Raw genomic sequence first — 57,320 nt, forward strand, 5'->3', positions numbered from 1 at the left:
TCCCAATGCAGCCGCCGGCCCGTCGGCGTCTCGACGAGAAAATCGCATTCGCCCAGCGTGATGCCTTTGCGCCGCAGCGGCACGTTTGCGGCGACCAGCCGCGCGGCCGGGCCGTCCTTCAAGAACCACGCGAGCAGACACTCGGCGTAGCGACCGAGGCGCGTCACGCGCGCGGCCGCGATATGCCGGTGCAACGCGGCGGGATTGGCGTCCTGCGCTTCGAGCCAGTCGATCGTCGCGGCCGCTGCGTCGGGCGATTCGAACGGCGCCGCGAGCACGCCGGACGGCGGTTGCGAGCGCAACAGATCAGGGCTGAACAGGAGCCACGCAATGTCGCGCACGGCGGCGTCGGACAGCGCATCGAGCCGGGCCGTCGATGGCGCCTCGAACGAAGCGGTCGGCCCGGCGGCGTCCATCATTTCGACGCGTCCGCTTGTGTGTCTTGCGGCGCCGCGTTGTGCCAGGCATCGCGGGCGAGACACAGGTCCTGCCACGACTTCGCCTTGTCGCCGAGGCTGCGCAGCAGATACGCCGGATGGTACGTGACGACCACGGGCACGCCCTCGTATTCGTGGACGCGTCCGCGCAGCGACGAAATGCTCGCGTCCGTCTTCAGCAAACTCTGCGCGGCGAAGCGGCCGAGCGCGACGATCAGCTTCGGCTTCACGAGCGCGACCTGTCGCTGCAGATACGGCTCGCAACGCGCGACTTCGTCAGGCTCAGGATTGCGGTTGCCGGGCGGGCGGCATTTGATCACATTGGCGATATACACGTTCATGCCGCGCGCAAGGCCGAGAGAGCGCAGCATGTTGTCGAGCAGCTTGCCCGCCTGGCCGACGAACGGCTCGCCCTGCCTGTCCTCGTTTTCGCCGGGCGCCTCGCCGATCAGCATCCAGTCGGCTTCGCGGTCGCCGACGCCGAACACCGTGTTTGTGCGCTTTTCGCAGAGACGGCAGCGCTCGCACGCCGACACGCGTTCTTCGAGCGCACTCCAGTCGAGCGTGTCGACGGCAGGCTGCGCAGGACGGGCGACTTGCGCTTCGGTGTGCGACGGAGGTTCCGCGGGAAGGTCGTCGAACCAGGCGAAGTCGTCATCGGGGAACGGCGGCGTGGCCTCTGCGTCGGGCGCCGGCGCGCGGCGTGGCGGCTGTGCACTGGCCGGTTGAGCTTCGTCCGGCGTTGCTTCGAGACGTGACGCAGGCTCGTCTTGCGGCTCGTCTTGCGGCTCGTCTTGCGGCTCGCTTGCGGCGCGCGGGACAGCGGCGCTGGCCGCTTCGTTGCCGTTGCCGGCACTCGCGGCAGCGGCTCGAACGGCCACATCGCCGCCGACGGCCTCGACATCGGCGCTCGCCGCCGCTCGAACCGCGACATCGGCGCTTTCCACTTGCGATTGCGTCTCGTCAGCCGCGACCGCGTGTTGTGCGATCCCGCGGCGCATCCACATCGGCGCGAGGCCGAGTTCTTCCAGCGCGGATTCATGCAGCGCCATCTGCGCCCTCCTTCTCGAAACTGAAACGCATCACGATGGCGTCCTCCCGGCTGCGGTGCCGCGCCGGATAATAGTTCTTGCGGCGGCCGATCGACGCAAAGCCAAAGCGCTCGTACAGCTTGATCGCGCGATGGTTCGACGGCCGCACTTCCAGCAGCATCCCGGCGAGCCTTTCGCTGCGCGTCACCCGGACGGCTTCGCGCAACAGCGCAAGGCCCGCGCCCGCATGCTGCGCGGCGGGCGCGACGCACAGGTTCAGCAGATGCATTTCATCGACGACGGGCATCAGCACGCAATAGCCGATCAGCGTGCCCGTCACGTGCCGCAGACATATGCCGAAGTAGCCGTTACGCAGCGAGTCTTCGAAATTGCCGCGGCTCCACGGAAATTCATAGGCTAGCTTTTCGACCGCCGCGACCTCGTCGAGATCGCCCTCTGTCATCGGCGACATGTAGCGGTCCGCCAGCAGCACGCCGCTCATCGCGTGTCCTCACCCTCGGCGGTATGCGCCGCATGCGCCGACGACGCCGGCGCTTCCGCTTGCGCATGCTGCGCGGCCTTCGCGGCCAGGCGCTCCTCCGTCGTCTGCGCGACCTTGTCGCGGATGTACTCGGGCGCCGCCTGGTCGGCGGGCAGCGCGCGGCCCGCGCGGAACGCGCGCAGCGCCGCGAATGCAATCGGCAGCGCGTGCGGCACGGCTTCGTGATCGACGGTTCGCGCGACGCTCGCCGCCTTCAGACGATCGCCGAACGCCGCAGCGGCATTGCCCGCCAGCGTGAACGGCTGGTCCGGCAAGTCGAGCGCATCGGGCGAGCCGAGCGCTGCGGAATGGACCGCGCGCCACTCGCCCGCGTTGACATCCCACGCGTAGTCGGCCCAATAGACCTCGTCCATGCGCGCATCGAGCGCGGCAAGCACGCGCGTGGCCGACGCGTCGCGCCGGCGCGCGCTTTCGGCGCACGCGAGCAGCGTGCCGATCGGCACCACGGGGCAATTCAGTCCGAACGCGAGTCCCTGCGCGACGCCCGTCGCGGTGCGCAAGCCCGTGAACGAGCCGGGCCCGGCGCCGAACGCGATCGCATTGCAGTCGGCGAGCGCGAGGCCCGCTTCGTCGAACAATTCGCGGATGGCGGGAAGTAGCCGCGTGCTCGAGACAGCGCCCGTCGATTCATGACGCACCCAGACGCGCGGTTCGGGAGCAGACGCGTCCGCCTCTTCGGCCGATGAAGTGTCATCGGCGGATTCAGTGGACAACAGGGCGACCGAGCAAAATTCGGTCGAAGTATCGAGGGCAAGCAGCACGGTTTTCGTCATGACCGCTATTGTAATGCGGCACTCAACGTCGCCGGATGCGAACGCGACCCGGCCTGCGAAGCGATGCGTTTGGAAGGATCGCTCCAGCCTCGCACGGCCGCGCGCCGGGTGTCGCTTGCTATGATCGACGCCCTATCTCGAAAAGCATGGAGGATCTGATGAGCGACGTGGACGGTCTCTTCGCGAAGGCACAGGAAGACGTGAAGCAACTGCCGGAGCGTCCGGGCAACCTCACGCTGCTGCGCCTGTACGCGCTCTTCAAGCAGGCCACCGACGGCGACGTGCACGGCGACAAGCCCGGCTTCACCGATATCGTCGGCAAATACAAGTATGACGCCTGGGCCGCGCTGCAAGGCACCGCGCCCGACACGGCGAAACAGCAATATGTCGAACTCGTCGAGTCGCTCAGGAACGGCAGCGAGGCTTGATCGATACCGCCATACGGGCAAAGCAAACCGTCGATTCCTCTTATGAATCGGCGGCTTTCACTGAGACGAGTCTTAATGGTGGCGCAGTGCAGCAAATATCGATATAATGCGGCCTGCGCTTGACCGCTTTGGCGGAAAAAGCGCCTCGTAGCGTTTTGCTCCAATCCAGTTTAGAACCTGTCCCCTCCTGCAAGGCCCCACGGGCCGTCAAGTCCAGGCTGGCGGCAAGCCAATTCCGGCCTGTCGCATTCGATACAGCTTCTAACGAGAAACTCGCCTTCATTGTCGCGAGTTGCCCCCGTTTTTCGATTTGCTCGCTGCTTCTTTGCTCGCTGAATCCGACGACTTGGGTATGCCGATTGGCGCCGACGTGTTACTTCCCATGTTTCAAGGATTCTCATGACTTCGAGCAATACCTCCAGCCCGCTGAACGCCATCGCCGATCAAGCCCTCGGTCTCGACACGCCTGACACGGCCGTGCAAGCCCCCGAAGCTGAAGGCCCGACGTTCGCTGAGCTGGGTCTGTCGGCGGAGATCGTCTCTGCGCTGACGGCAGCCGGCTACAAGACGCCGACCCCCGTTCAGCAGCGCGCAATCCCCGCTGGCATCGCTGGCCGCGACCTTCTGGTGTCGAGCCCGACGGGTTCGGGCAAGACGGCTGCGTTCATGCTGCCCGCCATCGAGCGTTTCGCCCAGCTGCAAAAGACGCAAGCCAATCAGCCGCGTGAGCCGCGCGAGAACAACGGCGGTGGCCGCGGCCGCCGTCCGATGCCCGTCGCGCGTCCGGGCCTGCTGGTCCTCACGCCGACCCGCGAACTCGCGATGCAGGTCACGACGGCCGCTTCGACATACGGCAAGCACCTGCGCCGCCTGCGCACCGTCAGCATTCTGGGCGGTGTCGCGTACGGCCAGCAGCTGATGCTGCTCGCGAAGAACCCCGAAATTCTCGTCGCCACGCCGGGCCGTCTGCTCGACCATCTGGAGCGCGGCCGCATCGATCTGTCGCAGTTGCAGATGCTCGTGCTCGACGAAGCCGACCGCATGCTCGACATGGGCTTCATCGACGACATCGAAACGATCGTCGCCGCGACGCCCGCGACGCGCCAGACGATGCTGTTCTCGGCGACGCTCGACGGCAAGATCGGCTCGCTGACGGGCCGTCTGCTGAAGGACCCGGAGCGCATCGAGATCGTCCAGCGCATCGAACAGCGCACGAACATTGCGCAGACCGTGCATTACGTGGACGACCGCGATCACAAGGATCGCCTGCTCGACCATCTGCTGCGCGACGTGAGCCTCGACCAGGCGATCGTCTTCACGGCGACCAAGAGCGACGCCGACATGCTGGCCGGCCGTCTCTCCGACGCAGGCTTCGAATCGGCTGCGCTGCACGGCGATCTGCCGCAAGGCGCGCGTAACCGGACGATCCGCGCGTTGCGCGAGCGTCGCGTGCGCGTGCTGGTCGCGACCGACGTCGCGGCTCGCGGTATCGACATTCCGGGCATCACGCACGTGTTCAACTACGACCTGCCGAAGTTCGCCGAAGACTACGTGCACCGTATCGGCCGTACGGGCCGCGCGGGCCGCTCGGGCATCGCGGTGAGCCTCGTGCATCACGCCGAACAGGGCGCGCTGAAGCGCATCGAGCGCTTCGTGCGTTCGACGCTGCCCGTCAACGTGATCGCCGGCTTCGAGCCGCGCAAGACGCCGCCGGCCAACGGCCGCGGCGGATTCGGCGGCCGTGGCCGTCCGAACGGCAACGGCGGCCGACGCTTCGGCGGCAAGCCGGGCTACGGCTCGCGCGACGGCAACGGCAATGGCAATGGCAATGGCGGCGGCTATGGCGCGCGTGAAGGCAACGGCGGCTACGCTGCTCGCGAAGGCGGCAACGGCGGCCGTAGCTGGGGCAACAACCGGCCCGCGGGCGGCTCGCGTGAAGGCGGCTCGCGCGACGGTTATCGCAGCGAAGGCTACCGCGGCAACCGCGAAGGCGGCTATTCGCGTGACGGCGGCTACGGCGCACGCCGCAACGACGGCCCGCGCAACACGCGCCGCGGCGACTAAACCGCTCGCGTTCGGGCTCTCGAACGTCTGACGAAGGCGGACGAGAACAGCCGGACAAGAAGAACCGACGCTCCGGCGTCGGTTTTTTTACGCCCCGCTTCGCGTTTCACGATGCGAAAAATTTTTTTGCCTCGTAAAAAATCGTGCTGCGTGGCACAAGAACAGCTGTTGCAGGATGGAAAATTTCGTTTCTCAATGCGGAATGAGATGTATAACCAATTGAAAAATAAAGAATAAAAATCGCCGAAAAAGCCTTGGTGATGTCTGTTCCGACCAGCACCTTTTGCCTAGACTCTTATATAAGACCTCACCCAACGAGATGCCTCCGGCAACCCTCGCTTCGTGGAAGTCACGAGTCCACCGAACCCTCTTCAGGCAAAAAGGAGCACACCATGTCGCGTAACGAACAGGCAAAGCAACTTCAACAACAATGGGAAACCGACAGCCGCTGGAAAGGCATCAAGCGCGGCTACACGGCGGAAGACGTCGTGCGCCTGCGCGGCTCGCTGCAACAAGAGCACACGCTCGCGCGGCGCGGCGCCGAACGGCTGTGGAACGGCATGAAGGAAGAGCCGTTCGTCAACGCGCTCGGCGCGCTGACGGGCAACCAGGCGATGCAGCAGGTCAAGGCCGGCCTGAAGGCCATCTATCTGTCGGGCTGGCAGGTCGCCGGCGACGCCAATGTGGCGGGCGAAATGTATCCGGACCAGTCGCTGTACCCGGCGAACTCGGTGCCGCTCGTCGTGAAGCGCATCAACAACACGCTCACGCGCGCTGACCAGATCCAGTGGTCGGAAGGCAAGAATCCGGGCGACGAAGGCTATATCGATTACTTCGCGCCGATCGTCGCCGACGCCGAAGCCGGTTTCGGCGGCGTGCTGAACGCGTTCGAACTGATGAAGGCGATGATCGAAGCGGGCGCAGCAGGCGTGCACTTCGAAGACCAGCTCGCTTCCGTGAAGAAGTGCGGCCACATGGGCGGCAAGGTGCTCGTGCCGACGCGCGAGAACGTCGCGAAGCTGACGGCCGCGCGTCTCGCCGCCGACGTGTGCTGCGTGCCGACCGTGCTGATCGCGCGTACCGACGCGGAAGCCGCCGACCTGATCACGTCCGACGTCGACGACAACGACAAGCCGTTCCTCACGGGCGAGCGCACGGTGGAAGGCTTCTTCCGCACGAAGCCGGGCCTCGAGCAGGCCGTGTCGCGCGGTCTCGCGTACGCGCCGTATGCCGATCTGGTCTGGTGCGAAACGGGCAAGCCGGACCTCGAATACGCGAAGAAATTCGCCGAGGCGATCCATAAGGAATTCCCGGGCAAGATGCTGTCGTACAACTGCTCGCCGTCGTTCAACTGGAAGAAGAACCTCGACGACGCGACCATCGCGAAGTTCCAGAAGGAACTCGGCGCGATGGGCTACAAGTTCCAGTTCATCACGCTCGCCGGTTTCCACGCCTTGAACTACTCGATGTTCAACCTCGCGCACGGCTACGCGCGTCAGCAGATGAGCGCATTCGTCGAACTCCAGCAGGCCGAGTTCGCGGCTGCCGAGAAGGGCTTCACGGCGGTGAAGCACCAGCGCGAAGTGGGCACGGGTTACTTCGATGCCGTCACGCAGACGGTCGAGCGCGAAGCGTCGACGACGGCCCTGCACGGCTCGACGGAAGACGAGCAGTTCTTCGACAACAAGAAGGTCGCCTGAACAGGCTGACGTCGTCTGACGTCGGCGGCTTCAACGGCCGAAGATATGCGCCTTTCGCACGCAGCATCGTGAAAAACGGCCCCACAGTGGGCCGTTTCCCTACCCGGTTCGGACGGCCGCCGAAGGCCGTCCGAATACCGATGCAACGAACCTGAAAGATACAACACGGAAGCGAACTCGGCTCGCACCACGCGCCGACGCAAATTGGAAATGCGCGCGCCGGCTAACCGCTGGCGCGCGTCCTTTCAGACGTATTGAGTCAAAGCCGCGAACTCCGCTAACTGCCCGGCAGAAGGCCAGTGTGGGCAGACACCGCGCGCTATCGATAGACAATCACCGGAATTTTCGTATGTGTGAGCACGCGCTGCGTCTCGCTGCCGATCAGCAGACTGCCGAGTCCGCGCCGCCCATGCGACGCCATGAAGATCACATCGCAGCCGCCCTGCTCGGCTGCTTCGATGATGCCGAGATACGGCGATGGATGCACGCTCGTCTGGCTCGTGCATTCGACACCCGCGCCGCGCGCCGCCTCCTCGACCTCCTGCAGATGCTGACGCGCTTCGCGCTCGCTGCGGTCCTGAAAGTCGACGGGCGGTTCGATCACGACTTCGGAAAACGGCGAGTACGGATATTGCGGCAAGCACGCATACGCGGTGACGCGCGCGCCCACGGCCTGAGCAAGATCGATCGCGCCGTCGATCGCTTTTTTCGACAGATCCGAACCATCGGTCGGTACGAGGATGTGCTTGAACATGGTGCCCTCCGTCGTCGACTGCAGGTGTGGGAAACGCCCGGTTGCCGCTCGCCGCTGTGCATCGTCACGAGCACGCCGATACGTGCGCCCATGCGTTCTGAATCGCCTGCGCCGCGCCGGCGGCGAAGCGGCGCGGCAGGCCGTCAAAACGATTGTAGTGCGCCGAAATGTCGTGCAACGGGCGCGTGCGGGCTTGTCCGCATATCGGAAACCCGCGCGGGCTCTGAGGTTCGGCTTGCAGCCCGGGACACGCCGAAATCAACCCCAATACGCGGGATCGCCGTACGTATGCTTGAGAAAGTCGAGGAAAAGTCGCACGCGCAACGGCAGGTGACGTCGTTGCGGGAACACCGCATGAATGCCGATGGGCGGCGCGGCGAATTCGTCGAGCACGCTGACGAGGCGCCCCGCCGCGATATCCATCCCGACTTCCCACCACGAACGCCACGCGAGCCCATAGCCTTCGAGACACCACTCGTGCAGCACCGCGCCGTCCGAGCATTCCATCGTGCCCGACACCTTGATCGTCACGACCTTGTCGCCCTGCTGGAACATCCAGCCGCGTTGCTGGTTCGCGCTCGCGCCGAGCGCGAGGCAGTTGTGATGCGCGAGATCCGCGAGCGTCTGCGGTGCGGGACGACGCGCAAGATACGCGGGCGACGCGACGCACACACGCTTGTTCTCACCCAGTCTCAGCGACACCAGCGACGAATCGGGCAATTCTCCGAGCCGTATCGCGCAGTCGAATCCTTCGTTGACCAGATCGACCATGCGATCGGACAGATCGAGCGATATCGTCACGTCCGGATGCGCGACCGTGAACGTCGGCACGAGCGGCGCGACATGCCGTCGACCGAAACCGGCCGGCGCCGTCACGCGCAAATGGCCGCTCGCCTTCACGCCGCCTGCGGACACGCTGGCCTCGGCGTTCTGCATGTCGTGAATGATGCGCTGACAGTCTTCGAGAAACGCCGAGCCTTCGTAGGTCAACGTGATGCGCCGAGTCGTGCGCACGAGAAGCTTGACGCCGAGGCGCTCTTCGAGCGCGTCGATGCGGCGGCCGATGATCGCGGGCGCGACGCCTTCGGCCTGCGCCGCCCCGGACAGGCTGCCGCGCGCCGCGACGGTCACGAAAGTCTCGATTTGCTTGAAGCGGTCCATCTGCGAATGACTGGGCGCGTCGATCGCGCACGAATTGAGTGATGCGCGTCAGATTAGGTTGATGAAAGTAAAAGATCAAGTGATCTTTAGAGTCTTTTTTAGCACAAGCCGTCACGAATAGAATCGAACCCGACCTCTGAATGGAGCGCATGGCAATGTCGGCCACAACGACACCCTTCCCCAAAGCAGTGATTTTCGACGCGTACGGCACGTTGTTCGACGTGCATTCCGTCGTCGCTGCGGCGGAGCAGATGTTCCCCGGCCGCGGCGATGCGCTCTCGCAGTTGTGGCGGCAAAAGCAGATCGAATACGCGCAGTTGCGCACGCTGTCCGCCCCCGCCGGCGCGCGCTACCAGCCGTTCTGGAACGTCACGCTCGACGCGCTGCGCTTCTCCGCCCGCAAGCTGGGCCTCGCGCTGAGCGCTTCCGGCGAAAAGCGCCTGATGGACGAATACGCGTGCCTTTCCACGTTTCCGGACGTGCTGCCCGCGCTGTGGCAGCTACGCGGCATGCGCGCCGCAGGAAGCGCCGCGCAGATCGGTCTCGCGATTCTCTCGAACGGCAATCGGCAGATGCTCGACATCGCTGTCAAAAGCGCGGGCATGGCAGGCGTGTTCGACCACGTTCTTTCGGTGGATGCCGTGCGCGCGTTCAAGCCCGCGCCCGCGAGCTACGCGCTCGGCACACAGGCGTTCGGCGCGAGCGCGCGCGAGATCGTGTTCGTGTCGTCGAACGGCTGGGACGCGGGCGGCGCGAACTGGTTCGGCTACACGGTCTTCTGGCTCAACCGCCAGGGTGCGCCCGCCGAGGAGCTGGGCGTCGCGCCGCATGGCACGGGCAGGAGCATGAGCGAACTGATCGCGTTTATCGACAACTTCGCGTCGTCGGGGACAGCGGAGAAATCCGGCAAACGGGAGTCAGGCAGCAGACGCGCGCGCCGCAGCCCTGGCGCATGACGGCATGCCATCCCATTCGCACCCACACGAGGCGACGCATTGCAATTGCATCAACAAGCATCTTTAAAACTGACCGACCAAGGAGAAATCATGGCGAACACGTTGTCGCTGCCGCAGGGCATGAACATCACCGGCGAGATCAAGCCCGGATTCGAGACCGTTCTCACGCCGCAAGCGCTCGAACTCGTCGCCAGCCTGCACCGCACGTTCGAGCCGCGCCGCCAGCAGCTGCTGAAAGCGCGCGCCGGGCGCGTGAAGCGTCTGGACGCCGGCGAGCGCCCCGACTTTCTCGCGGAAACGAAGAGCATTCGCGAAGGCGACTGGACGATCGCGCCGCTGCCGCAGGACCTGCAATGCCGCCGCGTCGAGATCACGGGTCCCGTCGATCGCAAGATGATCATCAACGCGCTGAACTCGGGCGCGGACTCGTACATGACCGACTTCGAGGATTCGAATGCGCCGAGCTGGGACAACCAGATCACCGGTCACATCAATCTGAAAGAAGCCGTGCGCCGCACGATCTCGCTGGAGCAGAACGGCAAGTCGTACAAGCTGAACGACACGATCGCGACGCTGATCGTGCGTCCGCGCGGATGGCATCTGGACGAGAAGCACGTCACCGTCGACGGCCAGCGCGTATCGGGCGGCATCTTCGACTTCGCGCTGTTCCTGCATCACAACGCAAAGGAGCAACTGTTGCGCGGCACGGGCCCTTACTTCTATCTGCCGAAGATGGAAAGTCATCTCGAAGCGCGTCTGTGGAACGACATTTTCATCGCCGCGCAGGAAGCCGTCGGCGTGCCGCGCGGCACGATTCGCGCAACCGTGCTGATCGAAACGATCCTGGCCGCGTTCGAAATGGATGAGATCCTGTACGAGTTGCGTGAACATAGCTCGGGCCTGAACGCCGGACGTTGGGACTACATCTTTTCGGCGATCAAGAAGTTCAAGAACGACAAGGACTTCTGTCTTGCAGATCGCTCGCGGATCACGATGACGGTGCCGTTCATGCGCGCCTATGCGCTGCAACTGCTGAAGACATGCCACCGCCGCAACGCGCCCGCGATCGGCGGCATGAGCGCCCTCATTCCGATCAAGAACGACGCGGCCGCGAACGAGAAAGCGATGGCCGGCGTGCGCTCCGACAAGGCGCGTGACGCGACGGACGGCTACGACGGCGGCTGGGTTGCGCACCCGGGTCTCGTGCCCATCGCGATGGACGAGTTCGTCAAGGTGCTCGGCGACAAGCCGAACCAGATCGGCAAGCAGCGCGACGACGTGCAGGTGACGGGCAAGGACCTGCTCGACTTCCGCCCTGAAGCGCCCATCACTGAAGCGGGCCTGCGCAACAACATCAACGTCGGCATTCACTACCTGGGCTCGTGGCTCGCGGGCAATGGCTGCGTGCCGATCCACAATCTGATGGAAGACGCGGCGACGGCGGAAATCTCGCGTTCGCAGGTCTGGCAGTGGATCCGCTCGCCGAAGGGCACGCTCGAAGACGGACGCAAGGTGACGGCCGATCTCGTGCGCGAATTGACGGCGCAGGAACTCGACAAGGTGAAGGCCGTGATCGCCGGCGATACGAAGCCCTATGATCGCGCCGCGCACATCTTCAGCGAGATGTCGACGTCGGAGAACTTCACCGAATTCCTGACGCTGCCGCTTTACGAAGAACTCTGAGCATGGCGATGCGTGCCGAACGGACTGCCGCTGCTTGCGGCCTTTCCGCCAGGCGCGTGACGCGATCGCTCGACGGTTGACCGACCGGGAATGGCCTGGCGGGCGTCATGCCTGCTGGGCCGTTCTTTTTTCGCCGCCGCTTTTCCTGGCTTCGATTTCCACAGGCGGGACGCGCGCGCAACAAACGCCATCCCTTCCGATCAAGGCCCGTTCGAACGCCGGTGCGCAACCCAGTCACCGGAACGGATCTCCGGCAATCCTTTGACCGCTTCGCGCTGCACCGGATAGTAGCGGCACGTAATGGACGCGCCTTCGATCTCGACGGTCACTTCACGCGGCAGGAACAGCCCCTCGACACCCGGATAGACCTCCTCGATTTCATCGAGCACGGCGACCAGTCCGTCGTCGATTTCGTAGACATCTCCTTGCACATGAATGCCCGCGTCATCGGGCACGAGACCCGGATACGAGCCGAAGTCGAAGAGACGCCCACGGACAGTGGCCGAGCCGACCAGCGTGGGCGCCGTGATGTCGTTGCGCGCCGCCGCGGCGCCGATATCGTTGATTTCTCCGGCACGCAAGGTGCCATACACAAAGACGTTTTGCATCCGTTCACTATCCTCGATCAAACCAGACTTGCGTGCCGCCTTCGCGGTCAGGCGAGCGATGCACTCGCGACCAGCACGCCGTCGATATCCGCATAGACCCATTCGCCCGGACGCACCACCGATCCGGGCAGGCGCACGGGCACATCGCGCTCGCCGCCGCCACGTTTCTGGCTGCGCTGCGGATTCGTCGCAAGCGCAACGATGCCGATATTGCACTCGTTGAGTTCGAGCGCATCGCGCACGCAGCCGAACACGACGATGCCCGCCCAGCCGTTCTTCTCGCCGAGCTTGCCCAGGTTGCCGCCGACGAGCGCGCAGCGCAGGCTGCCACCCCCGTCGATGACCAGCACGCGCCCCGCGCCCTTTTCTTCCAGCGTCGCGCGCACCAGCGTGTTGTCCTCGAAAACCTTCAGCGTGACGGCCTCGCCGCCAAAACGCGCCGCGCGGCCGAAACGGCCGAATACGGGATCGAGCACGCGTAATGTGCCCGCGGCCAGTTGGTCTTCATGTGCATCGCACAGATCTGCGGTTGCGAAGTTCATAAGCGTCCCCTGTCGAAACGAATCCGGTGCATTATGCCGCGCCATTTTTACGATGTCCCATCGGCCGTTCGGCTAATGCCGGGGCGGCGCGCCGGACCCTACAATGATATGCATCGCCTCGCCCGGCCCGCGCCGCCGTCCAGCCCCGCCGTCCAGCCCATTACGCCATGACTGAAGCCGCCCGTTCAACCCCACCCGCCGCCGCGAAAGCCCCAACTGAGCTATCGACACGCGTCGATTTCGCCGACATTCCGCCCGAGTTCGCGCCGACGCCCACGCATCCCATCCGCGTGCGCTCGCGGCCGATGCCCGCAGGCGTGCGCATCGCGCGGCACACGCATGCATGGGCGCAGGTCGCGTATGCGTCGCGCGGCGTGCTTCGCGTCGGCACGTTCGGCACCACGTGGATGGTCCCGCCGTCGCGTGCGATCTGGGTGCCGCCTTATGTGCTGCACGAAGTGGTGATCGTCGAAGATGCGTTTCTGCGCACGCTCTACGTCAACGAGGCGGCCGTGCCGGCGGGACTGGATACGTGCCGGGTCGTCGAAGTATCGGGGCTGCTGCGCGAAGTGATCGCCGCACTCGATACCCCGGGTCTGCAGCCCGACCGCGAGCGGTTGCTCGGCTCGCTCGCGCTCGACGAGATCACACGCTCGCAGCCGCTGCCGCTGTCCGTGCCGATGCCGACGGAAAAGCGCCTGCGCGCATTGTGCGAAGCAGTGCTCGCCGATCCCGCGAATGCCGACTCGCTGGAGCGATGGGCGTCGACGGTCGGCGCGAGCACGCGCACGATCGCTCGGCTCTTTCGGCAGGAACTGGGCGTGAGCTTCTCGCAATGGCGTCAGCAGGCCGTGCTTGCCCGCGCGATTCCATTGCTCAGCCAGGGACGCCCGCTGTCGCATGTCGCGCGCGAGTTGGGGTATCAAAGCCAGAGTGCGTTTTCCGCGATGTTCAGGCGCGCGTTCGGCGAAAGTCCGCGAGCGTTCATGCTGCGCGGCGCGGAGCATCGGCGCGACGAGCCGGAGCACGAAGAGGATGACGATGCTTCGATGTGAGCGTGCAGACGAGGGCCACACGTCGATGCGAAGGCGAACCCAGACGGGAGGCTGAACGCGAGCGCCGACACGATTCGCGCTCGATCGAGTGAGCGCCGCTGACGCCCCTCAGACGCGCCGCGCCATATGCCGGATCGAGCCCAGTTGCGCGAGACGCGGACCCGCGAGCCGATAGCCCAACCGTTGATAGAGACGCGCGGCCGGATTGTCGACGAACACGCGCAGTTGAAGTTCGGCGAGCCCGCGAGCCCGCGCCCATCGATGCGACGTATTCAGCAGGTACGTGCCCGCGCCGCGCCGCCGGTGTCCCTCGGCAATCTGCACATCGCGGATGTGCAGCGAGTCGCCCTCCTCGGTGATGCGCAGCACGCCGATGCGCTCGCCGTCCACCTCGAGTATGAAGTTCTCCGACTCGCGCCAACTCGCGAGAAACAGGTCGCTGCGCCACACAAGGTGATGTCGACGGTAATACCCGCCCATGTTGTTGCGCGTCAGCGCCTCAGCAAACTGGAAGTCGTCCATGCTGGCCTTGCGCAAGTAGAAGGGAGACGGATCGTCGGTCGGGTCGAGCATCGCGCGGGGACGAAAGATTCGGTCCGCACAACGTTAAGACAGGCGGGACGCGCTGGCAATGGCTGTTTGCCCGACAGCGATACGAGCGACGTTACAGACGCGGCACGCAAGGTTTGCGTGCAAAAACAAAAAAGCCCGCTGACGATTCAGCGGGCTTCATGTTTCTGGCGGAGCGGACGGGACTCGAACCCGCGACCCCCGGCGTGACAGGCCGGTATTCTAACCAACTGAACTACCGCTCCAGTCTTGCTACCAACTCGCGAGCGTCGGTTAGCTCTCGCAAGCGCATCGCTTGAATCTCATCAAGCAACGCCAGTATCTGGCGTCCCCTAGGGGATTCGAACCCCTGTACTCACCGTGAAAGGGTGATGTCCTAGGCCTCTAGACGAAGGGGACAACGTACTTCACACACTACTGCTTACACCTTTAACGAAAAAGCCCGCTCACCGAACGGGCTTAATCTGGCGGAGTGGACGGGACTCGAACCCGCGACCCCCGGCGTGACAGGCCGGTATTCTAACCGACTGAACTACCACTCCAGTCTTGCTACCTGACTCGCGAGCGTCGGTTACTTCTCGCAAGCGCATCGCTTAAATCTCATCAAGCAACGCCAGTATTTGGCGTCCCCTAGGGGATTCGAACCCCTGTACTCACCGTGAAAGGGTGATGTCCTAGGCCTCTAGACGAAGGGGACATAATCTTTTCAGATCTGTCTCGTTCTTGCTGCTAACTTCATTCATCAGCAGCGAAGACCGCCATTCTAACTGCTCTACTACCGCTTGTGAAGTCTTTTTTGCTACAACTTCCGGCTAACCGGAACGACTTCACTTTGTTCTGATGGTGGAGGTAAGCGGGATCGAACCGCTGACCTCTTGCATGCCATGCAAGCGCTCTCCCAGCTGAGCTATACCCCCTTGCAGAACAGAAGCGAGATTGTAGAGAGCAATTTTCGCTTTGTAAATAGCTCTTGAGTCGTTTCCCGCAATTTTTTTGCGACGCCGCGCCGGGTACGCGCGCGGCTTCTTCGACCCATCCGGCTTGCTACTGAAAGAGGCTCGCTACCTAACGAGGCTCACGCAAGCGCGTTTTCGATGCGGCTCACGACGACATCGCGGCCGAACAGCATCAGCACGCTATCGATCGAAGGCGTATGCGTCGTGCCCGCTACCAGCAGGCGCACCGGCATCGCGATCTGCGGCATCTTCAGCTTGTGCGCGCCGAGCGTCGCCTTCAATGCGGCGGCGATCCCCTCCTTCGTCCAGTCGCAGGTCTTCAACGCGGCGCCCAGATCGGCAAGCGCGGGGCGCACCGCGTCCGTTACATGCTGCGCGAGCGATTCGGCATCCGGTTGGGGCTCGCGATAGAACATCGCGGCGTTGTCCACGATCTCCTTCACCGTCGATGCGCGGTCCTTCATCAGCGCAATCACGGCAGCGAGATCGGCGCCCTTCGCAAGCGCTGCGTCGCCTATCCCGAGCGCCGCGAAGAACGGCTTGCTCAGTTCAGCAAGGCGTGCGTTGTCCGCTTCCTTGATGTAGTGGTTGTTCAGCCAGTTGAGCTTGTTGTGGTCGTACTGCGCGGGCGACTTGCCCAGATGCTCGAGATCGAACCATTCGACGAACTGCTCGCGAGAGAAGATTTCGGCATCGCCATGTGACCAGCCGAGTCGCGCGAGATAGTTCAGCACGGCCTCCGGCAGATAGCCCGCGTCGCGATAGCCCATCACACTCATCGCACCATGTCGCTTGCTCATCTTTTCGCCCTGCTCGTTCAGCACCGTCGGCAGGTGCGCATAGACGGGCGGCTCGGCCCCGAGCGCGCGCAGGATGTTGATCTGGCGCGGCGTGTTGTTGACGTGATCGTCGCCGCGAATCACGTGCGTGATCTTCATGTCGAGGTCGTCGACGACCACGCAGAAGTTATAAGTCGGCGTGCCGTCCGGACGCGCGATCACGAGATCGTCGAGCTCTTCGTTCGAGATTTCGACGCGTCCCTTCACGGCGTCGTCCCATGCGACCACACCCGTCAGCGGGTTACGGAAGCGCAGCACGGGCTGCACGCCGGCGGGCGGCGTCGGCAGCACCTTGCCGGGCTCGGGCCGCCACGTGCCGTCGTAACGCGGCTTTTCGCCCGCGGCGCGCTGACGCTCGCGCAGCGCGTCGAGTTCTTCCGTCGACATGTAGCACGGATACGCGAGCCCCTGTTCCTGCATCTGCGCGAGCACCTCGCGGTAACGATCCATGCGCTGCATCTGGTAGAACGGACCCTCATCGCAGTCGAGGCCAAGCCATTGCATGCCTTCGAGGATCGCGTCGACGGACTGCTCGGTCGAGCGCTCGACGTCGGTATCCTCGATACGCAGCACGAACACGCCCTTCATCTTGCGCGCGAACGCCCACGGATACAGCGCAGAGCGGATGTTGCCCAGGTGAATGAAGCCAGTTGGGCTCGGTGCGAAGCGGGTGCGAACGGGAGTGGTCATGTGTGGTAACTCGAGGACGGACGCCGGCGCCGGCGAACATCGAAACCGGGAGCGGCAAGGAAAACGGATCGCGCGCGACACGGGCAACAGCAGCTGAGAACAACGGCTGGCTCAGTGCGGACGCGATTGAAAAAGAGAGAGCCGAAATTATAACCGCCGACGGCAACTCCACCAGGTCATCTGCTCGTATCGCGGCTGGCGCAGAGCCCGTGTCGCCGCATGTGTAGACGATTCCCTCGACCGACCCTCGACGGATTGTCGCCGCACGATCGCTTTGCATTATGATGTGCGCGCGCCGCTATCCGCATCGACGCAGCGCGCTACGATCGCCATCGGCGATCATCTTTGCAAGACACGCGGCGCAACGCATTCGCATGGACGCCGGCGCCGTCGCTGGAGAACTCGTTGAAACCGTCATCGCCACGTCTGTCCCGCCGCACTTTCTCGATCGCCGCGGCCTCCGCTGTCCTCTCTGCTTGCGCGTCGACGGGCAGCAAGCCCGAAAACGTCACGCCGACGCCCAGCACGGCGTCGAACAATCCTCCGCCGCCCGTTATCAAGCCGCAGCGCCCGTTGCGCGTCGGGCTCGCGCTCGGCGGCGGCGCCGCGCGCGGCTTCGCGCACATCGGCGTGATCAAGGCGCTGGAGGCGCGCAACATCAAAATCGATCTGGTGTGCGGAACGAGCGCCGGGTCGGTGGTCGGCGCGCTGTACGCATCAGGCTTGAACGGCTTCGCGCTCAACAAGCTGGCGCTGACGATGGACGAAGCATCGATCAGCGACTGGGCGATGCCGTTTCGCACGCGCGGCTTTCTGCAAGGCGTCGCGCTGCAAAACTATCTGAACCGGACGCTCGACAATCGCCCCATCGAGAAGATGGCGAAGCCGCTCGGCGTCGTCGCGACGGATCTGAAGACGGGCCAGCCGATTCTCTTTCAGCGCGGCAACACGGGCATCGCGGTGCGCGCGTCGTCGAGCGTGCCGTCGGTGTTCGAGCCGGTGAAGATCGGCGGCCACGAATACGTCGACGGGGGCCTCGTCAGCCCGGTGCCCGCCTCGTTCGCGCGCAAGATGGGCGCGGACTTCGTGATTGCCGTCGATATCTCCGCGCGGCCCGAGACGGCCGTCACGGAAAGTTCGTTCGATATCCTGATGCAGACGTTCACGATCATGGGTCAAACGATCAAGGCGTATGAGCTCGACAAATATGCCGACGTCGTGATTCGTCCGAACCTGAATGCGATGAGCGGCACCGACTTCGGACAGCGGAACGCTGCGATCCTCGCGGGAGAGGAAGCCGCTGCGCGCATCGCGCCCGAGTTGCTCAGCAAGCTGGCGGCGGCACGCGCGACCGCTTGATCGAAGCCGCCGGGGGCGCCTGTTGCCGGATGCAGGCGCCCCACCACTACCGCCCAACTCAGGCAAGAATTCACAAAGCCGGAAAACAAAAGGCCCGCTTGTTTCGAAGCGGGCCTTTTGCATGAAGCTGGCTGACGGACGATTGCCTTAGTTACCGTTGCCGATCGTCGCGCTCACGCGCTGACGCAGTTCCTGCTGCTGCGGAACCGACGTCTCGATGCGACGCGCGCCCGTGAAGCGCTTTTCCCAGTAACCGCTATCCAGATCGTCGACGCGAATCGTGCTGCCCGTCGACGGCGAATGCACGAACTTGTTGTCGCCGATGTAGATGCCGACGTGCGAGAACGTGCGGCGCATCGTGTTGAAGAAGACGAGATCGCCCGGCTTCAGATCGGCGACGCGCACCTTCTCGCCGACGCGGCTCATCTCTTCGGCGCGCCGCGGCAGCGCCATGCCCAGCGTATCCTGGAACACGTACCGGACGAACCCGCTGCAGTCGAGGCCCGAATCGGGTGTATCGCCGCCCCAACGGTAGCGCACGCCGATCATGTTCAGCGCGCCGACGACGACGTCGCCCGCCTTGCCGGCAACGCCCGACAGAAACGAACGGGCACCGCTCTCGGAATTCGAGCTGGCGCTTTGCGTGGCTTGTGTGGTGGAGGAGACGGAATTCGACGCGGAACCGGTCGAAAATGAGGCATTCTGGTTAAAGCTGCTTACTTCATCGGCAAAAGCGCCGTGAGCCGCGGCCATCAGTACGCCAATGAACATCCCGGCGACAACGCGCGTGCATGCCTGGGTTAGGTGTCGGTGCTGCATTGGTCTGGTGGTTGGTATCGGTTGGTGCAGTAGTTTTCGCCTGAAAATCAATAGGCTAGAAAAAAGTTTGGTCGATACTAGCCATTAAGTATTCACATGTCAAAACAAATAGAAAAATACAATGACTGGCCACACCCAATTGGTGAATGTCAGCTCGTATACGCCGCTTTCAAGAGCTTTCGCGTGTAAGGGTGCGCTGGTTCGGCAAAGATCCGCTCCACATCGCCCGACTCGACGACCTCCCCGTTTTGCATCACCGCGACCCGATGCGCCATCGCCCCGATGACGGCCAGATCGTGGCTGATGAACACGAAACCCAGGTTGTATTTGCGTTGCAGACCCGCGAGCAGTTTCAACACCTGTTGCTGGATGGAAACGTCGAGCGCGCTGGTCGGCTCGTCGAGAATCAGGATGCGCGGCTCGAGCACGAGTGCGCGCGCGATCGCGATGCGCTGGCGCTGTCCGCCGGAGAATTCGTGCGGATAACGGTGCAGCGCCGTGCGGTCGATGCCGACTTCGCGCAGCACGGCAATCACCTTGTCGCGGCGCGCGTCGGCGCCGAGCTGCGGCCGATGCAGCGCAAGTCCTTCGCCGACGATCCGCTCGATCGTCTGCCGCGGCGAAAGCGAACTAAAAGGATCTTGAAAGACCACCTGCATGTTCGAGCGCAGCGCCGTCCGATCACGCCCCCGGTAGCTGCCGAGCGCCCTGCCCTGAAACTCGATCGCGCCCTGCGCGGTGCGTTGCAGGCCGAGCAGCGCCATCGCAAGTGTAGATTTTCCCGAGCCGGATTCGCCGACGATGCCGAGCGTCTCTCCCTGCCGCACCGACACCGTCGCGTCGGCGACAGCACGAAAGCGGCCCGAGCGGAACCAGCCCGCGAAGCCGGACAGCTTCGTCTTGAAGTCGACGCAGACATCGCGCGCATCGAGCAGCACAGGCGAAATCGGCAGCACGGGCACCGCCGTGCGTTCCGGACGGCTTTGCAGCAGCCGTTGCGTATACGGATGTTGCGGCGACGCGAAGAGCGTCTCGACAGGTCCGCTTTCGACGAGCACGCCTTTCTCCATCACCGCGACGCGCTGCGCGAAGTGCCGCACGAGGTTCAGATCGTGCGTGATCAGCAGCACGGCCATCCCGCGTTTTTCCGCTTCGTCGCGCTGCAGTTCCAGCAGCAGCTCGACAATCTGCGCGCGGATCGTCACGTCGAGCGCCGTCGTCGGTTCGTCGGCAAGCAGCAGGCGCGGACGGCACGCGAGCGCCATGGCGATCATCGCGCGCTGCCGCTGTCCGCCCGACAGTTGATGCGGATAACTGTTCACGCGCTTGCCCGGCTCCGCGATGCCCGTGCGTTCGAGCAGCGCAACGGCGCGCTTGCGCGCCGCGTTCGCGGGCACGCCGTCGTGCAGCACGATCGTTTCCGCGATCTGCTCGCCAATGGTGTACAGGGGATTGAGCGCCGTCATCGGCTCCTGGAAGATCATCGCGATGTCCGAGCCGCGCAGCCCGCGCATCTCGCGCTCGCTCTTGGCGAGCAGGTCTTCGCCATCGAAACGGATCGTCCCGCTCGTCTGCGCATCGTTCAGCAGGCGCAGGATCGACAGGGCCGTCACGCTCTTGCCCGAGCCGGACTCGCCGACCAGCGCGACGCGCTCGCCGCGCCCGATCGTGAGCGATACATCGTTCACCGCGACCGAGTCGCCGAACGTCACGCGCAGGTGATCCAGTTCGAGCAGCGGCCCTTCGTTGTTCATCGGCGTGGCGCTGACTGATTCGCTCACTGATTGCCCCCTGCCTTCATCGCGTCGGAGATGCGCGTGTCGAGCGCGTTGCGCAGCGCGTCGCCCATGAACGTCAGCAGCAGCAGCGTCACGACGAGCACGCCGAACGTCGCTACCGAAATCCACCACGCGTCGAGATTCGCCTTGCCCTGCGCGAGCAGCTCACCGAGGCTCGGCGTCGGCGGCGGCACGCCGAGGCCGAGAAAATCGAGGCTCGTGAGCGCGAGAATCGCGCCGCTCATCCGGAACGGCAGAAACGTGATGACGGGCGTCAGGCTGTTCGGCAGCACGTGCCGCCAGATGATCTGCCAGTTCGACAGCCCCATCGCGCGCGCGGCGCGCACATAGTCCTGTTGCCGGTTGCGCAGGAATTCGGCGCGCACGTAGTCGGACAGGCCGATCCAGCCGAACAGCGACAACAGCACGATCAGCAGGATGAAGCCCGGCTCGAAGATCGACGCGAAGATGATCAGCAGATACAGCTCCGGCAGCGCGCTCCAGATCTCGATCAGACGCTGTCCGATGATGTCCGTCTTGCCGCCGAAATAGCCCTGCACCGCGCCCGCCAGCACGCCTAACACGGTGCCGATGAACGTCAGCACGAGCGCGAATTCGACCGACACGCGAAAGCCGTACACGAGCCGCGCGAACAGGTCGCGGCCGCGGTCGTCGGTGCCGAGCCAGTTGTCGCGCGAAGGCGGCGCCGGGTTCGGCACCTTCGAGAAATAGTTGAGCGTGTCGTAGTAGTACGGGTTCGGCGGATAGATCGCGAAGTTGCCCGGCAAGTCGAAGCGATGCCTGATGTACGGATCGAGATAGTCGGCGGGCGTCGGAAAGTCGCCGCCGAACGTCGTCTCCGCGTAGTCCTTCACGAGCGGGAAATAATAGTGGCCGCCATAGTGCACGACGAGCGGCTTGTCGTTCGACCAGAGCGGCGCGGCAAGACTCGCCGCGAACGCGACGACGAACACGATCAGGCTCCAGTAGCCGAGGCGCTGCTGCCTGAAGCGCAGCCACACGCGGCGCGCAGGCGTCGGCGACACGAACGCGCGCACTGGCTGCGCGCGCGACGACACTTCGGCATCGGTACGAACGCGGCTCAAATCAGCGCTCCAGTTGTTCGAATTGAATGCGTGGATCGACCCACACGTAACAAAGATCGGAGATGAGCTTCGTCGCGAGCCCGATCAGCGTGAAGAGATACAGCGTGCCGAGCACGACGGGGTAATCGCGCCGCACCACCGATTCATACGACAGCAAGCCAAGGCCGTCGAGCGAGAACAGCGTTTCGATCAGCAGACTGCCCGTGAAGAACGCGCCGATGAACGCCGCCGGAAAACCGACGATCAGCGGCAAGAGCGCGTTGCGGAACACGTGCTTCCACAACACGCGTCGCTCGGACAGGCCTTTTGCGCGCGCTGTCAGCACGTATTGCTTGCGGATCTCGTCGAGGAAAGCGTTCTTCGTGAGCATCGTAACGACGGCAAAGCTGCCGACGACCGACGCGACGATCGGCAACGCGATGTGCCACAGATAATCGAAAATCTTGCCGAAGAAGCTCAGCTGGTCCCAGTTATCGGAGGTCAGATTGCGCAGCGGAAAGAGCTGCAGAAACGTGCCGCCGCCAAACAGCACGAGCAGCAGCACACCGAGCACGAAGCCAGGAATCGCGTAGCCGATCAGCACGACAAGACTCGTCGCCATATCGAAGCGCGAGCCGTTGCGCACCGCTTTCGCGATGCCGAGCGGCACCGAAATCAGATACGTGAGGAAAAACGTCCACAGCCCGATGCTGATCGACACGGGCAGCTTCGACACGATCAGCGACCACACGCTCTGATGACGGAAATAGCTCTGCCCGAGATCGAAGCGAGAGAAACGCTTGAGCATCAGCCAGTAGCGCTCGAGCGGCGGCTTGTCGAACCCGTACAGCGCCTTGAGTTGCGCGACCTGTTGCGCGTCGACGCCGCTATGAGCGCGCAGGCCGAACGGCGCGCCGCCTTCGGCCGTATTGCGGCGCAGTTCGTGCACCGCCTGTTCGACCGGCCCGCCCGGCACGAACTGGATCACGACGAAGGTCAGCGTCAGCACGCCGATCAACGTCGGGATCATCAACAGAAGACGTTTGAGGATATAGCTCCACATGGCGGCGGTCCGTTAGGCGTCGATCGGAAGAACGGCGCGTTGATCAAGAAGGCGTGATGTGAACGTGCGAGGCGCGATCAGCGCGGCTGCGCGAACCACCACATCGAAGTGATCCAGGCGTCCGCCGTATAGTACAGCGGCAACGTCTTCGGCCACGCAAGCCCGCGCTTGAACGCCACGCGATGCGTCGCGCTGTACCAGTGCGGAACGATGTAGTAGCCGTTGATCAGCACGCGATCGAGCGCATGCACGGCGTCGACCAGCTGCTCGCGCGTCTGCGCGGCGACGAGCGCGCGCAAAATCGCATCGACGGCCGGCGACTTCAGCCCGATCAGATTGCCCGAGCCCGGCTCGCCGGCGGCCTTGCTGCCGAAGCGGTCGATCATGTCCGCGCCGGGCACCTGCACATCCGGAAAGCGGATCGTCGTGACATCGAAGTCGAACGCATCGAGACGCTTCTGATACACCGCGAAGTCCGTCACGCGAAAGCGCGCCTCGATGCCGAGCTTCTGCAGGTTGCGCACATACGGCGCGATCACGGGCTCGAATGCCGCCGACGAACCCGAATCGTCGAGTATCTCGAACACGAACGGCTCGCCCTTCGCGTTGCGCAGCGCGCCGTCGCGATACGTCCAGCCCGCTTGCGCAAGCAGCGCGCGCGCTTCGAGCAGATTCGCGCGCAACGAGCCCGGCGAGTCCGTGTCGGGCTGCTTCGGCGGCACGCCGAGCACGGACGGATACAACTGCGCTCGCCATGGATCGAGCAGCTTCTGCTCGCCCGGCGACGGCAAGCCCTTCGCCTGCAAATCGGTGTTGACGAAGAAACTGTCGATCCGCTTGTACTGGTTGTAGAACAGCTGCCGGTCGAGCCATTGAAAATCGAGCGCGAGATCGAGCGCCTTGCGCACGCGCACGTCGGAGAAAATCGGCCGGCGCTGATTGAGGATGAAGCCCTGCATCCCCGTGCCGTTGTGATGCGGGAATTCGCGCTTGATCAACTCGCCGCTGTCGAACTTCTTGCCCACGTCGCGCCGCACCCAGTTGCGCGCGATGTTCTCGACGAGCGCGTCATACTCGCCCGCCTTGAACGCTTCGAGACGCGCGGTCGCATCCGAGTACAGCTTGTAGTTGATGCGCTCGAAGTTGTAGGTGCCGACGCGCACGGGCAGCTTTTCGCCCCAATAGTTCGGATCGCGCCTGTACGTGATCGTGCGCCCGTTGTCGTAGCTCTCGATCAGATATGGACCGCTGCCGATCGGCTTCTCGAATGCGAGCTGATCGAACGGCGTGCGGCTTCCGTCGGGCTTCATGCCCCACTTGCGCGAGAACACGGGCATGCCGCCCGCGAGCAGCGGCAACTCGCGGTCGCGCTGCTTGAACTCGAAGCGCACCGTCGCCGGATCGACGATCACGACGCGCGTGATGTCCGCGAAATACGCGGCGAATTGCGGCGCGGCCTGCGGGCTCTTCAACGTATCGAACGAGAACTTCACGTCCTCGGCGGTGACGGGATCGCCGTTCGAAAAGCGCGCGTGCGGGTTGATGTGAAATGTCGTCGACAGTCCGTCGGGCGCGACGTTGATATCGTCGGCAAGCAGGCCGTAGGCGGAGGCGACTTCGTCGGCACTACCCGTCGTCAGGCTTTCGAACAGCAACCCGATGCCGGGCGCCGCGCTGCCGCGCAGCGTGAACGGATTGAACTTGTCGAAGCTCGTCGAGCGGTCGGGATTCGCGAGCACGAGCGTGCCGCCGCGCGGCGCATCGGGATTGACGTAATCGAAGTGCTCGAAGTCGGGCGGATACTTCGGGTTGCCGTATTGCGCGATTGCGTATGCGGCTCGAGCATGCTGCATGCCCAAAGGCGACACGGCGATCAGCGAGCCCGCGCACACAGCCAATGCAGCGCGCGGCATCGTCCCGCAACGGGCACGCGACACGAGACGAATCAATGTGCGCCATATCGAGCGCGGCGCTTCAACCCGTCGCGTGCCTGTCGTCATGGGGGCCTTATTGGTCGGTGGTCGGTGGGCGGTTGCAATGTGAGAGAATTCTACCCAAAATCCTGCGCGTTCCCGCACTCTGTCATCGCGGCGCGCTGACCTCATTAGGAGAATTCATGGGCTTCCTCGCTGGTAAACGAATCTTGCTGACGGGCCTCCTGTCGAACCGTTCGATTGCATACGGTATCGCACAGGCCTGCAAGCGCGAAGGCGCCGAACTGGCGTTCACGTATGTCGGCGACCGCTTCAAGGACCGTATCACCGAGTTTGCGAACGAATTCGACAGCAACCTCGTGTTCCCGTGCGACGTCGCCGACGATGCGCAAATCGATGCGCTGTTCGCGTCGCTGAAAGAGCACTGGGACAGCCTCGACGGCCTCGTTCATTCGATCGGCTTTGCGCCGCGCGAAGCGATCGCGGGCGACTTCCTCGATGGCATGACGCGCGAAAACTTCCGCGTCGCGCACGACATCTCCGCGTACAGCTTCCCTGCTCTCGCGAAGGCCGCACTGCCGATGCTGTCGAACGACGCGGCACTGCTCACGCTGTCGTACCTCGGCGCGGAGAAGGCGATCCCGAACTACAACACGATGGGTCTCGCGAAGGCATCGCTCGAAGCAAGCGTGCGTTATCTGGCCGTATCGCTGGGCGCGAAGGGCATTCGCGTCAACGGCATTTCGGCTGGCCCGATCAAGACGCTCGCGGCAAGCGGCATCAAGGGCTTCGGCAAGATTCTCGACTTTGTCGAAGGCAACGCGCCGCTCAAGCGCAACGTCACGATCGAACAGGTCGGCAATGCGGCTGCATTCCTGATGTCCGATCTCGCCGCCGGCGTGACGGCTGAGATCATGCACGTCGACAGCGGCTTCAGCGCTGTGGTCGGCGGGATGGCTGCTGTCGGCGAATGATGATGTTATGAGGTGTGCGCGTTTGCGACACACGTGAATGTCTCCTCGTTGTCCGCGCAACGGGATAAAAAAACCGCCCCAGTGGGGCGGTTTTTTGTTGGCACGAACAGTTCAGTATTCGAATCAATGCCAGCCGTTGTGACGGCCGTTGTCCCAATGACCGTGATCATGGTCATAGCCGCCGCCATGATGCCTATACCATTCGTCACGACCCCAGTAACGGCGGCCATCCCAGTAACGGTCGCCGTGCCAGCCGATCACGACGACAGGCGCAGCCACGACGGGGGCCGGCTGATAGATGACGGGCGGCGGCGGGGGCGGAGGCGGCGCATAAACGGGCGCAGGCGCGACGTAGACGGGAGCGGGAATACCGATGTTGACACCGACGTTCAGTCCCCCAGCCATCGCCGCACTCGACGCGCCAATCGCCAGCACGCCGGCAATCAACGGGATAACACGCATGGACTTCATGGTTTCACCTTTTTGCGGAGTTGTTTGTGTTTATCGACTGCTTGATTCGAATATAACAAAGCAACGTTGAACGCGTATTTCAACTTTGTAATAACTGATGCATAACATCGCATTGAAGAGCGCGTCGTAATCTGCCGTTACACGCGACAGGTTTTGGTGATATCCGCGCCTGTTTCCACTGTCGTACGCGCGCAAATCTCGTCGCTTGGGCAATCGATTTGCAAAGCGCATAAAGCCATTCGATTGGTTATCCCAGGTAAAGAACGATTCGACAGGCTCGGCAAATGCTGTCTTTCAATCCAGCTCTCGATCGAAAGACATTGCACCGTACCGATGTTTACGGACGTATCGATGCAAAGTTGAACCGCGCTGATGCGCAGCCGCTCGAATAGGAATCGATGCAGCCGCGTCAACGCCAGATGCAAAGCTCAATACCGAATATCCACGGAAAAACGCGCGCAAAAAACAAAACCCCGCAGAGCCGCGGCTCTACGGGGTTTCCACCGCCATTTCTGGCGGAGACGGAGGGATTCGAACCCTCGATCCAGGTTTTGGCCCAGATGCTCCCTTAGCAGGGGAGTGCCTTCGACCTCTCGGCCACGTCTCCCAAATCTTCGCTCGCGCCAGGGAGGCAGCGCGACGAAGCCAAGATAATAGCGGGTTCGCAGTCCGAGGTCAATTTTTACTTCACACTTTTTGTGCCAGAAGCGTCAATCCGATGCCACTTCTTCGACCTTCGCACACTGCGCCGCGCTATCTCCAACAACCCTCACAATGTCCGTTGCCGAAGCATTCGGACATACGCGAGCGCATCATGCCTGATCGAGTTCGAACGCCTTATGCAGCGCGCGCACGGCGAGCTCCATGTACTTCTCGTCGATCAGCACCGAGATCTTGATTTCCGACGTGGAGATCATCTGGATGTTGATGCCCTCTTCCGACAGCGTGCGGAACATCTTGCTCGCGATGCCGACGTGCGAACGCATGCCGACGCCGACCACCGATACCTTCGACACCTTCGGATCGCCGAGCACTTTTTCTGCGCTCACGTGGTCCTTCACCTGGTTCGTGAGGATGTCCATCGCGCGCTGATAGTCGCCGCGACCGACCGTGAACGTGAACGCCGTCTTGCCCTCGACGCTCTGGTTCTGAATGATCATGTCGACATCGATATTCGCGTCGGCGACGGGGCCGAGGATCTGATATGCGATGCCCGGCTTGTCGGGCACACCCATCACGGCGATACGGGCTTCGTCACGCTGAAACGCGATTCCCGAGATGACTGCTTTTTCCATGGTTTCGTCTTCTTCAAAAGTAATCAGAGTGCCCGACTTCATTTCTTCGTCGAGCGACATCAGCGGGTCGGTCAGGCTGGACAGCACGCGCGTCTTGACCTGATATTTGCCGGCGAATTCGACCGAGCGGATCTGCAGCACCTTCGAACCGAGGCTGGCCATTTCCAGCATCTCTTCGAACGTCACGCGATCGAGGCGCCGCGCTTCTTCGACTACGCGCGGGTCCGTCGTGTAGACGCCATCGACGTCCGTGTAGATCAGGCATTCATCCGCTTTCAGCGCCGCGGCCACCGCGACCGCCGACGTGTCCGAGCCGCCGCGGCCGAGCGTCGTGATGTGGCCTTCCGGATCGATGCCCTGGAAGCCCGTGATGACGACGACCTTGCCTTCGTCGAGATCGCGCAGCACGCGATCGCCGTCGATGTCGCTGATGCGCGCTTTCGTGAACGCGCTATCCGTTTTCACGGGCACTTGCCAGCCGGTGTAGCTGACGGCATCGACGCCAGCCTCATGCAGCGCGATGGACAGCAGGCCGACGCTGACCTGTTCGCCCGTCGACGCGATCATGTCGAGTTCGCGCGGGCTGGGCTGGGGTGCGATCTCTTTCGCGAGGCCCAGCAGGCGGTTCGTTTCGCCGGACATCGCCGAGGGCACGACGACCATCTTGTGGCCCGCCTTGTGCCATTTCGCGACGCGCTTCGCGACGTTCTTGATGCGCTCGACCGAGCCCATCGATGTGCCGCCGTATTTGTGTACGATGAGTGCCATTGTCGTTCTGAACTGAAGGAGAAACTGGAGCTACGCGAACCGGCGCGCACCGCGCGCTGGAGACGGCCGCACAATAAGCACAGGGCACAACGTTCGGGAACGACGGCGGAGTGTGGCGGCACAGATGCAGCGCGCGTGCAGTACGCGCGGGATTTGCCCTGCAACCCTGTCGATGGACAGGACTGACGGACGCTAACGGGGTGGCTAACGGCTTGGAGCGCGCCCGGGCATTCGCATAAGAACAGCCGGGAATCACGACAAAAAGCGAGTCGGGCAAACAAGTTACACTACCCGATCGGGGCTAAAAAGACAAGCCAAAATCCCGGCAAAAGCCATTGCAAATGCTTGTCGGAGAAGGATTTGCGGCCGATGTTGCATGCGTGTGACCGCAATCGTCCCGTCGTCAGTCGCGCGTGAGCGCTGCGCGCGTCGTGCGCATGATTTGCTCCGCACTGCTGCACCGGCGCGCTACGCGAGCGTCAGATCCTCGCGCCATTCGATCCGGACGAAACGCGCATCCGGCACGTTCGCCTGCTGCTGCCCGGCTTCGTCGAGCGCCGCGCGGTTCGCGCCGATCAGCGGCACGAACAGCAGTTCATCGCCGACGAAAAGCAGTGGCACGTCGCGCCTCCATGACGGTACGCCGCGCTCCTGAAAGAGGTTTTTCAACGTGCGGCCCGGGCCGCTCGCCGCGCACCGCATCCGTTCGCCGCCCCTGCGCGAGCGCGCGATCAGCGGCGCCCGCGTGAGCATAGCGACGGGAATCGCGTCGGGATCGTCGGCGGCTACATCGCTGAACACGAACGTGCCGCGCCATTGCGGCAGGCGCCACACGCTTTCGCCTTGCCAGCTCAGAATGCCCTCGGCGCGCTCACCGAGCGCGGTTTCGTCGGCGGGATCGGCGCTGTCGCCTGCTTCCCAGTAAATTCGCCCGCGATAGCTGCGCAACGCGTGGCCCGCGTGATCGACGCGCAAGCTGTGCGCGTCGCCGATTTCGCGCAACTGACGCAGCGCATCCGTCAAACGCGCCGTCGATGCCGCCGGCAAGCCGAGCGTGCGCATCCAGTAACGCAGCACGTTCGCTGCGCGATCGTCATCGAGCGCGAGGAGCGCATCGCGCGAGAGCGCATCCGCTTCGTCGCTGCGCAGCGCTTGCAGATCGACGCGCGCGAGTTCGTCGAGCAGACGCTGTGCCGACGCCGCGTGCGCCGCCGTGCGCGCGAGCGCATCGCGAAAGCCGGGAAAGTGCACGGCAAGCGCGGGCAGCACATCGTGACGCAACGCGTTGCGCGCATAGCGCGTGTCGGCGTTCGACTCGTCGTCGATCCAGCGCAGATCGCGCGCATGCGCGTAACGTTCGAGCTGCGCGCGCAGCAGATGCAGCAGCGGACGCACGCGCGTCACGGGCGCCCCCGAAGGCAAATGCTCCGGCGCCATCGCCGCGAGCCCCGCAAGCCCCGCTCCGCGCAACAGCTGGAGCAGCACTGTCTCCGCCTGATCGTCCGCGTGCTGCGCAAGCCACAGCACCTGCACCCGATGCTGCGCGCACAACGCATCGAGCGCCCGATAACGCGCATCGCGCGCCGCTGCTTCTATACTCACGCCCGCCGCGCGCTGCACGTCGACATGCAGCGACGCGAACTCGACGCCCCGCTCGCGCGCGAATGCCTTGCAATGCGCGAGCCAATCGTCGGCGTTCGGACTCAGACCGTGATGGATATGAAAAGCGATGCAGCGCGCCGCGCCGCCGACCCGCACGGCCGCATCGAGCAACACGGTCGAGTCAACGCCGCCGCTATACGCGATCGCAACGCGCGCGTTGGCGGGCAAGGCCGTAAACGCCACGCCGACCGCGTCGATAACGAGGCGGTCGGCGGATGTGTCAGCTGAGGGGGTCACGGTGTGACGGCGCGCGAAGCGCCTTCTGAAGGGACGCAAGCGCGCTTACGCGCCCGGCGTCGTTTCCTTGAACTTGCCGTAGGCCATCAGGCGCTCGAAACGGCGTTCACGCAGATCGCTCGTGCTCATGCCCTGGAACTGGCGCAGCGAGTCGGCGAGCGCGCGGCGCAGCAGCGCGGCCATACCCTTCGGATCGCGATGCGCGCCACCGAGCGGCTCATTGACGATCTTGTCGATCAGGCCCAGCGCCTTCAGACGATGTGCGGTCAGGCCCAGCGCTTCGGCCGCTTCCGGCGCCTTCGCGGCGCTCTTCCACAGAATCGACGCGCAGCCTTCCGGCGAGATCACCGAGTAAGTCGAGAACTGCAGCATCAGCACGCTATCGGCGACGGCGACAGCCAGCGCGCCGCCCGATCCGCCTTCGCCGATGATCGTCGAGATGATCGGCGTCTTCAGTTCGGCCATCACGTACAGATTGCGGCCGATCGCTTCCGACTGGCCGCGCTCTTCCGCGCCGATGCCCGGGTACGCGCCCGGCGTGTCGATGAACGTGAAAAGCGGCAGGCCGAACTTCTCGGCGAGACGCATCAGGCGCTCGGCCTTGCGATAGCCTTCAGGACGCGGCATGCCGAAGTTGCGCAGCGCACGTTCCTTCGTGTCGCGGCCCTTTTGATGGCCGATCACCATGCACGGCTGGCCGTTGAAACGCGCAAGGCCGCCGACGATCGACAAATCGTCCGCAAACGAGCGGTCGCCATGCAGTTCGTGGAAATCGGTGAACAGTTCGTTGACGTAATCCTGCGTGTACGGACGCTGCGGATGACGCGCGATTTGCGAAACCTGCCACGGCGTCAGGTTCGTATACAGATCCTTCGTGAGTTGCTGGCTCTTTTTCGACAGCCGCTCGATCTCTTCCGAAATATCGACGGCCGAATCGTCCTGCACGAAGCGCAATTCTTCGATTTTCGCTTCGAGCTCGGCGATCGGCTGCTCGAAATCCAGAAAGGTGGTCTTCATTGGTTTTTAATCCTTGGACTTACCGGCAGCGCGTATTCTAACCGCGCGCGGCCGCGTCAAAACCGTCTCAAAACTATTAATTCTAACAAATCAATAGTCCGGATCGGCAATCGCTTTTTCCGTCAGCTGCCCGCGGGCGACGGATCGAGACTGCGCCACATGTACCACGTCGCGACGGTACGCCACGGCTCCCAGTTCGCGGCGACTTCGCGCGCTTCGCTGCGTGTCACCGGCTCCCCGCTGAAATAGTTGTGGCTGATCGCCTGGATGAGATTCGGATCGTCGAGCGGCAGGACGTCCGGACGCGACAGGTCGAAAATCAGGAACATCTCGGCCGTCCAGCGGCTGATGCCGCGGATCTGCGTGAGCTCGGCGATCACGTCCTCGTCTTCCATCGACGTCCATTTGCCGACGTGCAGCGCGCCCGATACGAAGTGATGCGCGAGATCGAGAATGTACTCGGCCTTGCGCTTCGACACGCCGCAACCCGTCAGATTGTCCTGGCCGAGCTTGATGATCTGCTGCGGCACGAGCTTCGGACACGCTGCGACAATGCGCCGCCACATCGCCTGCGCCGAGGCGACGGAAATCTGCTGGCCGACCACCGAGCGCGCGAGCGTGACGAACGGATCGGCGCGGCTCGACAGATGGACGGGGCCGAACTTCGGAATCAGCTTCTTGAGAATGCGATCGCGCTTGACGAGATCGGCGCATGCCTTGTCCCAGTACGCGGGGCGCGTGACGGCCGATGCGGCCGCATCGCTTTGCGCCGAAGCAGCGTCACCGTCCGCCGACGACGCAGCGCGCGTCTTGCGCGCCGTGTCGCCATCCTGGCTTTCGCGCGCGAATTCCTGCAGATCGCCCGCAAGTTCGGGCGGCAGCGAACCGTTACCCTTGACCTGTGCGGCGCGCGTGCGCGACGGCTTGGCAGCGTGTGTCTCGGGCAGGTCCGCTCCGTTGGGCAGGCGTTTCGCCGATGCCTGCTTCGCGAGCGCGCCCTGCGAATTCGCCGTGCCCGTCGCAGGGTCCTTTTTACGCGCGGCATGCTGGCCAGCCTTCACGCCTTTCGCCGATGCCGATTTCGTTGCCACCTTCGCTGCGCCCTTCGCGGCGACGCCGCTTCGCGCACGCACTGCCTTTACGTTTGCTGACGCGTTTGATTGAGACGTGGCCCGTTTAGCCGGCGTCTTCGTGGCCGTTGCCATCCTGCCTCCTGCCTGGCGAGTCGATCAGTGGGAAGTACGAGGTGCGCTCAAACGCGCCGCCACTCGGTCAACCCGCCCGGTTTGTCTTCGAGCGCAACACCGGCGTCCAGCAATTCCTTGCGGATCCGGTCTGCCTCGGCGTAGTCCTTTGCCTGCTTCGCGGCGACGCGCGCGGCGATCTTCGCTTCGATCGCTGCCACATCCAGCGCGCCCTCGCCTTCAGTCCCCGCCGCTTGTTGCAGATACGCGCGCGGCTCGCGGTCGAGCAACCCGAGCACGTGCGCAAGACCCCGCAATTGCCGTGCAAGCGCCGCATCGCGTGTGCGGTTGACTTCGCTTGCCAGTTCGAACAGCACGGAAACGGCGACAGGCGTATTGAAGTCGTCGTTCATCGCCGCGCGAAAACGTTGCGCGTACGCTTCGTTCCAGTCGACTTCGCCCGCTTCCGGCGCCGTGTCCTTCAATGCCGTGTAAAGACGCGTGAGCGCGCTGCGCGCATCGTCGAGATGCGTATCGCTGTAGTTCAGCGGCGAACGGTAATGCGCACGTGCAATGAAGAAACGCACGACTTCGGCATCGTACTTCGCGAGCACTTCGCGGATCGTGAAGAAGTTGCCGAGCGACTTCGACATCTTCTCATTGTCGATCTGCACGTAGCCGTTGTGCATCCAGTAATTGACGAAGGTTTGTCCGGTAGCGCCTTCGCTTTGTGCGATCTCGTTCTCGTGGTGCGGAAACTGCAGATCCTGTCCGCCGCCATGAATGTCGAAACGATCGCCGAGCAGCGTGCAGCCCATCGCCGAGCACTCGATGTGCCAGCCGGGACGCCCGCGCCCGTACTTCGAATCCCAGCCGGTGTCGGCGGGCTCGTCGGGCTTCGACTGCTTCCACAGCACGAAGTCGAGCGGGTCCTGCTTTGCGTCGTTGGCGGCCACGCGCTCGCCCGCGCGCAGGTCTTCGAGCGACTTGCCCGACAGCGCGCCATAGTGCGCGAACTTGCGCACCGCGTAGTTCACGTCGCCGTCGGTGGCTTGGTATGCGTAGCCGTTTGCTTCCAGCTTCTCGATCATGCCAAGCATCTGCGGAATGAAATCCGTCGCGCGCGGTTCGAGATCGGGACGCTCGATGCCGAGCGCGTCCGCATCTTCATGCAGTGCCGCGATGAAGCGATTGGTCAGCGACTTGATGGTCTCGCCGTTTTCGACCGCGCGGCGAATGATCTTGTCGTCGATGTCGGTGATGTTTTGCACATAGGTGACCTTGTAGCCGAGCGTGCGCAGCCAGCGCTGCACGACGTCGAAGACCACCATGACCCGCGCATGGCCCACGTGACAGTAGTCGTACACCGTCATCCCACAGACATACATGCGCACTTCGCCTTCATGAAGCGGCACGAAATTTTGCTTGTCACGCGCGAGCGTGTTGTAGATGCGCAGAGATTCCATAGAGACGATGCGTGGGCCGAAAGAAATCCGCTTGGTGTTCGTTCATACCGCGCCCGATAAAAGCAAGCAACCCAGTCGTGCATTCCAGGCATGTAACCCCATGCACGAACACAGGCGGCGCGGCATGACTGACAGCATGTTGCGCACCGCGTGCGGAATCAGGCTGACGTCAAGGCGGGGACGACCACGAGTGGCGAAAGACAGTCTGAGGCTCGACGGAACGCGCAGACCTTTTGTTAGAATGGGTCGGAGTATAACATCCTGACCTGAGCCTATGAAACACTCCAGCGGCCGCGCACGAGGCGCCAAGCCCCTCTTCGCGACGGCGCTCCGTTCGACGTTTCGCGCCACGTTCCGCCCGACTTTTGCGGCGGCTTTGAGCGCGGCAGCGGGCACGGTCTGCTGCGGCCTCGCCCTCACGGTCCTGCCCGTTTCACCGGCTCTGGCGCAAAAGGCTTCGACCATTCCACACGGCGCCGCCGTGCGCGACGTGACGCCGGACGCCGATGTGTCCATCGAGCAGAAGAACTGGACGGCCGCCCTTGCGCAGCTCGACAACCGCATCGCCGCGAATCCGCGCGACGCCCAGGCGAAGTTCAAGCGCGCCACCGTGCTTGCCCGCCTGAACCGCGACGACGAAGCCATCGCCGCCTTCACCGAACTCACGCAGACCTACCCCGAACTGCCCGAGCCGTACAACAACCTCGCCGCGCTCTACGCGAAGCAGGGCCGCTATACGGAAGCGCGCGCCGCGCTGGAAACGGCCGTCAAGGCGAGCCCCGGCTACGGTCTCGCGTATGAAAATCTCGGCGACCTGTATCTGCGCATGGCCGATCAGGCCTATCGACGCGCCCAGAGTCTGGGCAGCGCGAATGGCGCGACGAACCAGCGTATCGCCGACATCGAGAAGATCGTGGCGCCGCGCAAGACGGCTGCAAAAAAGACCGTGCGGCCCTCTACCGAAACCATCGATTACACGAATCGGGCCACGACGAACATCACCAACACGCCGGGCTTCCAGTTCGGCGGCCCGAACGGTTCGCTGGCGACCCCACCGTACGTTGCACCGTCGCAGTGAGCGCGCTTGCGCGCATGCCTTCGGGCAGCGCGTTGGCCGCCGTTTTTCTCATTTGAGTTCACCCCGAGGATTTACATGAAATGGTTGACGTTGGCGCTCGGCAGCGCCGCCCTGATCGCAAATGCGCCGGCTTTTGCGCAGAACGGTGCACAGGCTGCGCATCCGTCCGTTCTCTTGAAGACGTCGGAAGGCGATATCCGCGTGGAGTTGTATCCTGAGAAAGCGCCGAAGACGGTCGCCAATTTCCTCGACTACGTGAAATCCGGTCAATATAACGGGACGATCTTTCATCGTGTGATTCCCGGCTTCATGATCCAGGGCGGTGGCTATACGACGAGCTTCGCGGAAAAGCCGACGCGCGCGCCGATCCCGCTCGAAAGCCGCAATGGACTGAAGAACATGACGGGCGCGATCGCGATGGCGCGCACGAGCGACCCGAATTCGGCGACGGCCCAGTTCTTCATCAACACGGTCGACAACGCGGGCCTCGACTATCCGAATCCGGACGGCAACGGCTATGCGGTGTTCGGCAAGGTGACATCGGGGATGGATGTCGTGAAGAAGATCGAAGCAACGCCGACGACCTCGCGCGGCCCGATGGGCGATGTGCCGCAAAAGCAGATCGTGATCCAGTCGGCGACAATTGTCGGTAAATGACAGTCGGTATGTGACTGCCGGCAGGTCGCTGCCGGCAAGTCGCGTTGACAGGCAGCATGACGTCCGGACGGAAACGGGAGCCGCCCGGACGTCACGGAAAGACGCCCGATAGCGGACGACGCATTTGCAAACAGGGTGACGCGCAAGCCGCATGCATGGGACGAACCACGCAGCGCATGCTCGCGCTACACCGGAATTAACCATGCCACGGGCGCGGGTTGCCGGCCGCTCAAATGGCCATGCACCGCGCTCCCCACTCACTTAGACCTAAAGGAAAACATCATGGTTGAACTGCACACGAACCACGGCGTCATCAAGCTGGAACTGGACGCCGAGAAGGCGCCGAAGTCGGTCGAGAACTTCCTCGCCTACGTGAAGGCCGGTCATTATGACAACACGGTGTTCCACCGCGTGATCGACGGCTTCATGATCCAGGGCGGCGGCTTCGAGCCCGGCATGCAGCAGAAGCCGACCAACGCGCCGATCGCGAATGAAGCGAACAACGGCCTGAAGAACGTGAAGGGTTCGATCGCGATGGCGCGCACGAATGATCCGCACTCGGCGACGGCCCAGTTCTTCATCAACGTCAACGACAACGACTTCCTGAACCATTCGTCGCCGACGCCGCAAGGCTGGGGCTATGCCGTGTTCGGCAAGGTCGTCGAAGGCCTCGACGTCGTCGATGCGATCCGCAAGGTGAAAACGGGTTCGAAGGGCTTTCACCAGGACGTGCCCGTCGACGACGTGATCATCGAAAAGGCCGTCGTGGTCGAGTAAGACGATTACTCAAACGGTCAGCAACTTCTTATCGAAGAGCTGAGCAACTGAGAGAAGCACACTTCAAATGCTGCAAGAAACGCCGCTGCGGAGTGTCGCTGCGGGCGTGCCTGGCGAGGGCAAACGCCCACACGCGGCGCGCCCGTTTTTTTTCATCTCGGATCTGCACCTGAGCGAGTCGATCCCGCACACGGTTGCCGCGTTCCAGCACTTCATCAACGTGACGGCCGAGCACGCGGATTCCGTTTTCATCCTCGGCGATCTGTTCGAATACTGGATCGGCGACGACATGCTCGCCGAGCCCTTCCCCGCCCGCATGGCAAAGCTGATGCATACGCTGTCGGAGCGCGGCATCGCGCTCTACATCATGCACGGCAACCGCGACTTCCTGCTGGGCAAGCGCTTCATGAAAGCGGCGGGCGCGATCTGGCTGCCCGATCCGTTCGTCATCACTGCATTCGGCACCAAGATCGCGCTCACGCACGGCGATGCGCAATGCACCGCGGACCGCCGCTATCAGCACTTTCGCGGCTTCGCGCGCAATCAATTCGCGCAGTGGCTGTTTCTGGTGTGGCCGTACCGCTGGCGCAAGGCGCTGGCCGAAAAGATGCGCCGCTCGAGCGAGTCGGGACGCATGCGTCCCGTAACGCCGCGTTACGACGTGACGTCGGAGGGCATCGCCGCGCTCTTCAAGAAGACGAAGACGGCAACGATCATTCATGGCCACACGCATCGGCCCGCGCTGCATCACGAAAAAGGCGGCATGCGCTGGGTGCTGCCCGATTGGGACCTCGATCACGGCGAGCGCCGTGGAGGTTACGTGCGTATCGATTCAGAAGGGATCAAGGCGCTGCGGCTGGACAAGTAGTGCGACGTGACCCGGTTGGGCGCGCGAGCATGCATCGGCGCGGTTCGCGACCGGCAAATCGAGCCTGTCCATCCTTCAAGACAGCGCTGCGCTCCGTTCGGAACTGACGGGCACGCGTGCTTCGCGCGTGCCTCGAGTCCCGCTTGCAACGAGCGCCTGATCAGCGCGCCGCTTCCTCGACCTTCCCGTCCATCGCCGCCGACAGGCGACGCAAATCCACCAGCGCCCCATCGGCGCCCTGGAGGGCTTCGAGACTCGCACCGAGGCGCTCGAGCGCGGCTACGATTTCGTCGATGCGCTGTGATTGCGTCGCCGCGTGGTCGATCAGCCCATGGATCGCGAGCGACACGGGATCGTCGGCGTTCGGCGTAATGCCGTACGCGCAGAAAGCAGCACGCGCGGGGGCCGCCTTGGCATCGGCGGCCTTCGCATCGGCGGCCGGCGACAGGGCAGCCGTCGCCGTGGCGGGCGCGATCACGCGCGCCGGATTGCCCACGGCCGTGCCGCCCGCGGGCACGGGCTTCACGACGACGGCGTTCGAGCCGATCTTCGCGTCCGCGCCGATCGTGAAGCCGCCCAGCACCTTCGCACCCGCGCCAACGATCACGCCGCGCTCGAGCGTCGGATGGCGCTTCGCGCCGCGCGTGAGCGACGTGCCGCCGAGCGTGACGCCCTGGTAGATCGTGCAGTCGTCGCCGATTTCAGCCGTCTCGCCGATCACGACGCCCATGCCGTGATCGATGAACACGCGCCGCCCGACCGTCGCGCCCGGGTGGATCTCGATGCCCGTCATGAAGCGGCCGAACTGCGATACGAAGCGCGCGAGCCACCGGCGCTTCGCGCGCCAGCACGCATGCGCGAAGCGATGGAACATCAGCGCGTGCAAGCCCGGATAGCATGTGAGGACTTCCCAGGCGCTGCGAGCGGCGGGATCGCGCTCGCGGATCGTGGCAATGTCTTCTCGGAGTCTCGTGAACATGGCAGTGAGGCTGTCGTAGGGATTGAGCGCTGCCGTTTGCATCCGCTTGCATCCATTGCAGACGGAGCGCTTTGCTTATGACGTTTTCGGGTCATTGTAGGGCGAATGTGCAAAAGCTGCCGGAAGTCCACGCGATCGATAAGGCTTGAGATTTTGCGCGCCAGGCCAGGAGCGAAAGTGCATCTGCATCGGGCGTTCAAGCCCGTCCGCTGGCGCTTTTGCCGCCCCGCCTGGTTGCCTCGAATGCTCACAGCCACGCAGCAGCTTCCGCACAACGCGCCAACGGACGCAAAAGCTGGCGCAAAACGCTGACGCAAAAGACTAGTATCCGGACGCAACGCAGGCCGGTCTGCACTCACTCCTGCTCGCCGTCGCGCCCTTTGGCCTTCAGCAGAATGTGCTTCGCGATCCCCCGCACGATATTGACCTCTTCGCGTTCGAGACCCGAGCGCGCGAAGAGCCGCCGCAACCGCGACATCAGCTTCTTCGGATTGCCGGGATCGAGGAAGTCGAGCGCAATCAACGCGTTTTCCAGGTGCACGTACATGCGTTCGATCTCGTCGCTGGGGGCGAACGTGCCCGCGCTGCCCGGCGGCGGCTCCGTGTTCGCGCCCTCGCCTTCGACCAGATACGCGATGCGAAGCTCATACGACAGCACCTGGATGGCTTGCGCGAGATTCAGCGAGCTATAGGCGGGATTGGCCGGAATATGCGCGAGTGCGCTGCACCGCTCGACGTCTTCATTCGACAGCCCTGTACGCTCGTTGCCGAACACGAGCGCGATATCGCCGTGCGCGGCATGCTCGCGGGCCTGCATCGCGGCGGCGCGCGGCGCGAGCTGCGGCGGCCCGTACTCGCGGGCGCGCGCCGTCAGCGCGAGCGACCATTGCGCGCCCGAGAGCGCGTCGGCGAGCGTCGGCACGACATGTGCGGACGCAAGCACGTCGTCCGCGCCGCTCGCCATCGCGATCGCATCCGGATCGTTTTTCACGTCGGGCGAGCGCGGCGACACCAGCACGAGGCGCGAGAATCCCATCGTCTTCAGCGCCCGCGCCGCCGCGCCGACGTTGCCTGGATGACTTGGCTGGACGAGCACGAAGCGCGTCGACGTAAAGCCGCCGCCGATGCTGTTCGCACTGTCGGAAGCGGTATTGGACTGGGGTGATGAAGGCGTTTGAACCACGATAAGCTGGATGGCAAGGAAACAGTAATGGTAGCGCCAAGCCGTGCTCCGTTTCCATCTGCCGTTTGGCTAATGTTTCGTTTGTTGCCGGTTTGTTGCCGGTTTGTTGCCCGCTTGACGCCCCTGTCGTTCGCCTTGCCCCGTTGGTCCAGGATGGCTCTATTCCGCCAGAGACCCGTGATGTCCAGGCAAAAGCCAGATAAAACTCAGGTAAAATCCCGACATTCGCGCCGTGCCCGCCCGCCCGTCACAAGGCACTCATGCCACCGCGCATCGCTCTTCTTCAATTCGTCTCCGTCGACGGAATGTGTGTCCAGGCTTCGACGCAGTCTTGCCCGGCGCCCGTTTCGCGTGATTTACAGCTTATTTTCAGCTCAACACCGGACAGCTGCCATGCGCGTCCGGCACAAGGATCAGGCTCATGCATCCCATGCTCAATATCGCTGTCAAGGCCGCTCGCCGCGCCGGGCAGATCATCAACCGCGCGTCGCTTGATCTCGACCTCGTGCAGGTCAGCAAGAAGCAGCACAACGATTTCGTCACGGAGGTCGACAAGGCGTCGGAAGCGGCCATCATCGAAACGCTGACCACCGCCTACCCCGATCATTCGATCCTCGCCGAAGAATCCGGCGAATCGGGCAGCGAGTCCGAATTCCAGTGGATCATCGATCCCCTCGACGGCACCACGAACTTCATCCACGGCTTCCAGTACTACTGCGTGTCGATCGCGCTTGCGCACAAGGGCATCGTCACGCAAGCCGTCGTCTATGACCCGACGCGCAACGATCTCTTCACTGCATCGCGCGGCCGCGGCGCGTATCTGAACGACCGGCGCATCCGCGTCGGCCGCCGCGACCGGCTCGCCGACGGCCTGATCGGCACGGGCTTCCCGTTCCGCGAAAAGGACACGCTCGAGCCATACACGCAACTCTTCGCCGAGATGACGAAAGCGTGCGCCGGCCTGCGCCGCCCGGGCGCGGCCGCGCTCGATCTGGCGAACGTCGCGGCGGGCCGGCTCGACGGCTTCTTCGAGCAAGGCATAAGCGCGTGGGACATGGCAGCGGGCAGCCTGCTGATCACGGAAGCGGGCGGCCTCGTCGGCAACTACACGGGCGATTCGGACTTCCTGCACAAGCATGAGATCGTCGCGGGCAACCCGAAGATATACGCGCAGATGATTCCGATCCTGTCGCGCTACACGCGCACGAAGGAACAAGCAGCCTAAGACGCTGCGTGCATTCGACAAGCGGCTTCGGCCGCTTTTTTCGTATGGGAGCGCCGCTTTTGCTGCGCGGCGCCACGGGCTGCCAGATGCACTGCAAGCGGGGCTCACCGCGCACGAACGCCGTCGCTGTGTTCCAATCGGGACCATGAAGAAAGGCTTCTATACGATCATCGCGGCGCAATTCGTGTCGTCGCTCGCCGATAACGCGCTCCTGATCGCGGCCATCGCGCTGCTTGCCGTGATTCGCTCGCCCGCATGGGTCACGCCGCTGCTTCAGATTTTCTTCACGATTTCCTATGTGCTGCTCGCGCCGTTCGTCGGCGCATTCGCCGATGCGCTGCAAAAGCGCCACGTGATGTTCGTCTCGAACGCGCTAAAGGCGGCCGGCTGCATGATGATGATCGCAGGCGTGCATCCGATGATCGCGTACGGCGTGGTCGGTTTCGGCGCGGCCGCGTATTCGCCCGCGAAGTACGGCATTCTGACGGAGCTGCTGCCCGCCGAACAGCTCGTCGTTGCCAACGCCTGGCTCGAATCGGCGACCGTGCTGTCGACGATCGTGGGCACGATGCTGGGCGGCGCGCTGATCAGCACGTACGCGTCGCACTTCGTCCTGCACGCGCGACTGCCGCTGATTCACACGGCCGCCGACCTCGCGATGCTGGCCGTGATGATCACGTATGCGATTGCGGGGGCGCTGAACTTCGGCATTCCGGACACGGGCGCGCGCTATCCGAACCGGCTCGTCGAGCCCGGCCAACTCCTCGGCGAATTCGCCCGCTGCTTCAACGTGCTCTGGTCCGACCGTCTCGCACAGATCGCGCTGTGGGTCACGACGCTGATGTGGGGCGGCGCCGTGACGCTGCAACTGCTCGTGCTCAAATGGGCGGACGCGAACCTCGGGCTGTCGTTGTCGAAGGCCGCCGTGATGCAGGGCGTGGCCGGCTTCGGCATCGCAATCGGCGCGGCGGCCGCCGCCGCATGGATTCCGTTGCGCAGTTCGCTGAAGGTGCTGCCCGTCGGGCTGCTGATGGGCGCCGTCGCCATCGCGATGGCGTTCTACAGCAAGAGCCTCTTTCCACCCGGCGCGGGGCTGCGCGTCGGCACGCTCTTCGCGCCCGCGTACATCATCCTCGCCTATCCGTTGATGATTCTGCTCGGCGCCCTCTCCGGCTTCTTCATCGTGCCGATGAACGCGATTCTCCAGCATCGTGGCGCGACGCTGCTGACGGCGGGCCACTCGATCGCCGTGCAGAACTTCAACCAGAACCTCGCCGTGCTGCTGATGCTCGGTGCCTACGCGATCCTGCTGACGGCGACGATGCCCGTGCAGTGGATCATCGCCGTGTTCGGCGTCTTCATCACGGGCATGATGTGGCTCGCCAAACGCCGCAGCGCCGCGAATGCGCACAAGGTGGACATGCACGCGCTGATCGAGGAATAAACGAAGACTGAGCGCAGCATAGCCGTGTAAAGATCGCGACGGCAACCTGGCCATCCGGCCAGGTTCGCGCAACGCTTCGACGGGTTAAACTCACGCCCTGAACAGTCACGCAAGAAAGACACGAGGATGGGCACACAAATCGCAGCCGCAAACGACATCGCGCAACACACTCCAATGATGCAGCAGTATCTGCGCATTAAAGGGGAGCATCCGGGCACGCTCGTGTTCTACCGGATGGGCGATTTCTATGAGCTCTTCTTCGACGACGCCGAAAAGGCCGCGCGCCTGCTCGATCTGACGCTCACGCAGCGTGGCGCGTCGGGCGGCAATCCGATCAAGATGGCGGGCGTGCCGCATCACGCCGTCGAACAGTATCTGGCGAAACTGGTGAAGCTCGGCGAGTCGGTCGCGATCTGCGAACAGATCGGCGATCCGGCGACATCGAAGGGACCGGTCGAGCGCAAGGTCGTGCGCGTGGTGACGCCCGGCACGCTGACGGACGCCGCGCTTCTCTCCGACAAAAGCGACACGTATCTGCTCGCCGTGTGCGCGGCGCACAACCGGCGTGGCGTGGTGTCGGCAGTCGGCCTCGCCTGGCTGAATCTGGCGAGCGGCGCACTGCGTCTTGCCGAAGTCGCGCCCGATCAGGTCGCCGCCGCGCTCGAGCGAATCCGTCCCGCGGAGATTCTCGTCGCCGACACGCCCTCGCCCGCCGAATCGAATGCGTGGACGCTGCCTTCCGGCTTCGGCGCGATGACGCGCGTCCCGGCATGGCATTTCGATGTCGCGTCGGGCACGCAGCGGCTGTGCGATCAAATGGAAGTCGCGAGCCTCGACGGTTTCGGCGCGCATTCGCTGTCGTGCGCGTGCGGCGCGGCGGGTGCAGTGCTGCTGTACGCGGCAGCGACGCAAGGCCAGCAACTGCGTCACGTGCGCAGCCTCAAGGTCGAATACGAATCGGAGTACATCGGGCTCGATCCGTCCACGCGCCGCAATCTTGAATTGACGGAAACGCTGCGCGGCACGGATTCGCCCACGCTCTGCTCGCTGCTCGACACGTGCTGCACGACGATGGGCAGCCGTCTGCTGCGTCACTGGCTGCACCATCCGCCGCGCGATGCCGCGATTGCCCAGGCGCGCCAGCAGGTGATCGGCGCGCTGCTCGACGCGCCGCCCCAGGCCAGTCTCGACTCGCTGCGCGGCGCATTGCGGCAGATCTCGGATATCGAACGGATCACGGGGCGGCTCGCGCTGCTGTCGGCGCGTCCGCGCGATCTGTCGAGTCTGCGCGACACGTTCATCGCGCTGCCCGAACTGCGCACGCAACTGGCCGCCGTCACGCAGGCCGCCGATTCGCTCGAGCGTATCGACACGTCACTGGAGCCGCCGGCCGAGTGCGTCGATCTGCTGAAGCACGCGGTCGCAGAGGAACCCGCCGCGATGGTGCGCGACGGCGGCGTGATCGCGCGCGGCTACGACGCCGAACTCGATGAACTGCGAGATATTTCGGAGAACTGCGGACAGTTCCTGATCGACCTCGAAACGCGTGAGCGCACGCGGACGGGTATCGGCAATCTGCGCGTCGAGTACAACAAGGTGCACGGCTTCTACATCGAAGTGACGCGCGGCCAGACCGACAAGGTCCCCGACGACTATCGCCGCCGTCAGACGCTGAAGAACGCCGAGCGCTACATCACGCCCGAGCTGAAGACCTTCGAGGACAAGGCGTTGTCCGCGCAGGAACGCGCGCTGTCGCGCGAGAAGGCGCTGTACGATGCGCTGCTGCAGGCGCTGCTGCCTTTCATCGCGGATTGCCAGCGCGTCGCTTCGGCGCTCGCCGAACTCGACGTGCTTGCCGCGTTCGCCGAACGGGCTCGCGCACTCGACTGGGTCGCGCCAGGCTTCGCGCCGACGGGCGGCATCGACATCGAACAAGGACGCCATCCCGTCGTCGAGGCGCAAGTCGAGCAGTTCATCGCGAACGACTGCGCGCTCAGTCCCGAACGCAAGCTGCTGCTGATCACCGGCCCGAACATGGGCGGTAAATCGACCTTCATGCGTCAGACGGCGTTGATCGCGCTGATGGCGTACGTCGGCAGCTATGTCCCGGCGCGCCGCGCGTCGTTTGGCCCCATCGACCGCATTTTCACGCGCATCGGCGCCGCCGACGATCTGGCGGGCGGGCGCTCGACATTCATGGTCGAAATGACGGAAGCCGCCGCGATCCTGAACGACGCAACGCCGCAAAGCCTCGTGCTGATGGACGAAATCGGCCGCGGCACATCGACGTTCGACGGCCTTGCGCTCGCGTGGGCAATCGCGCGCCATCTGCTGGCGCACAACGGCTGCCACACGCTCTTCGCGACGCACTACTTCGAGCTGACGCAGCTACCCGCCGAATTTCCGCATGCGGCGAACGTACACCTGTCGGCCGTCGAGCATGGGCATGGCATCGTGTTTCTGCACGCCGTCAATGAAGGTCCCGCCAATCAGAGCTACGGTCTGCAGGTCGCGCAACTGGCGGGCGTGCCGAACGCCGTGATTCGCGCGGCGCGCAAGCATCTCGCGTATCTGGAACAGCAGTCGGCCGCGCAGCCTGCGCCGCAACTCGATCTGTTCGCAGCGCCCGTGTCAGTGCTCGAAGACGCCGACGACGAGCCCGCCGCGCCTGCGCTGGACCCCGCCATGCAGGCGCTGGTCGAGCGGCTGCGCGAGATCGATCCGAACGATCTGCGCCCACGCGATGCGCTCGACCTGCTGTTCGAACTGCATGAACTGGCCAAGTCGCCAGATGCGCAGCACTGACGCGTACGCTCGCCACGCATCGTCGGGGCATCGCCGCTCGCGAGGCGCGGCGCTGGCTATCGCGCTCGTGGCCGCCGTGTCGCTCGCCTTGCCTGGCCGTGCGTCGTTCGCGAAGGAATCGGAGCCGCGCTACTCGTTCGCCGTCATCGGCGGCACACTGCAAAGTCCCGCCGACGAAGCGCAAACGCAACGGCTACTCGAGGCGATCGGACGCGAGTCCGACATTTCGTTCATCGTCTACGACGGCAATCTGAAAAGCGGCAAGGAAGCGTGCCGCGACTCGCTGTTCGCAACGCGCCAGGCGCTGCTCGAAATGTCGAAGCCCGCGCTCGTTTTCATTCCGGGACAACACGACTGGGCCGATTGCGGCACGGAGGAAGCGGGCGGCTATGACCCCGTCGAACGGCTCGATCTGCTGAGGCAGACGCTCTTCGCGGATACGTCATCGATGGGGCAAAATCCGATTCCGCTCGTGCGCGAAAGCGAGGTGTCGCGCTTTCGTACGTATCGGGAGAACGTGCGTTGGCAGGTCGGCGATACCGTGTTCGTCGGCCTGAACGTGCCGGGACCGAACAATCATTTCCTGTATGCGGGCGGACGCAACGGCGAGTTCGAAGACCGCGTGATCGCCAACGCGTTCTGGCTTGACCACGCCGCCGAGTATGCGAAGCGGCACAACGCCCGCGCGATCGTCGTGCTGCTTCAGGGCGACTTCGACCCTGAACGTTACGAGCGTCCCGAGCGCTTCGCGTGGCTGCGCTTCGGCCGCAAGGCGAAGCGCGACGGCTTTCTGGAATTCAAGCGCAGCCTCGTGAAGCTGGCCGAGACGTTTCACGGACCCGTCGTCGTGATTCATCAGGATAACGATCGAATGCACGCGGGCTTCATGATCGATCAACCGTTGCGCAACGATAAAGGTGACCTGGTCACGAATCTGACGCGCATCGCATTCGCTCCGCGCAATCCTCAGAACCAGTGGATACAGATCGATGCCGATCTTGCGAAACGGCCGCCGTTTCGCGTAAGCGTGCAGAATGTGCCGAAGAGTCTGCCGCTGCCTGTGGCACCGACATTGCCGTCGCATAACGAGTACACGGCACCGCCGATGCCGCCTTCGATGCCCGCTGTGCCGGGCTCCGCACCCGCTTCCGAATTGCCGCCGATTCTGCCCGAACCACCGCGAGCGCCATCGCCCGATTCGAGCAACGACAACGACGCCGGCAGCACCAGCAACGGCACGACGTACCGATACGTCCCACCAGACGCGACAACGGGCGCTTACGCGCCCGCTTCGGGAACTGCCCAGCCTTCCGGCGTCTACCCCGGCATCGGCCCGGGCACCAACCCTGCGAGTTCAGTGCAGCGTCGGCCGTGACGGTGCGGCGTCGTCGGCATCGTCCTCGTCGTCGTCCTCATCGGCGATTTCGAGGCCGCTCGCGCCGTGCGCGTGCTCGTGCTGGATTTCGTCTTCCGTCGCTTCACGCACGTCCTTCACCGTCAGCTTGAAACGCAGCGCCATGCCCGCGAGAGGATGATTGCCATCGAGCACGACCTTGTCCTCGGCGACGTCCGTCACCGTGTAGATCAGCGAGTCGAGATCTTCATCGCCCTCTTCAGGCGTGCCTTCGAACTGCATGCCGACTTCGAGCGGCTCTGGGAAACGGCTGCGCGGCTCGATCTTCACGAGCTCAGGATCGTACTCGCCGAACGCGTCCACCGGCTCCAGCTGGATCTGGGTTTCGAAGCCGGGCTCATGGCCGTCGAGCTCTTCCTCGATCTTGGGGAACGTGCCATCATAGCCGCCGTGCAGATAAACCATCGGCTCGTCGCTTTCCTCGATCAGATTGCCTTGCGCATCCGACAGCTTGTACGCGACCGATACGACGGTGTTCTTTACGATTTTCATTCGATTCTCCAGATTACGACTCACATTATACGATGCCCGTGCGGCCCCCTCACTACCCCGCTGCCAAAGCTTCAGCGCGTATTTCCCCTACTTCCGTTTCCGCTTCGTCGGCACCCTCGCCTGACCAGCCCACACCTCTGTTAGGCAACCTGACGCCGTCGCAATTCATGCGACGTTACTGGCAGAAAAAGCCCCTTCTGATCCGCCAGGCGATCCCTGACATCGTCGCGCCGCTTGCACGTGACGAGCTGTTCGAACTCGCCGATCAGGACGACGTCGAATCGCGCCTCATCACGCACTTTCGCAACCGATGGCAGCTCGAGCACGGCCCGTTTGCTGCAGACGAATTGCCTTCCGTCAAGCAACGTGCGTGGACACTGCTTGTGCAAGGCGTCGATCTGCATAACGACCGCGCACGCGCCTTACTTGACCGCTTTCGCTTCGTGCCCGACGCGCGACTCGACGATCTGATGATTTCGTACGCGACGGACGGCGGCGGCGTCGGTCCTCACTTCGATTCCTACGACGTCTTTCTGTTGCAGGTTCATGGCACGCGACGCTGGCGCATCGGCGCGCAGCGCGATCTGTCGTTGCAGCCGGGCCTGCCGTTGAAAGTGCTGCAGCACTTCGAGCCGGAAGAGGAATGGGTGCTGGAGCCAGGGGACATGCTTTACCTGCCTCCTCATATCGCGCATGACGGCGTCGCGCAAGGCGAATGCATGACATGCTCGATCGGCTTTCGCGCGCCCTCCACGAGCGAACTGGCTGCGCAGTTCCTCTACTACCTCGCCGAACGCGGTGAGGCACATGCATCGCCGAATGGTTCCGCGCTCTATCGCGATCCGCAGCAACCCGCTGTCGAACGCCCGGCGGAACTGCCTCCTGCGCTGGTCGATCGCGTGGGCGCGATCCTTGCTAAGGTCGACTGGAGCGATAAGGATGTCTCTTCGTTCCTCGGCACGTATCTAAGCGAGCCGAAGCCGAGCGTCGTGTTCGATTCGCCCGAGCGCCCGCTCGATGAAGCGCGTTTCATGAGGCGCGCAATGAAGGAAGGCGTGCGGCTCGACCGCAAAACTGTGCTGCTTTACGACAGCCGCTCTTATTACCTGAACGGAGAAGAAAGCAGGCTTGCAGGCGTGAAAAACTGGGTGATTGAACTCGCCGACAACCGCTCTCTGAGTGCGAAACGCTTTGTAACACTCTCACCGCAATCGTCGATGACAGCACTACTTCACGAGTGGTATCGTGCGGGCTGGATACAGATGGGTGAACTGCGATAAGATTCGCTCCGCTGTTATACCGTATAGCGAAAAATTGTCTGAGAAAGACAACGTATTGGCCCCGGATTTGTCGACGGTCGATACGAAAGTGCATATAATTTCCGCCCAAGCCGTAGGGAAGATTCACGCTCATGAAGTGCGGTCTCCACCAGCGGCCCAGGTCGGTGTTGGAGCACATTACCGGTATTATTTTGCGCTGTTGCTTACCTTTAACCATAAAAGGACGTGATCATGAAGAAATCCCTCCTCGTAGCATCCCTGTTGGCAGCTGTGGCACTGGCTGCATGCAACAAGAGCAGCGACCAGGCGGCTGCCCCGGCTAGCGACGCTGCTGCTGCTTCGGCACCGGCTGCTGCTGCTTCGGATACGGGCGCTGCTGCTTCGGGCGCTGCTGCTGCGAGCGAAGCCCCCGCTTCGGCACCGGCTGCTGCTGCTTCGGACGCAGGCGCTGCTGCTTCGGAAGGTGCTGCATCGGCAGCTGCTCCGGCTTCGGGCGCAAGCCAGTAAGCTGTAGCACAGGGTTCGCCCTCAGGGCGAAAACTGCAACGGGAAGTCCAGAGGGCTTCCCGGGCGGAAAAACAAAACGCCACGGATTTCAGTCCGTGGCGTTTTGTTTTATGCGCCGTCTTTTATATCGAGATTATTCCGCTTGCATGTATTCGATGCATTTCGATTTGTATTTGAACCTCGAATGAATTCAAACGGTGACGCGTCGAATTGCCTTCATCGCGATGACGTGCCCGTTGCATCGGCAACATCGTGTATCGATGCAACGAGCGTCTCGCGCTTCACTGAGCCTGCGCGTTCTCGTCGAAGAACTCCCGCACCACGTCGAGCTCCCGCGTCCGCTTGAAGGGCGGCAGGCTTTGCCATATACGGCGTCCATACGGTTTGTCGACGAGACGCGTATCGCAGATCATCAGCACGCCGCGATCGGTCTCCGAGCGAATCAGACGCCCTGCGCCCTGCTTGAGCGTAATGACAGCCTGCGGCAGCTGATGAACGGCAAACGGGCTCAAGCCCTTCTTCGTCAATGCATCGAGCCGCGCGGACAACACCGGGTCGTCAGGCGGCGCGAACGGCAGCTTGTCGATGATGACGAGCGACAGCGCATCGCCGCGCACATCGACGCCTTCCCAGAAGCTCTGGCTGCCCACGAGAATCGCATTGCCATACGAACGGAAACGGTCGAGCAGTTCCGTGCGGCTCGCATCGCCCTGCACAAGCAGCGGCATGTTCCAGCCGCGCGATTCGATCACGTCGCGCAGCTTCGATGCGATGCGATCGACGGCACGCAGCGTGGTGCACAGCATGAACACGCCGCCACCCGACGCTTCGATCGCCGGCAACGCGGCGTCGAACACGGCATCGGTGAACATCGGCGACGACGGCTGCGGCAGGTTGCGCGGCACATACAGCAAGCCCTGCGTGCCGTAGTCGAACGGACTGGGCAGCGTCATCGAGCGACGCGCATTGAGGCCCATCTGCGCCGCATAGTGCGTGAAGTCGCCGCGCACGGAAAGCGTCGCCGACGTGAAGACCCACGCGCGCGGCACGCCCGCACGCTGCTTCGCGAAGATCGGCGCGACCGACAGCGGCGTCTCATGAAGTTGCACGGTATGCGAAAAGACTTCGATCCAGCGAACCTTCTCGTTCGGATCATTCGCATCGTTCGCCTGCGACGCTGAACCGGACGCCGCATCGCGCTCCGTCGCGGTCGGCGGCGTCGTCCAGCCCGCCAGCACGTCCTGCAACTCGCGCGCGCGACGCAATAGCGCCGCAAGCGACTCGGCCCGCTCCGATTGCCCCGCCAGCGCGCTGGCGAGCGCATCGAGTTCGGTTTCGACGGCTTCGAGCGCGGCGAATAGCGGATGATCGTCGGGCAGTTGTCCGATCGACAGACGCACCGAATCTTCCTTGAACGCGAGCCGCACGTCGCGCGCCGAGCGCTCGAGGGCCGCACCGAGCTTCACCCAGTCGACGGCATCGCGCGCATGGCCGAGACCTTCGGCGACCGAGTCGCGCGCGAGTTCGAGGAACTGCGTGGTCGAGAGCGTCTCGCCGAAAAAGAGCGTCGCGGTTTCAGGCAATTGATGCGCTTCGTCGAAGATCACCGTATTCGCCGTCGGCAGCAGCTCGGCCATGCCCGTGTCGCGCAACATGATGTCGGCGAAAAACAGGTGGTGATTGACGACGACTATATCGGCCTGCTGCGCCTCGCGGCGCGCCTGCATCACGAAGCAGTCCTTGTAATGCGGACATTCCTGGCCGAGGCAGTTGTCGCGCGTCGACGTCACCATCGACCACACGGCCGCCGTCTCCGGCACGCTCGCGAGTTCGGCCTTGTCGCCCGTGCGCGTGATCTTCGCAAAGCGGATGATGTCCTGCAGATACGACGTTTCTTGCCGCGACGGCAGACGCCCGTTGTCCGCCGTGCGTTGCAGATAGTAATGGCACAGATAGTTCGCTCGGCCCTTCAGCATCGCGACGCTGACGGGCACCGCGAGCGCATCGCGCACGGTCGGAATGTCGCGCTGATAGAGCTGGTCCTGCAGGTGCTTCGTGCCCGTCGAGACGATGACCTTGCCGCCCCACAGCATCGCGGGCACGAGGTACGCATAGGTCTTGCCCGTGCCCGTCCCGGCCTCGACGATCAGCGTGTTCTCGCCGCCGTCCGCATTGGCGTCCGTCGGCGCGGCATCGTCCGAAGCTGCCGCCGAAGCGGATGCCGACTGCTGCAGCCGCCGCGCCGGGCGTTTCTGCGCTTCGAACATCGCGGGCTCGGGCATCGCGCGGCCCGACGCTTCCATCGCGGCCGCAACGGCGCGTGACATCTCGATCTGCGACGCGCGCGGCCGGTAGCCGTCGATCTGGCGGGCGAGCAGCCCGTCGGCGGCGAAGATATCAGCGAGTTCGGACGAGTGCTTGTGACTCAGCGACGCGACGAGCGCGCCGCCGCCCGATGCGGGTTTCGCGGCGCGCTCGTCGCGTGCGGGCGCGTCGTCGGCGGGCGCCGCGCGCGAAGAGGATTGAAGCGGTGAATTCAAGGCAAGCGTTTCCTGCAAAGTCGGGCGCGCGACGAACTGAACGCGGCCGGCGCCTGCCTGGCCGCCGCGTCAGCTGCGCGCTTCCGGTTCAAGCTGCAATTGCAGCAAGATGATGGTGTCCTTGACCTTGAGTTTGCGCTTTTTCAGGCGCTGTATCTCGAGGTCGTCGATGCCGGGTTCCTCGGACATCCTGTCGATCAACCGATCAAGTCCGCTGTGCTCCGATTCGAGTTGCAGAATGCGGTCGCGCAGTGTGTCCGAGTTGATGACGCGATGATGGTCGCGCATGCTCGCCTCCTCTTTCGAAATGGCGAAGGCCGCGTCGTGCAGTCGCTCCGCTCGAGGTTGCTGTCCGGCCTGAAACGCGTTACGGCTGATGATGCTCGCTGCTGACTACTTGTTGCTTACTGCTGCGGTTGCTGCTTCTGTTGCTGGTCGAGTTGCTGTTGCTGCTTCGTTTGCTCTTCCTGCTTCTGCCGCGCCTTCTCGGCGGCCTGCTTCTGGCGCGCCGCGACGTCGGCTTTGTGCTGCGTGGCTTCGCTCTGCTTCTGCTCGAATCGCTGCTGCTTCCCGGCACGCTCCTGCGCCTTCTGCGCGGCCTGCTGATGCGCCTCGTCGAGCTTGCGCTGGAAGTCGGCCTGCTTCGCGTCATAGGCCTTCTGGTTCGCCGCCGCCTGCGACGGCGAGATGCCCCGCTGCGCCTGATCGATCGCGTGCTGTTGCTGCTTCTGCTGAAAAGCCTTCTCGTTCGCTGCGCGCTGCGGCGCTTCCGCTTCGCGCTGCGCCTGGTTCAACTGATGCTGGCGCTGCTTCTCGTCGTAAGCCTGTGCGTTGCGCGTGTCCTGCGCGGCACGCGCGGGCGCGTCGGCTTCGTTTTGCGCGCGCTTGATCGCCGCCTGCTCGTCGCGTTGACGCGCGTGCTCGACACGCTTTTCGTCGTCGAGCGCGAGCTGTTCCTTACGGATATCGGCAGCGACGACGCGCATGTCGTCACGCGCCGAGTTCAGGCAGTGATTGACGAAAAACTTGCTATAGCAGTTGTGCTGCGCAACGGCGTAACGGTAGTTGTTCTCCGCCGTGCGGGCATCGAGTGCTTTTTGCCGCGCGTCGAGGTCGTTCGCTGCGGAAGCTTGCGAGCCTGCACCCATACGCATCGCCGGCACGGCCGATGCACCGCCGGGCAACGCGGCATCGGCAGCGGCATCCGAAGCGGCAACGACCATCGGTGCCGCTTCGGAAGTCTGCTGCGCGAACGCCGGCGTAGCGACGGCAAATGCAAGCGACGCCACAACCGCGATGCGACGGGCGATAGCGGCAAACCCGAAAGCAACGGGAGCAATCTGCGGCCCGAAGACGGGCGATGCGAGCGGAGATCGGCGTGGAGATCCGAGCGAAATGCGGGAGGTCGGCAACGTCGTAGATGGGCAACGGAACATGCCTGAAATTCTATCACCCTGCGCTTGAGCGCTCGGTCATTTATGGCAAAATGCCCCGCTCCAGCAAGCTTTCACGAGCTTTAGCGACCTTTCAGCAATCCGGCCGCCTCGCCTGCGCGCAGGTGGGCCACCAGTCGAATCCGGCAGGAACTCAAGACCCTATGACGGACACCGTAGCACTCAAGATCGTACAGCGCATTGCCGAAGAACTGACCGTCCAGCCGCGCCAGGTCGCGGCCGCGGTGGGACTACTCGATGAAGGAGCGACCGTTCCGTTCATCGCCCGGTACCGGAAGGAAGTCACCGGCAATCTCGACGACACGCAACTGCGCACGCTCGAAGAACGCCTGCTGTATCTGCGCGAACTCGAAGACCGCCGCGCCGCGATCATCGCGAGCATCGACGAACAGGGCAAGCTGACGGACGAGCTGCGCGCCGCGATCGAAGGCGCCGACAGCAAGCAGGTGCTCGAAGACCTCTATCTGCCGTACAAGCCGAAGCGCCGCACGCGCGCGCAGATCGCCCGCGAAGCAGGCCTGCAGCCGCTCGCCGACGCGCTGCTCGCGAACCCGCTGCTCGATCCGCAGACGGAAGCCGCGCAATACGTCGATGCGGAGAAAGGCGTCGCCGATGTGAAGGCCGCGCTCGACGGCGCACGCGACATCCTCTCGGAGCAGTTCGGCGAAACGGCCGAACTGCTCGGCAAGCTGCGCGACTATCTGTTCAACCAGGGCGTGCTGGTGTCGACGGTGGTCGAAGGCAAGGAAGGCGAAGAAGGCGAGAAATTTCGCGACTACTACGACTATTCGGAAACGATCCGCACCGTGCCGTCGCACCGCGCGCTCGCGCTCTTCCGCGGCCGCAATGCAGGCGTCCTGATGATCAAGCTCGGTCTGGACGAAGAGCTCGACGCGCAGGTGCCGCATCCGGGTGAAGCGATGATCGCGCGCCACTTCGGCATCGCGAATCAGGGCCGTCCCGCCGACAAATGGCGCTCGGACGTGTGTCGCTGGTGCTGGCGCGTGAAGGTGCAACCGCACATCGAAAACGAACTGCTGACAAATCTGCGCGAGGAAGCCGAAAGCGAAGCGATCCGCGTATTCGCGCGCAATCTGAAGGATCTGCTGCTTGCCGCGCCGGCCGGCCCGAAAGCCGTGATCGGCCTCGATCCGGGCCTTCGAACGGGCGTGAAGGTCGCCGTCGTCGATCGCACGGGCAAGCTGCTCGCCACCGATACGATCTATCCGCACGAGCCGCGCCGCGACTGGGACGGCTCGCTCGCGAAGCTCGCGCGTATCGCCGCGCAGACACAGGCGGAACTGATCAGCATCGGCAACGGCACGGCATCGCGCGAGACGGACAAGCTCGCGAGCGAACTGATCTCGCGCCATCCCGAGCTGAAGCTGCAGAAGATCGTCGTGTCGGAAGCGGGCGCTTCCGTCTACTCTGCGTCGGAACTGGCGGCGAAGGAATTCCCGGAACTGGACGTATCGCTGCGCGGCGCGGTGTCGATCGCGCGCCGTCTGCAGGACCCGCTCGCCGAACTCGTGAAGATCGAGCCGAAAGCGATCGGTGTCGGCCAGTATCAGCACGACGTGAACCAGCGCGAACTCGCACGCTCGCTCGATGCCGTCGTCGAGGACTGCGTGAACGCGGTGGGCGTGGATGCGAACACGGCATCTGTCGCGCTGCTCGCGCGCGTGTCCGGGCTGAACGCGACGCTCGCCCGCAACATCGTCGATTACCGTGACGCGAACGGTCCGTTCCCGACGCGCGACCATCTGCGCAAGGTGCCGCGTCTCGGCGACAAAACGTTCGAGCAGGCCGCGGGCTTTCTGCGCATCAACGGCGGCGAGAACCCGCTCGACCGCTCGTCGGTGCACCCGGAAGCGTATCCCGTCGTCGAGAGGATGCTCGCGAAGATCAGCAAGAGCATCGGCGAAGTGCTCGGCAATCGCGACGCGCTCGGCAAGCTATCGCCCACCGAATTCGTCGACGATCGCTTCGGTCTGCCGACCGTACGCGACATTCTCTCGGAACTCGAAAAGCCGGGCCGCGACCCGCGCCCCGAGTTCAAGACGGCGACGTTCCGCGAAGGCGTCGAAAAGATTTCGGATCTGTCGCCCGGCATGGTGCTCGAAGGCGTCGTGACGAACGTCGCCGCGTTCGGCGCGTTCATCGATGTTGGCGTGCATCAGGACGGTCTCGTGCACGTGTCGGCGATGTCGACGAAGTTCATCAAGGACCCGCATGAAGTCGTGAAGGCAGGGCAAATCGTCAAGGTGAAGGTGTTCGAAGTCGACGTGAAGCGCCAGCGCATTTCGCTGACGATGCGTCTCGACGACGACTTCTCGCCGGCTTCGGCCGCACGCCCAGGCGGCCAGCATGAGCGCGGCGGCATGGGCGGCCGTGCAGGCGGCGGACGCCCGCAACAACGCTCGCGCGAACCCGAGCCCGTCAACGCGATGGCGGCGGCGTTTGCAAAGCTGAAGCGTTAAGCGCTTTCGCAGCGCCTGTTCGACGGTCGGTGGCATCGTATCTGGTTGCCGCCGATCGCGTCGAAGCCATCGCGCGCAACAACAAAAGCAAAGGCCCACGCATCAAAATGCGTGGGCCTTTGTCTTTACCAATCAAGGCACCCCGGCCTGACACCGGGGCGCGCTCGCCGGATCATATCTCGATCTTAGTCCCCAGTTCCACGACGCGATTCGCGGGAATGCTAAAGAAATCCGTCGGCTTCGCGGCGTTCTGATGCATCCATGCGAACACGCGCTCGCGCCACACCGACATGCCCGGCAATTGCGTCGGCACCACCGTTTCGCGCGCAAGGAAGAACGACGTGTCCATCAGTTCGAACGACATGTCGTGCGTCACGCTGATCTGCTCGAGCACTGCCTTCACATCGGGCGTTTCGTTGAAGCCATACGCGGCCTTCACGAGGAACAGGCCGCCGCCGACGTCCTTGACGGTCAGCCGGTCCTTGTCGTCGACGTAGGGAATATCGCGCGTGATGAACGTCAGGAAGATCGTGCGCTCGTGCAGCACCTTGTTGTGCTTGAGGTTGTGCAGGAGGCTCACGGGAACGAGCGTCGCGCTGCCCGTCAGATAGATCGCCGTGCCCGACACACGATGCGGCGGATGCGCAAGCAGACCTTGCACGAAAGGCATCAGCGGAATGCCGTCGGCGGCCGTGCGCTCCTTTACGATCATGCGGCCCTTGAACCAGGTCATCAGCAGGAAGAACAGCAGCGCGCCGATGCAAAGCGGCAGCCAGCCGCCCTCCGCGACCTTGAGCAGGTTCGCGCCGAAGAAGCCGAGGTCGACGACCATCAGCGCGCCGATGATCAGCGCGACGACGCCCTTGTTCCAGTTCCACACCTTCACCATCACGACGCTCGCGAGAACCGTCGTGATCACCATCGTCGCCGTCACGGCGATACCGTACGCAGCGGCCAGGTTATCCGAACTCTTGAACGCAACGACGATGCACAGAATGATGAAGAGCAGCATCCAGTTGACGACGGGCACATAGATCTGCCCGATCGCAAGCTCCGACGTGTGCAGGATCTTCATGCGCGGCACGTAGCCGAGCTGGATCGCCTGGCTCGTCAGCGAATACGCGCCCGAAATCACCGCTTGCGACGCGATGACGGTCGCGACCGTCGACAGCACGACGAGCGGCAGCAGCGCCCACTCCGGCGCGAGCAGATAGAACGGGTTTTCGATGGCCTTCGGATCGTGCATCAGAAGTGCGCCCTGGCCGAAGTAGTTCAGCACCAGCGACGGCATCACGAGCGCGTACCACGCGCAGCGAATCGGCTTCGCGCCGAAGTGGCCCATATCGGCATAAAGCGCTTCGGCACCCGTCAGCACCAGCACAACCGAGCCGAGCACCACGTACGCCTGCAGCACGTGCGCCGCCATGAACGAGACCGCGTAATACGGGTTCAGCGCCTTGATGACCTCGGGCGACTGCACGATATGCGACAGCCCGAGCACGGCCAGCGTGAGAAACCAGATCACCATGATGGGGCCGAACAGCCGGCCGACGGTCGCCGTGCCGTGGCGCTGGATCCAGAACAGCAGCATCAGGATCACCATCGTGAGCGGCAGCACCAGATGCGTGAGCTTGGGCGCGGCGATCTCCAGACCTTCGACGGCCGACATCACCGAAATGGCCGGCGTGATCACTGCATCGCCGTAGAACATGCACGCGCCGAAGATGCCCAGCATCATCAGCAGGCCGGCCGCCTTGCTCTTCGCGTCGAACGAACGGAGCGACAGCGCCATCAGCGCGAGCACGCCGCCCTCGCCGTTATTGTCGGCGCGCATCACGAACATCACGTACTTGATGCTCACGACGACGATGATCGCCCAGAAGAGCAGCGAAATGACGCCGAGAATGGAACTGTCGGTAAGAGGAATGCCGTGGGAGGGGCTGAAGGCTTCTTTCAGCGAGTACAGCGGGCTAGTGCCGATATCCCCGAAAACCACGCCGATCGCAGCGACTGCAAGCGATGGCAACGGCTGCTTCGGGACGTGATGATTGTTTGTCATAAACGCGAAAAGAATCCGTTCCTGAGCGGCAAAAACGAACGCTATTCTAAAGAATATGGGCGTCAAAGCCCACCATTCGACCCGTTGTGCAAACGCCACGTAGCAACGCTTCGCGAGAGCAGTGTAGCATCGCGCTCCCACGCCGGCCGGGCATTAG

Annotated in this window: 47 protein-coding genes and 6 tRNA genes (1 of these 53 cut by a window edge); 19 read left to right on the forward strand and 34 right to left on the reverse strand. The window is 63.7% G+C overall.

Annotation, left to right across the window (positions count from 1 at the left end; genetic code table 11):
• The 4 genes in view from BN2476_RS17315 to tsaB are tightly spaced (each overlapping or abutting the next) and all read right to left on the reverse strand, a layout consistent with a single transcriptional unit that may run on beyond the window.
• Positions 1 to 419, reverse strand: the 5' end (the start) of a protein-coding gene (locus BN2476_RS17315; RefSeq protein ID WP_087735396.1) for a DUF1853 family protein. It extends 565 nt beyond the left edge of the window; 419 of the gene's 984 nt are visible here — the first part of the coding sequence; its start codon is at positions 417 to 419; its stop codon lies off the left edge, out of view.
• Positions 416 to 1,489: a uracil-DNA glycosylase family protein gene (locus tag BN2476_RS17320; protein ID WP_087735397.1), complete on the reverse strand. Its 1,074-nt coding sequence runs from the start codon at positions 1,487 to 1,489 to the stop codon at positions 416 to 418. Before BN2476_RS17320 ends, BN2476_RS17315 begins: the two co-directional genes overlap by 4 nt.
• Positions 1,476 to 1,970: a ribosomal protein S18-alanine N-acetyltransferase gene (gene rimI / locus BN2476_RS17325; RefSeq protein ID WP_087735398.1), complete on the reverse strand. Its 495-nt coding sequence runs from the start codon at positions 1,968 to 1,970 to the stop codon at positions 1,476 to 1,478. The genes BN2476_RS17320 and rimI overlap by 14 nt, the downstream gene beginning before the upstream one ends.
• A complete protein-coding gene (tsaB, locus tag BN2476_RS17330) occupies positions 1,967 to 2,803 on the reverse strand; it encodes a tRNA (adenosine(37)-N6)-threonylcarbamoyltransferase complex dimerization subunit type 1 TsaB (protein WP_087735399.1) in 837 nt (278 codons plus the stop codon). Before tsaB ends, rimI begins: the two co-directional genes overlap by 4 nt.
• A gap of 158 nt (positions 2,804 to 2,961) precedes the next feature.
• Between tsaB and BN2476_RS17335 the strand changes: the two genes are divergently transcribed.
• The 3 genes from BN2476_RS17335 (at position 2,962) to aceA (ending at position 6,995) form a co-directional block, all read left to right on the forward strand.
• Entirely contained in the window at positions 2,962 to 3,231 is a 270-nt protein-coding gene (locus BN2476_RS17335; RefSeq protein ID WP_087735523.1) for an acyl-CoA-binding protein, read from the forward strand.
• 399 nt (positions 3,232 to 3,630) lie between these two features.
• Complete coding sequence (locus BN2476_RS17340) at positions 3,631 to 5,295, forward strand: DEAD/DEAH box helicase (protein ID WP_087735400.1); 1,665 nt, start codon at positions 3,631 to 3,633, stop codon at positions 5,293 to 5,295.
• Between the two features lie 392 nt (positions 5,296 to 5,687).
• Positions 5,688 to 6,995 carry an isocitrate lyase gene (gene aceA, locus BN2476_RS17345; RefSeq protein ID WP_087735401.1) on the forward strand — a complete coding sequence of 436 codons (1,308 nt, stop codon included), beginning with the start codon at positions 5,688 to 5,690 and terminating at the stop codon, positions 6,993 to 6,995.
• Between the two features lie 319 nt (positions 6,996 to 7,314).
• Here the strand turns inward: aceA and BN2476_RS17350 are convergent, their stop codons facing one another.
• Both BN2476_RS17350 and BN2476_RS17360 read right to left on the reverse strand, forming a co-directional pair.
• The gene (locus BN2476_RS17350; RefSeq protein WP_012400765.1) at positions 7,315 to 7,749 is read right to left on the reverse strand and encodes a universal stress protein; all 435 of its coding nucleotides are present in this window, start codon (positions 7,747 to 7,749) and stop codon (positions 7,315 to 7,317) included.
• 258 nt (positions 7,750 to 8,007) lie between these two features.
• A complete protein-coding gene (locus BN2476_RS17360; RefSeq protein WP_087735403.1) occupies positions 8,008 to 8,910 on the reverse strand; it encodes a LysR family transcriptional regulator in 903 nt (300 codons plus the stop codon).
• A gap of 155 nt (positions 8,911 to 9,065) precedes the next feature.
• Between BN2476_RS17360 and BN2476_RS17365 the strand changes: the two genes are divergently transcribed.
• A complete protein-coding gene (locus BN2476_RS17365) occupies positions 9,066 to 9,866 on the forward strand; it encodes a haloacid dehalogenase type II (RefSeq protein ID WP_087735524.1) in 801 nt (266 codons plus the stop codon).
• A gap of 90 nt (positions 9,867 to 9,956) precedes the next feature.
• Positions 9,957 to 11,549 carry a malate synthase A gene (gene aceB / locus BN2476_RS17370; protein WP_087735404.1) on the forward strand — a complete coding sequence of 531 codons (1,593 nt, stop codon included), beginning with the start codon at positions 9,957 to 9,959 and terminating at the stop codon, positions 11,547 to 11,549.
• 200 nt (positions 11,550 to 11,749) lie between these two features.
• On the opposite strand, the gene BN2476_RS17375 is transcribed toward aceB, so the two are convergent.
• A complete protein-coding gene (locus tag BN2476_RS17375) occupies positions 11,750 to 12,157 on the reverse strand; it encodes a gamma-glutamylcyclotransferase family protein (RefSeq protein WP_087735405.1) in 408 nt (135 codons plus the stop codon).
• A gap of 47 nt (positions 12,158 to 12,204) precedes the next feature.
• Positions 12,205 to 12,699: a ribonuclease E activity regulator RraA gene (gene rraA / locus BN2476_RS17380; RefSeq protein WP_087735406.1), complete on the reverse strand. Its 495-nt coding sequence runs from the start codon at positions 12,697 to 12,699 to the stop codon at positions 12,205 to 12,207.
• A 167-nt stretch (positions 12,700 to 12,866) separates the two neighbouring features.
• Here rraA and BN2476_RS17385 point away from each other — a divergent pair, with 167 nt between their 5' ends.
• Positions 12,867 to 13,754, forward strand: a complete 888-nt coding sequence (locus tag BN2476_RS17385; protein ID WP_087735407.1) for an AraC family transcriptional regulator — start codon at positions 12,867 to 12,869, stop codon at positions 13,752 to 13,754.
• A gap of 108 nt (positions 13,755 to 13,862) precedes the next feature.
• On the opposite strand, the gene BN2476_RS17390 is transcribed toward BN2476_RS17385, so the two are convergent.
• The 7 genes from BN2476_RS17390 to gltX form a co-directional block, all read right to left on the reverse strand.
• Entirely contained in the window at positions 13,863 to 14,327 is a 465-nt protein-coding gene (locus BN2476_RS17390; protein ID WP_087735408.1) for a GNAT family N-acetyltransferase, read from the reverse strand.
• A 165-nt stretch (positions 14,328 to 14,492) separates the two neighbouring features.
• A tRNA-Asp gene (locus BN2476_RS17395) sits at positions 14,493 to 14,569 on the reverse strand.
• Positions 14,570 to 14,647: 78 nt separating this feature from the next.
• A tRNA-Glu gene (locus BN2476_RS17400) sits at positions 14,648 to 14,723 on the reverse strand.
• Between the two features lie 66 nt (positions 14,724 to 14,789).
• Positions 14,790 to 14,866: transfer RNA gene (locus BN2476_RS17405), tRNA-Asp, on the reverse strand.
• Positions 14,867 to 14,945: 79 nt separating this feature from the next.
• A tRNA-Glu gene (locus BN2476_RS17410) sits at positions 14,946 to 15,021 on the reverse strand.
• A gap of 144 nt (positions 15,022 to 15,165) precedes the next feature.
• Positions 15,166 to 15,241, reverse strand: a tRNA-Ala gene (locus tag BN2476_RS17415).
• 158 nt (positions 15,242 to 15,399) lie between these two features.
• Positions 15,400 to 16,809 (reverse strand): glutamate--tRNA ligase, encoded by a 1,410-nt coding sequence (gltX, locus tag BN2476_RS17420; protein ID WP_087735409.1) that lies wholly within the window; start codon positions 16,807 to 16,809, stop codon positions 15,400 to 15,402.
• A gap of 405 nt (positions 16,810 to 17,214) precedes the next feature.
• On the opposite strand from gltX, the gene BN2476_RS17425 reads away from it, so the two are divergent.
• On the forward strand, positions 17,215 to 18,168 hold the full coding sequence (locus BN2476_RS17425) for a patatin-like phospholipase family protein (protein WP_173819632.1): 954 nt from the start codon (positions 17,215 to 17,217) through the stop codon (positions 18,166 to 18,168).
• A gap of 147 nt (positions 18,169 to 18,315) precedes the next feature.
• Here the strand turns inward: BN2476_RS17425 and BN2476_RS17430 are convergent, their stop codons facing one another.
• From BN2476_RS17430 to BN2476_RS17450, 5 genes are all read right to left on the reverse strand, one after another.
• Positions 18,316 to 18,987 (reverse strand): C40 family peptidase, encoded by a 672-nt coding sequence (locus BN2476_RS17430; protein ID WP_087735411.1) that lies wholly within the window; start codon positions 18,985 to 18,987, stop codon positions 18,316 to 18,318.
• A gap of 149 nt (positions 18,988 to 19,136) precedes the next feature.
• Positions 19,137 to 20,741 (reverse strand): ABC transporter ATP-binding protein, encoded by a 1,605-nt coding sequence (locus BN2476_RS17435; protein ID WP_087735412.1) that lies wholly within the window; start codon positions 20,739 to 20,741, stop codon positions 19,137 to 19,139.
• A gap of 23 nt (positions 20,742 to 20,764) precedes the next feature.
• Positions 20,765 to 21,871: an ABC transporter permease gene (locus BN2476_RS17440; protein ID WP_087735413.1), complete on the reverse strand. Its 1,107-nt coding sequence runs from the start codon at positions 21,869 to 21,871 to the stop codon at positions 20,765 to 20,767.
• Position 21,872: 1 nt separating this feature from the next.
• Positions 21,873 to 22,913 (reverse strand): microcin C ABC transporter permease YejB, encoded by a 1,041-nt coding sequence (locus tag BN2476_RS17445; RefSeq protein WP_087735414.1) that lies wholly within the window; start codon positions 22,911 to 22,913, stop codon positions 21,873 to 21,875.
• Positions 22,914 to 22,990: 77 nt separating this feature from the next.
• The gene (locus tag BN2476_RS17450; protein WP_087735415.1) at positions 22,991 to 24,913 is read right to left on the reverse strand and encodes an extracellular solute-binding protein; all 1,923 of its coding nucleotides are present in this window, start codon (positions 24,911 to 24,913) and stop codon (positions 22,991 to 22,993) included.
• Positions 24,914 to 25,029: 116 nt separating this feature from the next.
• Between BN2476_RS17450 and fabI the strand changes: the two genes are divergently transcribed.
• Positions 25,030 to 25,821, forward strand: a complete 792-nt coding sequence (gene fabI / locus BN2476_RS17455) for an enoyl-ACP reductase FabI (protein ID WP_087735416.1) — start codon at positions 25,030 to 25,032, stop codon at positions 25,819 to 25,821.
• 123 nt (positions 25,822 to 25,944) lie between these two features.
• Here the strand turns inward: fabI and BN2476_RS17460 are convergent, their stop codons facing one another.
• From BN2476_RS17460 to cysS, 7 genes are all read right to left on the reverse strand, one after another.
• A complete protein-coding gene (locus BN2476_RS17460; RefSeq protein ID WP_087735417.1) occupies positions 25,945 to 26,292 on the reverse strand; it encodes a hypothetical protein in 348 nt (115 codons plus the stop codon).
• A 513-nt stretch (positions 26,293 to 26,805) separates the two neighbouring features.
• A tRNA-Ser gene (locus BN2476_RS17465) sits at positions 26,806 to 26,899 on the reverse strand.
• 205 nt (positions 26,900 to 27,104) lie between these two features.
• Complete coding sequence (locus tag BN2476_RS17470) at positions 27,105 to 28,355, reverse strand: aspartate kinase (RefSeq protein WP_087735418.1); 1,251 nt, start codon at positions 28,353 to 28,355, stop codon at positions 27,105 to 27,107.
• Positions 28,356 to 28,823: 468 nt separating this feature from the next.
• Positions 28,824 to 30,254 carry a tRNA lysidine(34) synthetase TilS gene (gene tilS, locus BN2476_RS17475; protein ID WP_087735419.1) on the reverse strand — a complete coding sequence of 477 codons (1,431 nt, stop codon included), beginning with the start codon at positions 30,252 to 30,254 and terminating at the stop codon, positions 28,824 to 28,826.
• A gap of 45 nt (positions 30,255 to 30,299) precedes the next feature.
• Entirely contained in the window at positions 30,300 to 31,271 is a 972-nt protein-coding gene (locus tag BN2476_RS17480) for an acetyl-CoA carboxylase carboxyltransferase subunit alpha (RefSeq protein WP_087735420.1), read from the reverse strand.
• A gap of 122 nt (positions 31,272 to 31,393) precedes the next feature.
• Entirely contained in the window at positions 31,394 to 32,476 is a 1,083-nt protein-coding gene (locus BN2476_RS17485; protein ID WP_087735421.1) for a DNA-3-methyladenine glycosylase family protein, read from the reverse strand.
• Positions 32,477 to 32,523: 47 nt separating this feature from the next.
• Complete coding sequence (gene cysS / locus BN2476_RS17490) at positions 32,524 to 33,921, reverse strand: cysteine--tRNA ligase (RefSeq protein ID WP_087735422.1); 1,398 nt, start codon at positions 33,919 to 33,921, stop codon at positions 32,524 to 32,526.
• Positions 33,922 to 34,195: 274 nt separating this feature from the next.
• Between cysS and BN2476_RS17495 the strand changes: the two genes are divergently transcribed.
• The 4 genes from BN2476_RS17495 to BN2476_RS17510 all read left to right on the forward strand — a co-directional run bounded on the left by BN2476_RS17495 (position 34,196) and on the right by BN2476_RS17510 (position 37,301).
• On the forward strand, positions 34,196 to 34,999 hold the full coding sequence (locus tag BN2476_RS17495; RefSeq protein ID WP_087735423.1) for a tetratricopeptide repeat protein: 804 nt from the start codon (positions 34,196 to 34,198) through the stop codon (positions 34,997 to 34,999).
• 75 nt (positions 35,000 to 35,074) lie between these two features.
• On the forward strand, positions 35,075 to 35,656 hold the full coding sequence (locus BN2476_RS17500; RefSeq protein WP_087735424.1) for a peptidylprolyl isomerase: 582 nt from the start codon (positions 35,075 to 35,077) through the stop codon (positions 35,654 to 35,656).
• Positions 35,657 to 35,938: 282 nt separating this feature from the next.
• On the forward strand, positions 35,939 to 36,433 hold the full coding sequence (locus BN2476_RS17505; RefSeq protein WP_012400789.1) for a peptidylprolyl isomerase: 495 nt from the start codon (positions 35,939 to 35,941) through the stop codon (positions 36,431 to 36,433).
• 67 nt (positions 36,434 to 36,500) lie between these two features.
• Complete coding sequence (locus BN2476_RS17510) at positions 36,501 to 37,301, forward strand: UDP-2,3-diacylglucosamine diphosphatase (RefSeq protein WP_087735425.1); 801 nt, start codon at positions 36,501 to 36,503, stop codon at positions 37,299 to 37,301.
• A gap of 160 nt (positions 37,302 to 37,461) precedes the next feature.
• On the opposite strand, the gene cysE is transcribed toward BN2476_RS17510, so the two are convergent.
• Positions 37,462 to 38,280 carry a serine O-acetyltransferase gene (gene cysE, locus BN2476_RS17515; protein WP_087735525.1) on the reverse strand — a complete coding sequence of 273 codons (819 nt, stop codon included), beginning with the start codon at positions 38,278 to 38,280 and terminating at the stop codon, positions 37,462 to 37,464.
• A 355-nt stretch (positions 38,281 to 38,635) separates the two neighbouring features.
• Positions 38,636 to 39,463 carry an RNA methyltransferase gene (locus tag BN2476_RS17520; RefSeq protein WP_235850868.1) on the reverse strand — a complete coding sequence of 276 codons (828 nt, stop codon included), beginning with the start codon at positions 39,461 to 39,463 and terminating at the stop codon, positions 38,636 to 38,638.
• Positions 39,464 to 39,884: 421 nt separating this feature from the next.
• Here BN2476_RS17520 and BN2476_RS17525 point away from each other — a divergent pair, with 421 nt between their 5' ends.
• From BN2476_RS17525 to BN2476_RS17540, 4 genes are all read left to right on the forward strand, one after another.
• Complete coding sequence (locus BN2476_RS17525; RefSeq protein ID WP_087735427.1) at positions 39,885 to 40,688, forward strand: inositol monophosphatase family protein; 804 nt, start codon at positions 39,885 to 39,887, stop codon at positions 40,686 to 40,688.
• A gap of 145 nt (positions 40,689 to 40,833) precedes the next feature.
• Complete coding sequence (lplT, locus tag BN2476_RS17530; RefSeq protein WP_087735428.1) at positions 40,834 to 42,132, forward strand: lysophospholipid transporter LplT; 1,299 nt, start codon at positions 40,834 to 40,836, stop codon at positions 42,130 to 42,132.
• Between the two features lie 126 nt (positions 42,133 to 42,258).
• On the forward strand, positions 42,259 to 44,937 hold the full coding sequence (gene mutS / locus BN2476_RS17535) for a DNA mismatch repair protein MutS (protein ID WP_087735429.1): 2,679 nt from the start codon (positions 42,259 to 42,261) through the stop codon (positions 44,935 to 44,937).
• Positions 44,924 to 46,312, forward strand: a complete 1,389-nt coding sequence (locus BN2476_RS17540) for a hypothetical protein (RefSeq protein WP_173819633.1) — start codon at positions 44,924 to 44,926, stop codon at positions 46,310 to 46,312. Before mutS ends, BN2476_RS17540 begins: the two co-directional genes overlap by 14 nt.
• Here the strand turns inward: BN2476_RS17540 and BN2476_RS17545 are convergent.
• Positions 46,292 to 46,843, reverse strand: coding sequence for an FKBP-type peptidyl-prolyl cis-trans isomerase (locus BN2476_RS17545; protein WP_087735431.1), 552 nt, complete (start codon positions 46,841 to 46,843; stop codon positions 46,292 to 46,294). The two genes, BN2476_RS17540 and BN2476_RS17545, sit on opposite strands and share 21 nt — an antisense overlap.
• Before the next feature lie 32 nt (positions 46,844 to 46,875).
• On the opposite strand from BN2476_RS17545, the gene BN2476_RS17550 reads away from it, so the two are divergent.
• Both BN2476_RS17550 and BN2476_RS48255 read left to right on the forward strand, forming a co-directional pair.
• Positions 46,876 to 48,123, forward strand: a complete 1,248-nt coding sequence (locus BN2476_RS17550; protein ID WP_087735432.1) for a cupin domain-containing protein — start codon at positions 46,876 to 46,878, stop codon at positions 48,121 to 48,123.
• A 231-nt stretch (positions 48,124 to 48,354) separates the two neighbouring features.
• Entirely contained in the window at positions 48,355 to 48,630 is a 276-nt protein-coding gene (locus tag BN2476_RS48255; RefSeq protein ID WP_087735433.1) for a hypothetical protein, read from the forward strand.
• 281 nt (positions 48,631 to 48,911) lie between these two features.
• Here BN2476_RS48255 and yoaA read toward each other — a convergent pair whose 3' ends face one another.
• From yoaA to BN2476_RS17575, 3 genes are all read right to left on the reverse strand, one after another.
• On the reverse strand, positions 48,912 to 51,170 hold the full coding sequence (gene yoaA / locus BN2476_RS17565; protein WP_087735526.1) for a DNA repair helicase YoaA: 2,259 nt from the start codon (positions 51,168 to 51,170) through the stop codon (positions 48,912 to 48,914).
• 69 nt (positions 51,171 to 51,239) lie between these two features.
• A complete protein-coding gene (locus tag BN2476_RS17570) occupies positions 51,240 to 51,458 on the reverse strand; it encodes a DUF465 domain-containing protein (protein ID WP_087735434.1) in 219 nt (72 codons plus the stop codon).
• A gap of 116 nt (positions 51,459 to 51,574) precedes the next feature.
• Positions 51,575 to 52,606: a colicin transporter gene (locus BN2476_RS17575; protein ID WP_438942884.1), complete on the reverse strand. Its 1,032-nt coding sequence runs from the start codon at positions 52,604 to 52,606 to the stop codon at positions 51,575 to 51,577.
• A 161-nt stretch (positions 52,607 to 52,767) separates the two neighbouring features.
• On the opposite strand from BN2476_RS17575, the gene BN2476_RS17580 reads away from it, so the two are divergent.
• Positions 52,768 to 55,104, forward strand: a complete 2,337-nt coding sequence (locus tag BN2476_RS17580; protein WP_087735435.1) for a Tex family protein — start codon at positions 52,768 to 52,770, stop codon at positions 55,102 to 55,104.
• 172 nt (positions 55,105 to 55,276) lie between these two features.
• Here BN2476_RS17580 and BN2476_RS17585 read toward each other — a convergent pair whose 3' ends face one another.
• On the reverse strand, positions 55,277 to 57,163 hold the full coding sequence (locus BN2476_RS17585) for a potassium transporter Kup (protein ID WP_087735436.1): 1,887 nt from the start codon (positions 57,161 to 57,163) through the stop codon (positions 55,277 to 55,279).
• Positions 57,164 to 57,320 lie beyond the last annotated feature (157 nt).

This window comes from Paraburkholderia piptadeniae (genome assembly GCF_900007165.1).
Taxonomy (GTDB): domain Bacteria; phylum Pseudomonadota; class Gammaproteobacteria; order Burkholderiales; family Burkholderiaceae; genus Paraburkholderia; species Paraburkholderia piptadeniae.

Bases quoted from the DNA above. Each gene is read 5' to 3' on its own strand.
- BN2476_RS17495 (WP_087735423.1), top strand. From the start codon at position 34,196: ATGAAACACTCCAGCGGCCGCGCACGAGGCGCCAAGCCCCTCTTCGCG.
- BN2476_RS17580 (WP_087735435.1), top strand. From the start codon at position 52,768: ATGACGGACACCGTAGCACTCAAGATCGTACAGCGCATTGCCGAAGAA.
- BN2476_RS17450 (WP_087735415.1), bottom strand. From the start codon at position 24,913: ATGACGACAGGCACGCGACGGGTTGAAGCGCCGCGCTCGATATGGCGC.
- rimI (WP_087735398.1), bottom strand. From the start codon at position 1,970: ATGAGCGGCGTGCTGCTGGCGGACCGCTACATGTCGCCGATGACAGAG.
- BN2476_RS17385 (WP_087735407.1), top strand. From the start codon at position 12,867: ATGACTGAAGCCGCCCGTTCAACCCCACCCGCCGCCGCGAAAGCCCCA.
- BN2476_RS17585 (WP_087735436.1), bottom strand. From the start codon at position 57,163: ATGACAAACAATCATCACGTCCCGAAGCAGCCGTTGCCATCGCTTGCA.
- BN2476_RS17545 (WP_087735431.1), bottom strand. From the start codon at position 46,843: ATGAAAATCGTAAAGAACACCGTCGTATCGGTCGCGTACAAGCTGTCG.
- BN2476_RS17320 (WP_087735397.1), bottom strand. From the start codon at position 1,489: ATGGCGCTGCATGAATCCGCGCTGGAAGAACTCGGCCTCGCGCCGATG.
- BN2476_RS17540 (WP_173819633.1), top strand. From the start codon at position 44,924: ATGCGCAGCACTGACGCGTACGCTCGCCACGCATCGTCGGGGCATCGC.
- tsaB (WP_087735399.1), bottom strand. From the start codon at position 2,803: ATGACGAAAACCGTGCTGCTTGCCCTCGATACTTCGACCGAATTTTGC.
- aceB (WP_087735404.1), top strand. From the start codon at position 9,957: ATGGCGAACACGTTGTCGCTGCCGCAGGGCATGAACATCACCGGCGAG.
- BN2476_RS17365 (WP_087735524.1), top strand. From the start codon at position 9,066: ATGTCGGCCACAACGACACCCTTCCCCAAAGCAGTGATTTTCGACGCG.
- BN2476_RS17470 (WP_087735418.1), bottom strand. From the start codon at position 28,355: ATGGCACTCATCGTACACAAATACGGCGGCACATCGATGGGCTCGGTC.
- BN2476_RS17335 (WP_087735523.1), top strand. From the start codon at position 2,962: ATGAGCGACGTGGACGGTCTCTTCGCGAAGGCACAGGAAGACGTGAAG.
- BN2476_RS17510 (WP_087735425.1), top strand. From the start codon at position 36,501: ATGCTGCAAGAAACGCCGCTGCGGAGTGTCGCTGCGGGCGTGCCTGGC.
- cysS (WP_087735422.1), bottom strand. From the start codon at position 33,921: ATGGAATCTCTGCGCATCTACAACACGCTCGCGCGTGACAAGCAAAAT.
- BN2476_RS48255 (WP_087735433.1), top strand. From the start codon at position 48,355: ATGAAGAAATCCCTCCTCGTAGCATCCCTGTTGGCAGCTGTGGCACTG.
- BN2476_RS17340 (WP_087735400.1), top strand. From the start codon at position 3,631: ATGACTTCGAGCAATACCTCCAGCCCGCTGAACGCCATCGCCGATCAA.
- BN2476_RS17525 (WP_087735427.1), top strand. From the start codon at position 39,885: ATGCATCCCATGCTCAATATCGCTGTCAAGGCCGCTCGCCGCGCCGGG.
- BN2476_RS17375 (WP_087735405.1), bottom strand. From the start codon at position 12,157: ATGCAAAACGTCTTTGTGTATGGCACCTTGCGTGCCGGAGAAATCAAC.
- BN2476_RS17485 (WP_087735421.1), bottom strand. From the start codon at position 32,476: ATGGCAACGGCCACGAAGACGCCGGCTAAACGGGCCACGTCTCAATCA.
- fabI (WP_087735416.1), top strand. From the start codon at position 25,030: ATGGGCTTCCTCGCTGGTAAACGAATCTTGCTGACGGGCCTCCTGTCG.
- gltX (WP_087735409.1), bottom strand. From the start codon at position 16,809: ATGACCACTCCCGTTCGCACCCGCTTCGCACCGAGCCCAACTGGCTTC.
- lplT (WP_087735428.1), top strand. From the start codon at position 40,834: ATGAAGAAAGGCTTCTATACGATCATCGCGGCGCAATTCGTGTCGTCG.
- aceA (WP_087735401.1), top strand. From the start codon at position 5,688: ATGTCGCGTAACGAACAGGCAAAGCAACTTCAACAACAATGGGAAACC.
- BN2476_RS17505 (WP_012400789.1), top strand. From the start codon at position 35,939: ATGGTTGAACTGCACACGAACCACGGCGTCATCAAGCTGGAACTGGAC.
- BN2476_RS17350 (WP_012400765.1), bottom strand. From the start codon at position 7,749: ATGTTCAAGCACATCCTCGTACCGACCGATGGTTCGGATCTGTCGAAA.
- BN2476_RS17550 (WP_087735432.1), top strand. From the start codon at position 46,876: ATGCCCGTGCGGCCCCCTCACTACCCCGCTGCCAAAGCTTCAGCGCGT.
- rraA (WP_087735406.1), bottom strand. From the start codon at position 12,699: ATGAACTTCGCAACCGCAGATCTGTGCGATGCACATGAAGACCAACTG.
- BN2476_RS17360 (WP_087735403.1), bottom strand. From the start codon at position 8,910: ATGGACCGCTTCAAGCAAATCGAGACTTTCGTGACCGTCGCGGCGCGC.
- BN2476_RS17575 (WP_438942884.1), bottom strand. From the start codon at position 52,606: ATGTTCCGTTGCCCATCTACGACGTTGCCGACCTCCCGCATTTCGCTC.
- BN2476_RS17435 (WP_087735412.1), bottom strand. From the start codon at position 20,741: ATGAACAACGAAGGGCCGCTGCTCGAACTGGATCACCTGCGCGTGACG.
- BN2476_RS17445 (WP_087735414.1), bottom strand. From the start codon at position 22,913: ATGTGGAGCTATATCCTCAAACGTCTTCTGTTGATGATCCCGACGTTG.
- BN2476_RS17390 (WP_087735408.1), bottom strand. From the start codon at position 14,327: ATGCTCGACCCGACCGACGATCCGTCTCCCTTCTACTTGCGCAAGGCC.
- mutS (WP_087735429.1), top strand. From the start codon at position 42,259: ATGGGCACACAAATCGCAGCCGCAAACGACATCGCGCAACACACTCCA.
- BN2476_RS17430 (WP_087735411.1), bottom strand. From the start codon at position 18,987: ATGCAGCACCGACACCTAACCCAGGCATGCACGCGCGTTGTCGCCGGG.
- BN2476_RS17570 (WP_087735434.1), bottom strand. From the start codon at position 51,458: ATGCGCGACCATCATCGCGTCATCAACTCGGACACACTGCGCGACCGC.
- BN2476_RS17500 (WP_087735424.1), top strand. From the start codon at position 35,075: ATGAAATGGTTGACGTTGGCGCTCGGCAGCGCCGCCCTGATCGCAAAT.
- cysE (WP_087735525.1), bottom strand. From the start codon at position 38,280: ATGTTCACGAGACTCCGAGAAGACATTGCCACGATCCGCGAGCGCGAT.
- BN2476_RS17460 (WP_087735417.1), bottom strand. From the start codon at position 26,292: ATGAAGTCCATGCGTGTTATCCCGTTGATTGCCGGCGTGCTGGCGATT.
- BN2476_RS17480 (WP_087735420.1), bottom strand. From the start codon at position 31,271: ATGAAGACCACCTTTCTGGATTTCGAGCAGCCGATCGCCGAGCTCGAA.